Annotated in this window: 55 protein-coding genes and 3 pseudogenes (2 of these 58 cut by a window edge); 21 read left to right on the top strand and 37 right to left on the bottom strand. The window is 71.1% G+C overall.

Annotation, left to right across the window (positions count from 1 at the left end):
• The 7 genes from A3CE_RS0141760 to rimO form a co-directional block, all read right to left on the bottom strand.
• Positions 1-1,321: the 5' portion of an allophanate hydrolase-related protein gene (locus tag A3CE_RS0141760; protein ID WP_020646068.1), read on the bottom strand. It extends 119 nt beyond the left edge of the window; the window shows 1,321 of its 1,440 coding nt (coding positions 1-1,321); the start codon lies at positions 1,319-1,321; the stop codon falls past the left edge of the window.
• Between the two features lie 553 nt (positions 1,322-1,874).
• Positions 1,875-2,867, bottom strand: a complete 993-nt coding sequence (gene pspM, locus A3CE_RS0141755) for a phage shock envelope stress response protein PspM (RefSeq protein ID WP_020646067.1) — start codon at positions 2,865-2,867, stop codon at positions 1,875-1,877.
• Positions 2,868-2,894: 27 nt separating this feature from the next.
• Positions 2,895-3,734, bottom strand: coding sequence for a PspA/IM30 family protein (locus tag A3CE_RS0141750; RefSeq protein ID WP_020646066.1), 840 nt, complete (start codon positions 3,732-3,734; stop codon positions 2,895-2,897).
• 231 nt (positions 3,735-3,965) lie between these two features.
• On the bottom strand, positions 3,966-4,433 hold the full coding sequence (locus A3CE_RS0141745) for a helix-turn-helix domain-containing protein (protein ID WP_020646065.1): 468 nt from the start codon (positions 4,431-4,433) through the stop codon (positions 3,966-3,968).
• A 99-nt stretch (positions 4,434-4,532) separates the two neighbouring features.
• Positions 4,533-5,021 carry a CinA family protein gene (locus tag A3CE_RS0141740; RefSeq protein ID WP_020646064.1) on the bottom strand — a complete coding sequence of 163 codons (489 nt, stop codon included), beginning with the start codon at positions 5,019-5,021 and terminating at the stop codon, positions 4,533-4,535.
• Between the two features lie 86 nt (positions 5,022-5,107).
• Positions 5,108-5,749, bottom strand: a complete 642-nt coding sequence (pgsA, locus tag A3CE_RS0141735) for a CDP-diacylglycerol--glycerol-3-phosphate 3-phosphatidyltransferase (protein WP_020646063.1) — start codon at positions 5,747-5,749, stop codon at positions 5,108-5,110.
• Entirely contained in the window at positions 5,746-7,245 is a 1,500-nt protein-coding gene (gene rimO, locus A3CE_RS0141730) for a 30S ribosomal protein S12 methylthiotransferase RimO (protein WP_020646062.1), read from the bottom strand. The genes pgsA and rimO overlap by 4 nt, the downstream gene beginning before the upstream one ends.
• A gap of 96 nt (positions 7,246-7,341) precedes the next feature.
• Here rimO and A3CE_RS0141725 point away from each other — a divergent pair, with 96 nt between their 5' ends.
• The 3 genes from A3CE_RS0141725 (at position 7,342) to A3CE_RS0141715 (ending at position 9,039) form a co-directional block, all read left to right on the top strand.
• Positions 7,342-7,851 (top strand): amino-acid N-acetyltransferase, encoded by a 510-nt coding sequence (locus A3CE_RS0141725; protein WP_026469370.1) that lies wholly within the window; start codon positions 7,342-7,344, stop codon positions 7,849-7,851.
• Positions 7,852-7,942: 91 nt separating this feature from the next.
• Complete coding sequence (locus A3CE_RS0141720; protein ID WP_020646060.1) at positions 7,943-8,377, top strand: phospholipase; 435 nt, start codon at positions 7,943-7,945, stop codon at positions 8,375-8,377.
• Between the two features lie 26 nt (positions 8,378-8,403).
• Positions 8,404-9,039 (top strand): nitroreductase family protein, encoded by a 636-nt coding sequence (locus A3CE_RS0141715; protein WP_043793023.1) that lies wholly within the window; start codon positions 8,404-8,406, stop codon positions 9,037-9,039.
• Here A3CE_RS0141715 and A3CE_RS59025 read toward each other — a convergent pair.
• Positions 9,032-9,466, bottom strand: coding sequence for a hypothetical protein (locus A3CE_RS59025; RefSeq protein ID WP_026469369.1), 435 nt, complete (start codon positions 9,464-9,466; stop codon positions 9,032-9,034). The genes A3CE_RS0141715 and A3CE_RS59025 overlap by 8 nt on opposite strands.
• 36 nt (positions 9,467-9,502) lie before the next feature.
• Entirely contained in the window at positions 9,503-11,992 is a 2,490-nt protein-coding gene (locus A3CE_RS0141705; RefSeq protein ID WP_020646057.1) for a DNA translocase FtsK, read from the bottom strand.
• A 216-nt stretch (positions 11,993-12,208) separates the two neighbouring features.
• Between A3CE_RS0141705 and A3CE_RS0141700 the strand changes: the two genes are divergently transcribed.
• The 4 genes and pseudogenes from A3CE_RS0141700 (at position 12,209) to A3CE_RS0141685 (ending at position 16,136) form a co-directional block, all read left to right on the top strand.
• Entirely contained in the window at positions 12,209-13,024 is an 816-nt protein-coding gene (locus A3CE_RS0141700; RefSeq protein ID WP_020646056.1) for a lysophospholipid acyltransferase family protein, read from the top strand.
• Positions 13,025-13,058: 34 nt separating this feature from the next.
• On the top strand, positions 13,059-13,682 hold the full coding sequence (gene wrbA, locus A3CE_RS0141695; protein ID WP_020646055.1) for an NAD(P)H:quinone oxidoreductase: 624 nt from the start codon (positions 13,059-13,061) through the stop codon (positions 13,680-13,682).
• Between the two features lie 53 nt (positions 13,683-13,735).
• A pseudogene (locus A3CE_RS52420) lies at positions 13,736-14,682 on the top strand (EamA family transporter).
• A gap of 77 nt (positions 14,683-14,759) precedes the next feature.
• A complete protein-coding gene (locus tag A3CE_RS0141685) occupies positions 14,760-16,136 on the top strand; it encodes an amino acid permease (RefSeq protein ID WP_020646054.1) in 1,377 nt (458 codons plus the stop codon).
• A 91-nt stretch (positions 16,137-16,227) separates the two neighbouring features.
• On the opposite strand, the gene A3CE_RS0141680 is transcribed toward A3CE_RS0141685, so the two are convergent.
• From A3CE_RS0141680 to thyX, 7 genes are all read right to left on the bottom strand, one after another.
• A complete protein-coding gene (locus A3CE_RS0141680; RefSeq protein ID WP_185839872.1) occupies positions 16,228-17,868 on the bottom strand; it encodes a VWA domain-containing protein in 1,641 nt (546 codons plus the stop codon).
• Positions 17,869-18,211: 343 nt separating this feature from the next.
• Positions 18,212-19,909: a ribonuclease J gene (locus A3CE_RS0141670; RefSeq protein ID WP_026469367.1), complete on the bottom strand. Its 1,698-nt coding sequence runs from the start codon at positions 19,907-19,909 to the stop codon at positions 18,212-18,214.
• On the bottom strand, positions 19,906-20,862 hold the full coding sequence (dapA, locus tag A3CE_RS0141665) for a 4-hydroxy-tetrahydrodipicolinate synthase (protein ID WP_245589678.1): 957 nt from the start codon (positions 20,860-20,862) through the stop codon (positions 19,906-19,908). Before dapA ends, A3CE_RS0141670 begins: the two co-directional genes overlap by 4 nt.
• Positions 20,863-21,084: 222 nt before the next feature.
• Complete coding sequence (locus A3CE_RS0141660) at positions 21,085-22,560, bottom strand: serine/threonine-protein kinase (RefSeq protein ID WP_020646049.1); 1,476 nt, start codon at positions 22,558-22,560, stop codon at positions 21,085-21,087.
• 101 nt (positions 22,561-22,661) lie between these two features.
• Positions 22,662-23,903: an Nramp family divalent metal transporter gene (locus A3CE_RS0141655; protein ID WP_026469366.1), complete on the bottom strand. Its 1,242-nt coding sequence runs from the start codon at positions 23,901-23,903 to the stop codon at positions 22,662-22,664.
• Between the two features lie 170 nt (positions 23,904-24,073).
• Positions 24,074-24,469, bottom strand: a complete 396-nt coding sequence (locus A3CE_RS0141650) for an ACT domain-containing protein (RefSeq protein ID WP_020646047.1) — start codon at positions 24,467-24,469, stop codon at positions 24,074-24,076.
• The gene (gene thyX, locus A3CE_RS0141645) at positions 24,469-25,221 is read right to left on the bottom strand and encodes an FAD-dependent thymidylate synthase (RefSeq protein WP_020646046.1); all 753 of its coding nucleotides are present in this window, start codon (positions 25,219-25,221) and stop codon (positions 24,469-24,471) included. Before thyX ends, A3CE_RS0141650 begins: the two co-directional genes overlap by 1 nt.
• A 119-nt stretch (positions 25,222-25,340) precedes the next feature.
• Between thyX and A3CE_RS0141640 the strand changes: the two genes are divergently transcribed.
• The 7 genes from A3CE_RS0141640 to A3CE_RS53760 all read left to right on the top strand — a co-directional run bounded on the left by A3CE_RS0141640 (position 25,341) and on the right by A3CE_RS53760 (position 31,699).
• A complete protein-coding gene (locus A3CE_RS0141640; protein WP_020646045.1) occupies positions 25,341-25,862 on the top strand; it encodes a toxin-antitoxin system HicB family antitoxin in 522 nt (173 codons plus the stop codon).
• Between the two features lie 13 nt (positions 25,863-25,875).
• Positions 25,876-26,799: a DUF4097 family beta strand repeat-containing protein gene (locus A3CE_RS0141635; protein ID WP_020646044.1), complete on the top strand. Its 924-nt coding sequence runs from the start codon at positions 25,876-25,878 to the stop codon at positions 26,797-26,799.
• Between the two features lie 329 nt (positions 26,800-27,128).
• A complete protein-coding gene (locus tag A3CE_RS0141630) occupies positions 27,129-28,658 on the top strand; it encodes an amino acid adenylation domain-containing protein (RefSeq protein WP_051183976.1) in 1,530 nt (509 codons plus the stop codon).
• Complete coding sequence (locus A3CE_RS0141625; protein ID WP_020646042.1) at positions 28,655-29,914, top strand: ferredoxin reductase domain-containing protein; 1,260 nt, start codon at positions 28,655-28,657, stop codon at positions 29,912-29,914. The genes A3CE_RS0141630 and A3CE_RS0141625 overlap by 4 nt, the downstream gene beginning before the upstream one ends.
• A 10-nt stretch (positions 29,915-29,924) precedes the next feature.
• A complete protein-coding gene (locus A3CE_RS0141620) occupies positions 29,925-30,719 on the top strand; it encodes an enoyl-CoA hydratase/isomerase family protein (protein WP_020646041.1) in 795 nt (264 codons plus the stop codon).
• A 15-nt stretch (positions 30,720-30,734) separates the two neighbouring features.
• Positions 30,735-31,244 (top strand): sigma-70 family RNA polymerase sigma factor, encoded by a 510-nt coding sequence (locus A3CE_RS0141615; RefSeq protein ID WP_026469365.1) that lies wholly within the window; start codon positions 30,735-30,737, stop codon positions 31,242-31,244.
• The gene (locus tag A3CE_RS53760; RefSeq protein WP_020646039.1) at positions 31,241-31,699 is read left to right on the top strand and encodes a zf-HC2 domain-containing protein; all 459 of its coding nucleotides are present in this window, start codon (positions 31,241-31,243) and stop codon (positions 31,697-31,699) included. The genes A3CE_RS0141615 and A3CE_RS53760 overlap by 4 nt, the downstream gene beginning before the upstream one ends.
• 55 nt (positions 31,700-31,754) lie before the next feature.
• On the opposite strand, the gene A3CE_RS0141605 is transcribed toward A3CE_RS53760, so the two are convergent.
• Positions 31,755-31,985 (bottom strand): hypothetical protein, encoded by a 231-nt coding sequence (locus A3CE_RS0141605; protein WP_020646038.1) that lies wholly within the window; start codon positions 31,983-31,985, stop codon positions 31,755-31,757.
• 262 nt (positions 31,986-32,247) lie between these two features.
• The gene (locus tag A3CE_RS0141600) at positions 32,248-33,462 is read right to left on the bottom strand and encodes a winged helix-turn-helix domain-containing protein (RefSeq protein ID WP_020646037.1); all 1,215 of its coding nucleotides are present in this window, start codon (positions 33,460-33,462) and stop codon (positions 32,248-32,250) included.
• Between the two features lie 59 nt (positions 33,463-33,521).
• Here A3CE_RS0141600 and A3CE_RS0141595 point away from each other — a divergent pair, with 59 nt between their 5' ends.
• Positions 33,522-34,079 (top strand): GNAT family N-acetyltransferase, encoded by a 558-nt coding sequence (locus A3CE_RS0141595; protein WP_020646036.1) that lies wholly within the window; start codon positions 33,522-33,524, stop codon positions 34,077-34,079.
• Between the two features lie 66 nt (positions 34,080-34,145).
• Here A3CE_RS0141595 and A3CE_RS59020 read toward each other — a convergent pair.
• Positions 34,146-34,448 (bottom strand): annotated as a pseudogene (locus tag A3CE_RS59020) (GtrA family protein); the annotation flags it as partial.
• 246 nt (positions 34,449-34,694) lie between these two features.
• Here A3CE_RS59020 and A3CE_RS0141585 point away from each other — a divergent pair.
• On the top strand, positions 34,695-35,213 hold the full coding sequence (locus A3CE_RS0141585) for a YqaA family protein (RefSeq protein ID WP_020646034.1): 519 nt from the start codon (positions 34,695-34,697) through the stop codon (positions 35,211-35,213).
• On the opposite strand, the gene A3CE_RS52405 is transcribed toward A3CE_RS0141585, so the two are convergent.
• The 4 genes and pseudogenes from A3CE_RS52405 to A3CE_RS52400 form a co-directional block, all read right to left on the bottom strand.
• Positions 35,178-35,420 carry a DUF397 domain-containing protein gene (locus A3CE_RS52405; protein WP_043791368.1) on the bottom strand — a complete coding sequence of 81 codons (243 nt, stop codon included), beginning with the start codon at positions 35,418-35,420 and terminating at the stop codon, positions 35,178-35,180. The genes A3CE_RS0141585 and A3CE_RS52405 overlap by 36 nt on opposite strands.
• Before the next feature lie 12 nt (positions 35,421-35,432).
• Entirely contained in the window at positions 35,433-36,260 is an 828-nt protein-coding gene (locus A3CE_RS0141580) for a helix-turn-helix domain-containing protein (protein WP_169524050.1), read from the bottom strand.
• A 23-nt stretch (positions 36,261-36,283) separates the two neighbouring features.
• Positions 36,284-37,036: a hypothetical protein gene (locus A3CE_RS0141575; protein ID WP_020646032.1), complete on the bottom strand. Its 753-nt coding sequence runs from the start codon at positions 37,034-37,036 to the stop codon at positions 36,284-36,286.
• Positions 37,033-37,882, bottom strand: a pseudogene (locus tag A3CE_RS52400) (LysR family transcriptional regulator). Before A3CE_RS52400 ends, A3CE_RS0141575 begins: the two are co-directional and overlap by 4 nt.
• A gap of 58 nt (positions 37,883-37,940) precedes the next feature.
• On the opposite strand from A3CE_RS52400, the gene A3CE_RS0141565 reads away from it, so the two are divergent.
• Positions 37,941-38,909: a substrate-binding domain-containing protein gene (locus A3CE_RS0141565; RefSeq protein WP_020646030.1), complete on the top strand. Its 969-nt coding sequence runs from the start codon at positions 37,941-37,943 to the stop codon at positions 38,907-38,909.
• 1 nt (position 38,910) lies between these two features.
• On the opposite strand, the gene A3CE_RS0141560 is transcribed toward A3CE_RS0141565, so the two are convergent.
• The 12 genes from A3CE_RS0141560 to A3CE_RS0141505 form a co-directional block, all read right to left on the bottom strand.
• The gene (locus A3CE_RS0141560) at positions 38,911-39,369 is read right to left on the bottom strand and encodes a tetratricopeptide repeat protein (RefSeq protein WP_020646029.1); all 459 of its coding nucleotides are present in this window, start codon (positions 39,367-39,369) and stop codon (positions 38,911-38,913) included.
• Positions 39,366-40,106 carry a 4-hydroxy-tetrahydrodipicolinate reductase gene (dapB, locus tag A3CE_RS0141555; protein WP_020646028.1) on the bottom strand — a complete coding sequence of 247 codons (741 nt, stop codon included), beginning with the start codon at positions 40,104-40,106 and terminating at the stop codon, positions 39,366-39,368. The genes A3CE_RS0141560 and dapB overlap by 4 nt, the downstream gene beginning before the upstream one ends.
• Entirely contained in the window at positions 40,103-41,467 is a 1,365-nt protein-coding gene (locus tag A3CE_RS0141550; RefSeq protein WP_020646027.1) for a M16 family metallopeptidase, read from the bottom strand. Before A3CE_RS0141550 ends, dapB begins: the two co-directional genes overlap by 4 nt.
• An 84-nt stretch (positions 41,468-41,551) precedes the next feature.
• Positions 41,552-43,807, bottom strand: a complete 2,256-nt coding sequence (locus tag A3CE_RS0141545; protein WP_020646026.1) for a polyribonucleotide nucleotidyltransferase — start codon at positions 43,805-43,807, stop codon at positions 41,552-41,554.
• A gap of 233 nt (positions 43,808-44,040) precedes the next feature.
• Positions 44,041-44,310: a 30S ribosomal protein S15 gene (rpsO, locus tag A3CE_RS0141540; RefSeq protein WP_020646025.1), complete on the bottom strand. Its 270-nt coding sequence runs from the start codon at positions 44,308-44,310 to the stop codon at positions 44,041-44,043.
• Between the two features lie 147 nt (positions 44,311-44,457).
• Positions 44,458-44,985 carry an RNA 2',3'-cyclic phosphodiesterase gene (gene thpR / locus A3CE_RS0141535; RefSeq protein ID WP_020646024.1) on the bottom strand — a complete coding sequence of 176 codons (528 nt, stop codon included), beginning with the start codon at positions 44,983-44,985 and terminating at the stop codon, positions 44,458-44,460.
• Positions 44,985-45,458, bottom strand: a complete 474-nt coding sequence (locus A3CE_RS0141530) for a helix-turn-helix domain-containing protein (RefSeq protein WP_020646023.1) — start codon at positions 45,456-45,458, stop codon at positions 44,985-44,987. The genes thpR and A3CE_RS0141530 overlap by 1 nt, the downstream gene beginning before the upstream one ends.
• A gap of 56 nt (positions 45,459-45,514) precedes the next feature.
• Positions 45,515-46,504, bottom strand: coding sequence for a bifunctional riboflavin kinase/FAD synthetase (locus A3CE_RS0141525; protein WP_020646022.1), 990 nt, complete (start codon positions 46,502-46,504; stop codon positions 45,515-45,517).
• 27 nt (positions 46,505-46,531) lie between these two features.
• Positions 46,532-47,437 carry a tRNA pseudouridine(55) synthase TruB gene (gene truB, locus A3CE_RS0141520; protein WP_020646021.1) on the bottom strand — a complete coding sequence of 302 codons (906 nt, stop codon included), beginning with the start codon at positions 47,435-47,437 and terminating at the stop codon, positions 46,532-46,534.
• Positions 47,438-47,504: 67 nt separating this feature from the next.
• Positions 47,505-48,830 (bottom strand): MFS transporter, encoded by a 1,326-nt coding sequence (locus tag A3CE_RS0141515; RefSeq protein ID WP_020646020.1) that lies wholly within the window; start codon positions 48,828-48,830, stop codon positions 47,505-47,507.
• 279 nt (positions 48,831-49,109) lie between these two features.
• Positions 49,110-50,429 (bottom strand): MATE family efflux transporter, encoded by a 1,320-nt coding sequence (locus tag A3CE_RS0141510; RefSeq protein ID WP_020646019.1) that lies wholly within the window; start codon positions 50,427-50,429, stop codon positions 49,110-49,112.
• Positions 50,430-50,593: 164 nt separating this feature from the next.
• A complete protein-coding gene (locus tag A3CE_RS0141505; protein ID WP_026469362.1) occupies positions 50,594-51,583 on the bottom strand; it encodes a DHH family phosphoesterase in 990 nt (329 codons plus the stop codon).
• A 25-nt stretch (positions 51,584-51,608) separates the two neighbouring features.
• On the opposite strand from A3CE_RS0141505, the gene A3CE_RS0141500 reads away from it, so the two are divergent.
• Positions 51,609-52,640 (top strand): TRM11 family SAM-dependent methyltransferase, encoded by a 1,032-nt coding sequence (locus A3CE_RS0141500; RefSeq protein ID WP_026469361.1) that lies wholly within the window; start codon positions 51,609-51,611, stop codon positions 52,638-52,640.
• A gap of 22 nt (positions 52,641-52,662) precedes the next feature.
• Here A3CE_RS0141500 and A3CE_RS0141495 read toward each other — a convergent pair whose 3' ends face one another.
• Both A3CE_RS0141495 and A3CE_RS0141490 read right to left on the bottom strand, forming a co-directional pair.
• Positions 52,663-53,814 carry an SPFH domain-containing protein gene (locus A3CE_RS0141495; RefSeq protein WP_020646016.1) on the bottom strand — a complete coding sequence of 384 codons (1,152 nt, stop codon included), beginning with the start codon at positions 53,812-53,814 and terminating at the stop codon, positions 52,663-52,665.
• Positions 53,815-53,835: 21 nt separating this feature from the next.
• A complete protein-coding gene (locus A3CE_RS0141490) occupies positions 53,836-54,063 on the bottom strand; it encodes a hypothetical protein (RefSeq protein ID WP_003084005.1) in 228 nt (75 codons plus the stop codon).
• 158 nt (positions 54,064-54,221) lie between these two features.
• Here A3CE_RS0141490 and A3CE_RS0141485 point away from each other — a divergent pair, with 158 nt between their 5' ends.
• The 3 genes in view from A3CE_RS0141485 to A3CE_RS0141475 are tightly spaced (at most 25 nt apart) and all read left to right on the top strand, a layout consistent with a single transcriptional unit that may run on beyond the window.
• Positions 54,222-54,767, top strand: coding sequence for a TetR/AcrR family transcriptional regulator (locus A3CE_RS0141485; RefSeq protein ID WP_020646015.1), 546 nt, complete (start codon positions 54,222-54,224; stop codon positions 54,765-54,767).
• Entirely contained in the window at positions 54,764-55,381 is a 618-nt protein-coding gene (locus A3CE_RS0141480) for a class I SAM-dependent DNA methyltransferase (RefSeq protein ID WP_020646014.1), read from the top strand. The genes A3CE_RS0141485 and A3CE_RS0141480 overlap by 4 nt, the downstream gene beginning before the upstream one ends.
• A 25-nt stretch (positions 55,382-55,406) precedes the next feature.
• Positions 55,407-56,263, top strand: the 5' portion of a protein-coding gene (locus A3CE_RS0141475; protein ID WP_020646013.1) for a hypothetical protein. It continues 238 nt past the right edge of the window; 857 of the gene's 1,095 nt are visible here — the first part of the coding sequence; its start codon is at positions 55,407-55,409; its stop codon lies off the right edge, out of view.

The raw sequence follows: 56,263 nt of genomic DNA, 5'->3' as shown, positions 1-56,263 counted from the left end.
CGTCGTCCAGTTCGACACGGTCCAGCACGAAAGGCTCCTCGAGCGTGGCGGCGAACCGCTCGAAGGCGGCCGGGGAAAGCCGCCAGCGCTCGCCGTCGAGACTGGCGCCGCCCGCGAGCACGCCCGGCTGCGGCGGCTCCGTCCCCAGCAGCACCATCCGGTAGCCCTCGATGGTCCGGACCGGCCCGGTGAACCGGGCGCCGAGGCCGGTGAGCACGGCGTTGAGCGGCTGGCCGCGCAGGTGGGCGCCGAACACGACGACGTCCTCGCCCGGCTCGGGGTAGTGCGACATCGGCTCGTCCGTGCAGACGGTCGCGAGGTCGAGGCCGATCTGGTCCTCGAACGCCCGCGTCAGGAAGGTGACGCCGAACGGGCGGCGGTCGCCGGGCAGGACCGGAACGGTGACCCCGGCGACGTCGAGCAGGTTCGCGAAGGCCGTGCAGGAGGCCAGGCGGTGCCCCACGCCGGCCGGGTCGGCCAGGGTTTCGGTGATCCCGGGGTGGTCCGGCACGGTGGGCACGAGGAGCGCGTCGAAGCCTTCGGGTCCTTGCGCGGAGCAGGTGACCGGTTCGAGCACGACGCCGGCGGCGCGCAGGCGGCCGAGGACGCTCCTGAACGCGATGCTCGCCGCTTCGCCCAGGGGCAGGTCGACCGTGAACGCGATCCGCGGGTGCTCCCCCGTACCGAGGCGGACGTCGGCGGGCCAGGTGCGCGTGGCCGGGTCGACGTCGTCCGGGCCGGTCATCAGGGCGAGGGCGCGGCGGGCGGCGACCAGGCCGCTTGCGTACACCGAGAGGCCGTCGGAGGCCTGGATGCCCGTCATGGGCAGCAGGCCACGCGTCGGTTTCACCGCGGCGACGGCGTTCAGCGCGGCCGGGACCGCGCCCCCGGTGCTCAGCGCCAGGTCGACGATGCCGAGCGCGACGGCGACCGCCGCACCGCCACCGCCGACCTTGGTGCGGTCCCAGGCCGAGGCGATCGTGGCGGCGCCGGTCTTGCCGAGCACCACGGCGCCGGCGGAGGTGAGCCGGGTGACGACCGTGGCGCTGGCTTCCGGGACGCGGCGGCCGGACGGCTGCTTCGCGACGTCGACCAGGTCCTGCACGGCGAGGACCGTGCCGGCCAGCGGCAGGTCCTCCCCGGCCTTGACGCGTTCGTCGACGGCCTTCGCGTCGACGAGGACGTCTTCGACGGCGCGGAGGGTGGTCCAGAGTTCGGGGCGGTTGGCCTCGGTGATGCGCTCGAAGGCCGCGATGACGCGCTGGGAGGCGGTGGGCGGGGGTGGCGGCACGGGATCCGGATCCGGCGGGAGCGTGTTCACGGGGCGTCCTTTCCTCGGCGGGTCGAGAAAGTCCACTGTGTACGGTCGGCGCCGGCGAACCTCAGTGCACGGCGGGCCTCCCGGCGAGTGACACCTCTGCATGCATGACAGAAACGTTAGGTGGTCGACGTTTCCGTAGCCATCAGTTTCCGATTACGCCCGGGTTTCGGCCCCAAGAGGTGAACAGGGGGCGACGCCGGGGTGAAACGCACGATCACGCACGCCGGGTGACGAACAGCCGGAGGGGCCGGATGGCGGCACCCGAACGGCCGAGTTTGAGATCCCAATGGCGTAATGAGGGGCGAATCCGCGTGATGGAGGCCGGATTTCGCGTGTCCCAACCCGAAACTCGCGTGATGGGAGCCGGAACTCGCGTGACCGGAGGGTCGACACGCGTGACCGGAGGGTCGACACGCGTGACCGGAGGGTCGACACGCGTGACCGGAGGGTCGACACGCGTGATTCGGGGGTCGACACGCCGCGCAGGAGGGCGGTTCGCCGTGTCGGCTCTTCAATCACGCGTGTCGGCCTTCGGATCACGCGGGATGGTGGGTCAGGAGAGTTCGCGGAGGGCCATGGCCAGGCCGGCCAGGCGGTCGGTGGCGTCGGTGAGGGCCTGCTTGGACGTCACCAGGCCGTCGCTCGAGGCCGCGACCGTGTGGCCGGCCGCGGCGACCAGGCCGCGGTAGCCCTCGAGGCCGTCGTCGAGCTGTTCGCGGAGCTTGCCGACCGCCGCGTCCAGGGCCGCCTGTTCGCGGGCGGGTGCGGAGTTGCGGCCTCGTTCGATCGCCTGCACGCGGGCCGCCAAGCCGCGGAGGGCGGCCGCGGCTTCGGCCGCCGTCTGCCGGGCGTCTTCGACGGACACACCGGAGACCGGTGTCGTGCCCACCGAGGACGGCACCGAAAGCTGGCGCAGCAGCTCGGAGAGCGAGGCTTCGCACTCGGCGAGCCGTTCCATCGGCTCGCGCGCCGCCGACCCGGCGGGCGGCAACGGCGGCGGGCCGGACGGCGCCGACGGGATCTGCATGCGGTTCAGTTCGCGCAGCCGGAGCCCGGACCGGACGCCGAACGTGCCGAACACGACGGCTCCGGCGAACGCCACGATGGCCTGCGGCATCATCGGCGCCCCCGCGGCGCTGATCCAGCCGAGCCCGGCCGCCAGGGTGAGGACGCCGCACAGGATCGTCAGCAGGATCCACAGCGTCAGCGCGCGCGACGTCCGGCGCTTGCGGCGTTCCAGTTTCGCGGCCGGGTGGTTCCAGCGGTCCCACTTGGCGCGGGCCTCGGCGAACGCCGGGACCTGACTGGCCATCGACGACAGCGTCGCCGTGACGTCGGGACGTCGCACCGGCGGCCGCTGCAGCGGGTTCGGCCGGGGACGCGGGGGTGCGGGCTTCCCGCCGGCCGCATCGGCCGGCGGGAAGTACTTCTGCACCTTCTGGAGCTTTTCCTGGGCGCGCACGGCGTAGTCGGGCAGTTTCTCGATGTGCTTCTCCAGCTTGGCGCTCAACTCACCGAAGTCACGGCGCCTGCCCTGCTGTCCCATGCTCGCCCCTCCGAAGGATCGCCCGGGTCAGGCCGGGTTCTTGCCCTGCTCGGCCTGGACCCGCGACTGGATCTCGCGCTGGATGTCGGCCTGGCTGGTCGACGCCGGGGCCGTCTTGCCGCCGTCGGTCACCTGGGCGACCGAGTCACCGTGCATCGACGCGCGGATCTGCTGCAACCGCGACTGACCGGCCAGCTGCGTGGTCGAGGCCTGGACCTCCATCATGCGGCCTTGGACCGAGTTCTGCGCCAGCTCGGCCGAGCCCAGCGCCGTGGTGTAGCGCTTCTCGATCTTGTCGCGGACCTCTTCCAGCGACGGGGTGTTGCCCGGTGCCGCCAGCTGGCTCATCTGGTTGAGCGAAGCGGAGACCTGCTCCTGCATCTTCGCCTGCTCCAGCTGCGAGAGCAGCTTGGTGCGCTCGGCCAGCTTCTGCTGCAGCATCTGCGAGTTGCGCTCCACGGCCTTCTTGGCCTGGCCCGCGGCCTGCAGCGACTGGTCGTGCAGCGTCTTCAGGTCCTCGATGCTCTGCTCGGCCGTGACGAGCTGCGTCGCGAAGCTTTCCGCGGCGTTCTCGAACTCGGTGGCCTTCTGCTCGTCACCCTTGGAGCGGGCCTCGTCCGCGAGGACGAGCGCCTGCCGGGTCGACGCCTGCAGCTTCTCCACCTCGCCGAGCTGCCGGTTGAGCTTCATCTCCAGCTGCCGCTGGTTGCCGATCACGGAGGCGGCCTGCTGCGTCAGCGCCTGGTGGTTGCGCTGCGCCTCCTCGATGGCCTGCTGGATCTGTACCTTCGGGTCGGCGTGCTCGTCGATCTTCGACGAGAACGCCGCCATCATGTACTTCCAGAACTTCACGAACGGGTTGGCCATCTCCTCCGCCTGCCTTCTTGCGTCCCACGGGCCTAGGTGTCCTCGAGGTGGGGCGTCGCTCCCCTGCATGTGCAACGCACCGACCCCGGCGTCGGGTTCCATCGTGTCAGGTCGGCCACGTCCGTTCCAGGCGACCCCGGGGGATTTCAGGGTTCCCCCCTGATCACCCCTGGAGGTAACGCGAACGGCCCCGGGCGGGTTGCCCGGGGCCGTCAGGGGTGTCCGATCGGACTACGCGGCGATCGTCGAGGCCAGCTTCGGCTGCCCGATCGTCGTCCGCAACGTCGTGTTCATCCTCGGCGCCGGAGAAACCCGCAGGTCAGCGAGGTCGTTGCCGATCAGCTCGGACATCAGCCGGCCGCCTTCGATGCCGGCCGCCGAGGCCTTGGCGCCGCGCTCGGGCACCTTCTCCCGGGGCGCGCCTTCCCCGATCCGCTCGTCGACCGGTGCGACCTCGACGTTGTCGAGGGCCGAAACGTCCGCCGCCACTTTGTGCAGCAGTTCGCCGAGCGGAAGGTCCAGGGCCTGGCAGATGGACGCCAGCAGCTCGCTCGACGCCTCCTTCTGGCCCCGCTCCACCTCCGAGAGGTAGCCGAGGCTGACCCTGGCGGCGCGGGAGATGTCGCGCAGCGTACGACGCTGGTTGGTGCGGGCATGACGGAGCCGATCACCGATCGCCTCACGCAACAGCACGGTCATCACGCGCCTCCCTTCCGAACAAGTACCCCCTACGTTACCCAGAGCGGCGCCCCGGGCGCAGGAGTTGGTGTGCACGTACGCCAAGGGCGAACGCGTGGTTCACGCCAGATGTTCCCCGAGCAGGGCAAACGCCGCCAGGACCGATTCGGTCCTGATCAAGTCGCGGCCGCCGCTCAAGGCCAGGGTACGGACTGTGCGTGTTCCCGGCCCGGCGAGCCCGACGTGCACCGTGCCCGGTTCGACGCCGTCCTGGGCCGACGGCCCGGCCACGCCGGTGAGCCCGAGGCCCCAGGTCGCGCCGCAGCGGTCGCGGGCGCCCTCGGCCAGCTGCGCGGCGACCTCCGGGTGGACGGCGCCGTGCTCGGCCAGCAGCCCGGCGTCGACCCCGGCCAGCCGGTGCTTCAGCTCGGTGGCGTACACGACCAGGCCGCCACGCAACGCCGCGCTCGCGCCGGGGACGCGGGCGAGGGTGGCGCAGACCAGGCCGGCGGTGAGGGATTCGGCCGCGGCGACGGTCTCGCCCCGCGCGGTGAGCGCCCCGACGAGCGCGGCGGCCTGCTCGTCCGCCGGAGGTCCCGAATGACTCATTCGGGACGTCGGAGGTCGCGAATGAGTCATTCGCGACGTTTCCGCCGGGGTGGCCGGAGCCGGTTCGGTCCGCTCCTCGGCCACCCTCAGCTCCCGGTGACCCGGCGCCCGGCGGCGCGCAGCCGCACCGCCCGGACCAGGTAGTCCACCCCGGTGACGACGGTCAGCACCAGCGCCAGTCCCATCAACGCCCACCGCACCGGGTCCGCGCCTGCCGGCAGCGGCAGCAGGTACGCCACGATCGCCGCGATCTGGGCCATCGTCTTGGCCTTCCCGCCGCGGCTGGCCGGGATCACGCCGTGGCGGATCACCCAGAACCGCAGCAGCGTGACGCCGACTTCGCGGACCGCGATGATGATCGTGACCCACCAGCCGAGCTCGCCCAGCACGCTCAGCCCGACCAGCGCGGCGCCGGTGAGCGCCTTGTCCGCGATCGGGTCGGCGATCTTGCCGAAGTCGGTGATCAGGCCGTACTTGCGGGCCACCCAGCCGTCCAGCTGGTCGGTGGCCGAGGCGACGGCGAACAGCCCGGTCGCGATCGCGCGCCAGGTGGCGTCGTGGCCGTCGCCGACGAACAGCGCGACGACGAACAGCGGCACCAGGACCAGGCGCGACAGCGTCAGGAGGTTCGCGACGTTGAGCGTGGGAACCGGGGTCGGCTCGGGGACCTGGGCGGGAGCCTCGTGGGTCAGGCCCTCGTCGGCGGCATCGCTGGGGACCGCACTCACCGGTCGGCGTCCGGTACCGCGCGGACGATCAGGTCCACGCCCGCCGAATCCACGACCTCGCACCGCAGGAAGTCGCCGACCCGCGACTTCTTTGCGGGGGGCCGGGTGGCGGAGCCCCCGGCCCGGGGCGAAGCCCCGGATGTCACAGTCTTCTCCGGCGCGTCGAGGATGATGCACTCGCCGTCGACCTCCGGCGCCTGGTGCGCGGCGCGGCCGGTCAGCTCGCCGTCGTCGTCCAGCTCGACGAGCACGTCGACGAACGTGCCGATCCGGTCTTCGGCGCGCTGCGAAGTCAGTTCCTCGACGAGCGCGGAGATCCGCGTGACGCGCGCGGCGACCTCGTCGGCGCCGAGCTTGCCGTCGAAGCCCTCGGCCTCGGTGCCGTCCTCGTCGGAGTAGCCGAACACGCCGACGGCGTCGAGGCGCGCGCCGGTCAGGAACCGCTCCAGCTCGGCCAGGTCGTGCTCGGTCTCGCCCGGGAAGCCGACGATCACGTTGGTCCGGATGCCCGCCTCGGGCGCGTACTCGCGGATCTGCTCTGTCAGCGCGAGGAACGAGTCCGTGGAGCCGAACCGGCGCATCCGGCGCAGCACCTGCTCGCTGGAGTGCTGGAACGACAGGTCGAAGTACTCGGCGACACCCGGCGTGGTCGCGATGGCCTTGACCAGCTGCGGGCGCGTCTCGGCCGGCTGCAGGTAGGAGACGCGGACGCGCTCGATGCCGTCGATCTCCGCCAGGCGCGGCAGCAGCCGCTCCAGCGCGGTGGCGCCTTCGCGGCCGAAGTCCTTGCCGTAGGACGTCGAGTTCTCGCTGACCAGGAACAGCTCCTTGACGCCGTGCTCGGCCAGCCACATCGCCTCGGCGACGATCTCTTCGGGCTGCCGGGAGACGAAGGAGCCGCGGAACGACGGGATGGCGCAGAACGAGCAGCGGCGGTCGCAGCCCGAGGCGATCTTCAGCGCGGCCACCGGCGAGTCGTCGAGGCGCGTGCGCAGCACCCGCGGGCCCCAGCCGTGCTGCGCGTGCCCCGGGACCTCGACCTGTTCCGCGGCGGCGGGCCGCTGCACCGGGCTGATCGGCAGCAACTTGCGGCGGTCGCCCGGCGTGTGCGACGCGATCTTGCGGCCGGCGACGACGTCGTCGAGCCGGGCGGAAAGGTCGGCGTAGTGGTCGAAGCCCAGCACCGCGTCGGCCTCGGGGAGGCTGTCGGCGAGCTCGTGACCGTAGCGCTCGGCCATGCAGCCGACCGCGACGACCTTCTTGCCCGTGTCGGAGGCCGCGAGCAGCGTGTCGACCGAGTCCTTCTTGGCCGACTCGACGAAGCCGCAGGTGTTGACCACCACGACGTCGGAGTCCTCCGGATCGGCCGCCAGCTCCCAGCCGCCGGCCGCCAGCCGGCCCGCCAGCTCCTCCGAGTCGACCTCGTTGCGGGCGCAGCCCAGGGTCAGCAGGGAGACGCGTCGGGTGGCGGCAGGATCCGTGACAGGGGAAGACACGACGTTCAGGGTAGCCGCCGGGCCCTGGCGGCCCGACGACGGCGTAGCCCGGTCGTGTCGCCGCGCGAGTGGAGGGATGTGGCAGGGTTGACGATCGTGCCGTCCGCCTCGCCCCGCCCGACCGTCCGCCGCGCGCGGATCGCCGACGTCCGCAAGATCAAGGCCCTGGTCGACTCGGACGCGGGCCGCGTCCTGCTGGAGAAGGACCTGGTCACGCTGTACGAGGACGTCCAGGAGTTCTGGGTCGCCGAAACGGGTGACGAGGTCGTCGGCGCGGCCGCGCTGCACGTGCTCTGGGAGGACATCGCCGAGCTGCGCACCGTGGTGGTCGACAAGGCCGTCCGCGGCCAGGGGGTCGGGCGGGTGCTGGTCGCGCGGCTGGTCGACGAGGCGCGTGAGCTGGGTCTCAAACGGCTGTTCGTACTCACCTTCGAGACGAGCTTCTTCGCCGGGCACGGGTTCGTGGAGATCGACGGCACCCCGGTGTCGCACGAGGTCTACGAGGAGATGCGGCGCTCGCACGACACCGGCGTCGCCGAATTCCTCGACCTGCCCTACGTCAAGCCGAACACCCTGGGAAATTCCCGCATGCTGCTCGAACTCTGAGTGAAAACCTCCTTTCGGGCGGTGACGTGCGCCACTCCCGGACCGGAAGCTGGTCGGGCACCCGTCCACCGGACCGGCAGGGGAAGATCGCATGCGCACGACACTGCGGAACCTGGGGGCCACCGTGACGGTGGCCGTGTCCGTCGGTGCGGGAGCCCTGCTGGGCACCGGCACCGCGGCGGCCACCGACATCCCGGCGCTCACCGACCAGTACCTCTTCCACACGACGCTGTCCGGGTTCGAGTCGATCCGGGACCAGGCGCCCTACTCCGGGCAGCTCGACTGGTCGTCGGACGGCTGCTCGTGGTCGCCGGACAAGCCGTTCGGCTTCCGGTTCCTGCCGGGCTGCCACCGGCACGACTTCGGCTACCGCAACTACAAGAAGCAGGGCCGGTTCACCGAGACCGCCCGCAAGCAGATCGACGACAACCTCTACGCCGACCTGAAGAGCGTCTGCGGGTCGAACATCGCCTGCAAGGCCACGGCCTGGACGTACTACGAAGCGGTTCGCAAGTTCGGCGGCTGAGGGCCCAGGAGGCCAGGATGGTGATCATGGAGATCGATCACCTGCTCAGCACGACCCGCGCGGTCCGCCGGAAGCTCGACCTCGAGCGGCCGGTGGAACCCGAAGTCCTCGACGAGTGCCTGAACCTGGCGCTGCAGGCCCCGACGCCCGGCAACGTCCAGGCCTGGCGCTGGCTCGTCGTGCGCGACCGGACGGTGAAGGAACGGCTCGGGGCGATCTTCCGCGAGGTCGGCGAGGCCTACCTCGCCGACCGCAAGGCAGCGGCCGGAGACGCCGTCGCGCAGCCGTCGGTGGCGCGGGCGCTGGCGTCCGGGCAGCACCTGATCGACGTGATCGAGCGGGTGCCGGTGTTCGTGATCCCGGTCCTGGCCGGCCGCCCGGCCGGCGACAACGCGGCCGACGCGGCGTTCTACGGCGGCATCTTCCCGGCGGTGTGGAACTTCCAGCTGGCCCTGCGTTCGCGCGGGCTGGGCTCGACGCTCACGACGTACCACCTTTCGCGCGAGGCGGAGGCGGCGGAGATCCTGGGCATCCCGGAGGGCCACACGCAGGCCGGGCTGCTGCCGGTGGCGTACACGACGGTGCCGGACTTCAAGCCGGCGTCGCGCACGCCGCTGTCCGAAGTGGCCTTCCTCGACCACTGGGGCACGCCGCTCAGCTGATCCGGACGGTCGCTTCCCCGCCGTCTTCGCCGACCGACACCAGCTCGACGTGGCTGGCGGCGAACGACGTCGCCTGCGGGCCGGTGCGCGGGCCGCTGTGCAGCTCGGCCGTGGTGCTTTCGCCGCGGCCGGGCTCCTTCAGCAGGAACGCCAGTGTGGCCTCCCCCTGCCAGACGCACGTCATGCCGGGGCGGCACCGCGAGTCTTCGACGAGCCGCGTGTAGCGGACGGTCAGGTCCTTGCCCGGCACGGCGGCTTCCTGCCCGAGGCGCAGGGTGACGTCGTACCCGGCCGGGACGGTGTTCTCGGCCGGTGCGGGCGGCGAGGTGGGTCCGGCCGCGGGCTGCCCGGAGGCGACCGCGCTTCCGGCGCCCACCGTGACGACGGCGAAGGCGAACAATCCGGCTACGAATCGCTGTAGGTCCACGCCTTCAGGACGGAACAGGGGTGGCAGCGGGTTGCACTAGTCGTCATCTCCGGTGTCGGCGTCCACCGGGCCGCCGCCGCGGATCATGAACAGGACCGACTCCAGCTCCTCCGGCTTGATCAGCACGTCCCGGGCCTTCGAACCCTCCGACGGGCCCACCACGCCACGGCTCTCCAGCAGGTCCATCAGCCGGCCCGCCTTGGCGAACCCGACCCGCAGCTTGCGCTGCAGCATCGACGTCGAACCGAACTGGGACGTCACGATCAGCTCCGCCGCCTGCAGCAGGACGTCCAGGTCGTCGCCGATGTCCGGGTCGATCTCCTTCTTCTCGCCCGCCTTCTGCGTGGTGACGCCGTCGTTGTAGTCCGGCTGCGCCTGCTCCTTCGCGAAGTTGACGACCGCGGAGATCTCTTCGTCCCCGACGAACGCGCCCTGGATGCGGACCGGCTTGCCGGCGCCCATCGGCAGGTACAGCGCGTCGCCCATGCCGATGAGCTTCTCCGCGCCCGGCTGGTCGAGGATGACCCGCGAGTCGGTCAGCGACGACGTCGCGAACGCCAGCCGCGAGGGCACGTTGGTCTTGATCAGGCCGGTGACCACGTCGACCGACGGCCGCTGCGTGGCCAGGACGAGGTGGATGCCCGCCGCGCGGGCCTTCTGGGTGATCCGGACGATCGCGTCTTCGACGTCGCGCGGGGCGGTCATCATCAGGTCGGCGAGCTCGTCGACGATCGCCATGATGTACGGGTACGGCCGGTACTCGCGCTCCGAGCCCGGCGGCGCGGTGATCTCGCCGGACTTCACCTTCTTGTTGTAGTCGTCGATGTGCCGGACCTTGTTGACCTGCATGTCCTGGTAGCGCTGCTCCATCTCCTCCACCAGCCAGGCCAGCGCGGCGGCGGCCTTCTTCGGCTGGGTGATGATGGGCGTGATCAGGTGCGGGATGCCCTCGTACGGCGTCAGCTCGACCATCTTCGGGTCGATCAGGATCATCCGGCACTCGTCCGGCGTCGAGCGCGCGAGCAGCGAGACCAGCATCGAGTTGACGAAGCTCGACTTACCGGAACCGGTCGAACCCGCGACCAGCAGGTGCGGCATCTTCGTCAGGTTCGCGGTGACGAAGTGGCCCTCGATGTCCTTGCCGAGGCCGATCACCATCGGGTGGTTGTCCTTGACCGTGGTCGGCGCGCGCAGGACGTCACCCAGGCGGACCATCTCGCGGTCGGAGTTCGGCACCTCGATGCCGACCGCGGACTTGCCCGGGATCGGCGCCAGCAGGCGGACGTTGTCGGTCGCCACCGCGTAGGCGATGTTCTTGGTCAGCGCGGTGATCTTCTCGACCTTCACGCCCGGGCCGAGCTCGACCTCGTAGCGGGTGACCGTCGGGCCGCGGGTGAAGCCGGTGACCTGCGCGTCGATGCTGAACTGCTCCAGCACGCCGGTGATCGCCTCGATCATGGCGTCGTTGGCCTTGCTGCGGGACTTCGGCACGTCGCCGAGCTTCAGCAGGTCCGGCGGCGGCAGCTGGTAGTCGCCCTCGACCGTGCGGGTGACCGCGATCGGGGGTTCCGGAGCCTTCTTCGGCTTCTTCTCGGGCACGTCGGCGGCCGGTTTGGGCTCGGCCTTGGGCGGCTTGATCGGCGTCGGCACCTCGGCGAGCGCGGCGTCGAGGTCGAGCTGTTCGCCGCCTTCACTGGCCTGGCGGCGCCGCGACGGCTTGCGCAGGCGCGCTGCCTTCGGGTCCGCTTCGGTGACGGTGTCCTCGTCGGTGGCGAACCCGGAGCGCAGGCCCTCGGCTTCGGCGATCTCCTCCTCGTCGAGGCCCCAGTGCCGCAGCCGGTTCGGGATTTCGCGGACCGGCGTGCCGGTGAAGACGAGCACGCCGAAGAACAGCGCGAGGATCAGCAGCGGCACGGCGACCCAGGTGGTGACGCCCATGGTGAGCAGGCCGCCGGAGAAGGCGCCGACGATGCCGCCGGCGTACATCCGGCCGTCGTTGGTCCCGGGCAGCGCGGTGAAGATGTGCAGCATCCCGAGCACCGACAGGACGACCATGATCGTGCCGACCACCATCCGCGGCCGCGTCTCCGGGTGCGGCTCGGACCGCATCAGCGCGACGGCGACGACGACCAGCACCAGCGGCAGCGTGACGGCCCCGGCGCCGAGGACGGTCCGGGTCGCGATCTCCACCCCGGCACCGATCGGGCCGGCCGCCCGCCACCAGACGCCGACGGCCGCGACGATGCCCAGGCCGATCAGGCCCAGCGCGAGGCCGTCGCGGCGGTGTTCGGGCTCGAGTTCCCGGGTGCGCCCGACCGTGCGGGCCAGCGTGCCCAGGCCCTTGGCCAGCAGGTTCCAGGTCCCGCGGACGCCCTTGCCGAAGAGCCCGGGCGTCTTGCGGCGAGAGCGTGGCGGTGGCTTGCGAGTGGACGACGTACGTGGCTTCGCGGGTGTACGCGGCTTACGCGCCGCTGCCCCCTTCGCGCCGCTACCCGTGCTTCGCTTCCTCGTCGCCGACCCAGCCATGGTTCAACGGTAACCGGCCGTGGCGGTTCGTCCCATGCGCCACTCTCGGCGCAGGGTGAACTTCTGCCTCACACCGGGGGTTGAGCGGCCATCCGGGTGAAGCGCACCGGCGTCTTGAATGACTCATTCAGGGCACCGGAGGTCCTGAATGAGTCATTCAAGACCGATCCGGCCAGTGCGCAAACGGGTGAAATCGGCGTCTGCCATGCTCTGCCCATGCTCGCGCTGCGCACCGACGAACCGTCTCGCCGTGCCCCCGCCATCTGGCGGACCATGCTGAACATCGACCGGGGGCTGGTGAACCTGGTCGGGCGGCTGACCGTCACCGGGCGGGTCCCGGCCCGGCTGCGCGGCCGCCCGCTGCTGATGACCGCCAACCACATCGGCGTGTTCGACGCGTTCGTGCTGATGGCGGCGTGCAAGCGGATCGGCATCAACCCGCGGTTCATGCTGGCCGGCGGCATCCTGGACCCCCCCGTCATCGGCCCCGCGCTGCGGGTCAGCGGGCACCTTCGGGTCGACCGCAAGCACGCCGGCACCGCTGTCGGGCAGTTCGCCGAGGCCGTCGAGGCGATGAAGACCACTCGCGAGCCGATCGTCGTCTACCCCGAGGGCCGGATCAGCCACGACCCGGGCCTGTGGCCGGAGCGCGGCAAGACCGGCGCGGCGCGGCTGGCGCTCGCCGCGGGCGTGCCGGTGATCCCGATCAGCCAGTGGGGCGCGCACGAGGCCGTCTACTGGGGCACCGAGACCGTCAACGGCCCGGCCGACCTGGTCCCGCTGGCCCGCTCGGGGCTCAGCGCGCCCCTGCGCCGGCCGCGGTTCCGCGTGCACTTCGGCGACCCCGTCGACCTGTCGGACGTCGAGCCGGAGCGGCCCGGGGCCGGGGTGCGCGCGCACGCGAAGATCATGCAGGCGATCACCGACGGTCTCGTCCCGCTGCGCCGCGGCGAGCTCGACCGGCCGCGCTTCCACGACCCCACCCGGCCCACCGACACGGTGAGCCCCTGGAAGCCGCCGTCCGCACTGTGAGACGCGGGGGCCGGCGGCCCTAGAGTCGGCGGACGTGAGCACACGGATACTCGTCGTCTACTACAGCTCGACCGGCAACACCGCCGCCCTCGCCGATTCGCTCGCCGCCGGAGCCCGGGAAACCGGCGCCGAAGTGCGGGTGCGGACCGTGCCGGAAACCGTGCCCGCCGAAGCGATCGCGCAGAACCCGCGCTGGCAGGCCTGGGTCGACGCCGGCCCGCACCACGAGCTCGCCACGCTCGGCGACCTCGAGTGGGCCGACGGGCTCGCGGCCGGCAGCCCGACCCGGTTCGGCGGCCCGGCCGCCCAGCTCAAGTCCTTTTTGGACAGTACCGGTGGCCTGTGGGCGAAGGGAAAGCTGGCCGACAAGGTCGCGACGTCGTTCACCACGGCGTCCACGCTGCACGGCGGCCTCGAGTCGACACTGCTGGCGATCAACAACGTGTTCTACCACTGGGGGGCGATCGTGGTGCCGCTCGGCTACACCGACCCGCACCTGCTGGAGTCCGGCAACCCGTACGGCGGCTCGTTCGTGTCCCGCAAGTCGGCGGCGCCGGACGACGTCGCGCTCGGCGCGCTGCGCGTCCAGGGACGGCGGCTGGCCACCATCACGACGCACGTCGCGACCGGCCTCAAGCAGGCGGAGTTACCGGGCTGAGTAACCGGAAAAAACGGTTCGGCGGTGACGTCGGCGGCCCTAGAGTCGCCATCGTGACCACCGAGCTGCCCGTCCTCGCCCCGCCCCGGGCCGCCCACCGCGGCCGCGGGACCGCCTTCGTCCTGCTCGCCGCGCTGTTCTTCAGCACGTCGGGCACGCTCGGCAAGTCCACGATGGCGGCCGGGATCAGCCCGGAGCAGGTGGCCGCGGCCCGGATCTCGCTGGCCGGGTGCGTGCTGCTCGCCGGGGTGGCGCTGGTGGCACCGCGGAAGCTGCGGGTCCGCCGGACCGAGCTGCCGGTACTGGCCGGCTACGGCCTGCTCGGCGTCGCCGGCGTCCAGCTGCTCTACTTCGTCGCGGCGGGCCGGATCCCGGTCGGCATCGCCATCCTGCTGGAGTTCGTCTCGCCGGTGCTGATCGCGCTCTGGGTGCGGTTCGTGCGGCGGCACCGGCTGCCGCGCCCGGTCTGGGGCGGCATCGGGCTCGCCATGGCCGGGCTCGCGCTGGTCGCCCAGGTCTGGCAGGGCGTCACCCTGGACGGGCTCGGCGCGGCGCGGGCTTCGGCGCGGCGCTGTGCTCGGCGGCGTACTTCCTGCTCGGCGAACGCGCGGTGGCCGACGTCGACCCGCTGGGCCTGGTCACCTGGGGCATGGTGATCGGCGCGGTCGCGATCGGCTTCGTCGCACCGCCGTGGACGTGGCCGGTCGCGCTGCTCGACACCGAAGTCGCGTTCGGCGCCGGGCATCCGCCGGTCTGGCTGCTGCTGACCCTGCTGGTGCTGGTGGCGACCGTGCTCGCCTACGTGTGCGGCATTTCGTCGCTGCGGCACCTGCCGGCGCCGGTGGCGAGCGTGCTCGGGCTGGTCGAGCCCGTGATCGTCACCATCACGGCCTGGGTGCTGCTCGGGGAGAAGCTCGCCTGGCCGCAGCTACTCGGCTCGGCGATCCTGCTGGCCGGCGCGTACATCGTGCAGCGGAAGTCGGAAATCCTCACTTCCTGAAGTTGCGCAAATTCTGCACCTGACAGCTTCTGGGTGGGAGAATTCCTCGCGGTCCGCTCACCCCGGGAGGAAGCACTTTGGCGACGAAGTCCGGGCTGCGGCCCGATCTGCGGCAGCGGCACGTCCGGATGATCGCCCTCGGCGGCATCATCGGCGCGAGCCTGTTCATCGGCAGCGGCGCGGTGATCCACACCGTCGGCCCGGCCGCCGTGCTGTCCTACGCGCTCGGCGGGCTGCTCGTCGTGCTCGTCATGCGGATGCTCGGCGAGATGGCGACCGCCGCGCCGGCGCAGGGCTCGTTCATGGAGTACGCGCGCGACTCGCTCGGCGGCTGGGCGGGCTTCACCATCGGCTGGCTGTACTGGTACTTCTGGGTCGGCGTGGTCGCGTTCGAAGCCGTGGCCGGCGCGAAGATCCTCCAGGGCTGGATTCCCGGTGTGCCGCAATGGGTGTTCTCGCTCGGGCTGATGCTGCTGCTGACGGCGACGAACCTGGCGTCGGCGCGCTCGTTCGGCGAGACGGAGTTCTGGCTGGCGTCGATCAAGGTCGCCACCATCGTCGTGTTCCTGCTGCTGGGCTTGCTGTTCGTCCTCGGGCTCTGGCCGGGCGCGCACTTCTCGATGGGCAACATCGGCCTCGACGGCTTCGTCGCGAAGGGCCCCTTCTCGGTCGTGCACGGCGTGGTCATCGTGATCTTCTCCTACTTCGGCGCGGAGATCGTGACGATCGCGGCGGCCGAGTCCGACCAGCCGGAGACGGCGGTCCGCAAGGCGACGTCGACGATCGTCTGGCGGGTGATCGTGTTCTACGTCGGCTCGGTGGCGCTGCTGGTGATGATCACGCCGTGGCGGGAGATCCCGAGCGAGACGAGCCCGTTCGCGGCGGCGTTCAGCCGGTTCGGCGTCCCGGCGGCGTCGACTCTGGTCAGCGCGGTGGTGCTCACGGCGGCGTTGTCGGTGCTGAATTCGGGGCTGTACACAGCATCCCGGATGCTGTTCGCGCTGCGGCGGCACGGCTGGGCGCCGGGCTGGATCGCGGACACGAACGCGCGCGGCGTCCCGTGGAAGGCGATCCTGGCGTCGACGTCGGTCGGGTACGTGGCGGTGGTGATGAGCTACGTGTCCCCGGACAAGATCTTCTACTTCATCATCAACTCGGCGGGCGCGGTGGCGTTGTTCGTCTACGCGATCATCTGCGGCTCCCAGATCCGGATGCGCCGCCGTCTCGAAGCCACCGACCCCAGCCGGTTGAAGCTGCGGATGTGGGGATACCCGTGGCTGAGCTGGGTCACGCTGGTCCTGACGCTGGTGGTGGTGACGTCGATGCTGTTCGTCGACGCCGACGCGCGGTCCCAGCTCTACCTGAGCCTGATCAGCCTGGCGGCGATCCTGGCCGTCTACGCCCTCATCCGCCGCCGCACGACCCGTGACGCAACGGTCAACACGCGTGATTGAAGGGTCGACACGCGTGATTAGAGGGACGACACGGCGAAGCCGGGCCGTGTCGCCTCCCCAGTCACGCGTGTCGACCTTCTGATCACGTGGGTCAGCCGCCGGCTATCCGGGACAGGGCTGTGAAAAAGACGTCGGTGATCTTGGCCGGGTCCGGGGCCACCAAGGCTTGGCCGCCGGTGGCCGCGGTCAGCTGGTCCAGTTCCGCCTTGTCCGCGTCCGGGCCGATGCCGACGCCGATCAGCGGGATCGGGCGGCGGGGGTCCTGCAGCTTCGCCAGCTCGGCCAGCAGGTCCGCCCGGGTGATGCCGTGCGGGTCGTCGTTGTGGCCGTCGGTCATGACGATCACCAGGTTGAGCCGGCCGGGTTCCCACTCGCGGCGGGCCGTGCGGTAGGTGTCGAGGACGCTGTCGTAGAGCCCGGTTCCGCCGTCCTGGGTGGCCTTCACCTGGGCCAGCTTGTCCAGCGCGCCGGCGGCCAGGTGCTGGGAGACCGGCGCCATCGGCAGCAGCTCGCGGTAGTCCCTGTCGCCGTCGAGACGGGTCGAGAACGCCAGCATCCGCAGCTGCGTGGCGGGTTTGAACAGGTGCATGGCCTTCGCCGCGGCCTGCATCGTCACCTGCATCCGGTTCAGCCCGGTCCCGGGCACCTGCGCGTTCATCGACCCGGAGACGTCGACGAGCACCTGCACCCGCGCGCTCAGGTTGACGCCGGCCCACTGGTTGAGCAGTTCGTCGACGACGGGCGCGGGCGGCAGGTTCGCGGTGCGGATGCCCGGCGACGACACCCTCGGGTCGTCGGAGTGCGCCTGCAGCGCCTGCCCGCCCGCCGCGCGCAGGCCGGTCTTGGCGATCGCGTCGGCGCCCGCGTCGCCGAGCACCGCCTCCCGCAGCGCGTCGACGATCGGCCGCTGCTGCTCCGTGATCCCGCTCAGCTCGGCGAACGGGAAGTCCAAAGTGGGCACCGCCGCGGAGTAGACGGCGACCAGCGGCGACGTCCGGTCCTCGATGTTGTGGCGCAGCAAGGAGTTCTCCGACGCGGGGAAGGCCGTCACCGCCGCGGTGCCGCCGCCGCTCGACCCGGGCAGCCGCGCGATGAGGTCGGTCTGCGCGCCGAGTGCGTTCGCCGAGAACCGCCGCAGCAACGCGACGTACGCGGCAGACGGCTCGGGCGCCGCCTTGACGCTGTCCCGCAGGCCCAGCAGCGCGACCGCGCCGACCGCGTCCCGGGCCGGGTCGGGCATTCCCGGGACGGCACCCGGCGCGGCGAGGACCTCGCCCCAGTTCAACGTGCGGTCGGGCCAGCCGAGGCCCTTGACGACGTCGGCGGCGACGGCGAGCACCACCGGCGAGCTGGCCACCGACGAGCCGGTCTCCGGGACGTCGGCGGCGCCGAGCTGGCGGGCGCGGCGCAGCGCGAGCGTGGAGTCCGGCACCCAGACCTGCGGCCGCGGGCTGCCGTCGGACAGCGCGAGCCGCTCGGCCGCCGACGTCGCTTCCCGCGTCTGGACTTCGACGCTGCCGCACTTCAGGTCGAGGCCGCGCGCGACGAGCGACAGCGCGGGCGCGATGTCCGCCGACGCGGTGACGAGAACCTTCACCGGCTGCTCGCAGGCCGGCTTCGCGGTCACCGCCGACACGGTCACCCAAGCGGCGGCGCCGAGGACGACAACGAGTCCGGTCGCCAGGACGGGCAGGAGCAACCGGCGCCGTCCGTCCGGCGAGTGACGTCCCATCAACGCGGCCTCTCTTGCCGAGGCGGGTGGGGATCAAGGTTAGCGCTCACCAAACCGGACGGTCGTGGTCCAGACGGCGTAACAGGGCCGCGCAAGCTCATCCCCTGGAGGGATACGCCCCCTCCCGGAGCGGGATGTCCACCGCGGCTGGCGGCGAAACACTGGATCGCATGAAGCCGACCCGAGGGGAACAACGCAGGGCACGCCGGGCCCTGTTCCGCCAGACCGTCACCGTGGCCTTCGCACTGCTGCTGGCCAAGGTGACGCACTGAAGACGCGGAACGCCTTCGCCGTCCAGGGGGAGGCGAAGGCGTTCCGCGTCGTGAAACTCAGCCTGGGAAACTCAGACCGGGATGACCGTCGGGACGATCATCGGACGGCGGCGGTAGGTGTCGGCCACCCAGCGGCCGACGACCCGGCGGACCGATTGCGCGATCCGGTGCGTGTCGGTGATGCCTTCGGCCTCCGTGCGCGCCAGTTCCATCTCCACCAGCGGCACGACGGCGGCGAGCGCCTTCGGGTCGTCGGAGAATCCGCGGCCGGACACCGTGGGGCTGCTGACCGCGCGGCCGGTGGCGGAGTCGATCGCGACGCTGATCGAGATGAACCCGCCTTCGCCGAGGACCAGCCGGTCCGACAAAGTCGACTCGCCGACGTCGCCGACCGACAGGCCGTCGACGTAGACGTGGCCCACCTCGACGCGGCCGGTGCGGGACGCTTTGCCGTCGACCAGGTCGACGACCACGCCGTCCTCGGCGATGACCACGTTCTCCGGGGCGACGCCGGTGCGGACCGCCAGCTCGGCGTTGGCTTTCAGGTGCTTCCACTCGCCGTGCACCGGCATGACGTTGCTCGGCCGCACCGCGTTGTACAGGTAGAGCAGCTCCCCCGCCGACGCGTGGCCGGACACGTGGACCTTGGCGTTGCCCTGGTGGACGACGTTCGCGCCGAGCCGGGTCAGGCCGTTGACGACGCCGAACACCGCGGTCTCGTTGCCCGGGATCATCGAGCTGGCCAGCACGACGGTGTCGCCCGCACGGATCGAGATCTGCCGGTGCTCGCCGCGCGCCATCCGCGACAGCGCCGAGAGCGGCTCGCCCTGCGACCCCGTCGAGACGAACAGGACCTTGCTCTCCGGCAGGGTGCTCGCCTGGTCGAGGTCGACCAGGAGGCCGTCGGGCACGTTCAGCAGGCCCAGGTCGGCCGCGATGCCCATGTTCCGGACCATCGACCGGCCGACGAACGCGATCCGGCGGCCGTGCCGGTGCGCGGCGTCCAGCACCTGCTGGACGCGGTGCACGTGGCTGGCGAAGCAGGCCACGATCACGCGCTGGTCGACCCGGCGGATGACGTCGTCGAGGACCGGGCCGATGTCGCGCTCGGGCATGACGAACCCGGGCACCTCGGCGTTGGTCGAGTCGACGCAGAACAGGTCGACACCCTCGTCGCCGAGCCGGGAGAAGCCGGCCAGGTCGGTGAGGCGCCCGTCCAGCGGGAGCTGGTCGAGCTTGATGTCGCCGGTGTGCAGGACCACGCCCGCCGGGGTGCGGATGGCCACGGCCAGCGCGTCCGGGATGGAGTGGTTGACGGCGAAGAACTCGAGGTTGAACACGCCGACGTCGCGGCGCTCGCCCTCGCGGACCTCGATCAGCTTCGGCCGCTGCCGGTGCTCCTTGGCCTTCGCCGCGAGCAGGGCGTTGGTGAACCTCGAGCCGTAGATCGGCAGGTCCGGCCGCAGGCGCAGGAGGAACGGGACGGCACCGATGTGGTCCTCGTGCCCATGGGTGAGCACCAGCCCTTCGATGTCGTCGAGGCGGTCCTCGATCGCGCGGAAGTCGGGCAGGATCAGGTCGACGCCGGGCTGGTCGTCCTCGGGGAAGAGGACCCCGCAGTCGACGATGAGCAGCCGGCCGCCGAACTCGAAGACGGTCATGTTGCGCCCGACTTCGCCGATGCCGCCCAGCGCGACGACGCGCAGGGCTCCCTCGGGCAGTCGGGGCGGGGCGTTGGTCGGGCCTGGACCTTGGGGAAGTGAGCTCACCGAGGCAGGGTCCCAACGCTGGTGTGCGAGGTCGGCGCGATGTAGGCCGCTCGCGAATCTGCTTGTGCCACCCGCTCACCATGCCAGTCCTGAGCCGCCGTGTCGCCCAGCGGCACGCCGCCCTGGGCAAGATCAGCGGCGATCAGGGCCGTCTGCTCGGTGTTCGGCGCGACGATCGGCAGCCGCGGGTCGCCGATGTCGAAGCCGCGAAGCCGCAGCGCCGCCTTGCTGAAGGCGACCCCGCCGACCCGCGACATCGCGCGCAGCACCGGAAGCATGCCGCGGTGGTTGGTGCGCGCGGTGGACGTGTCGCCGTTCTCGTAGGCGTCGATCATCGCGCGGATCCGGCCCGCGACGACGTGACCGATCACACTCACCACACCGACACCGCCGACGGAGATCCACGGCAGGTTCAGGCCGTCGTCGCCCGAGTAGTACGCGAGGTGGGTGTTGGCGATCACCTCGGAGCCGGCGATCAGGTCGCCCTTGGCGTCCTTGACCGCGACGATCCGCGGGTGCTCGGCCAGCCGCAGCAGCGTGTCGACCTCGATCGGGACGACCGAACGCGGCGGGATGTCGTAGAGCAGCACCGGCAGGCCGGTGCTGTCGGCGACGGTGGTGAAGTGCGCGTACAGCCCGGCCTGGCTGGGCCGCGAGTAGTACGGGGTGACGACCAGCAGGCCGTGTGCGCCGGCTTCTTCGGCCTGCTTCGCCTGCTCGACGCTGTGCGCGGTGTTGTTGGTGCCCGCGCCGGCCACGACGGTCGCGCGGTCGCCGACGGCCTCGACCACGGCGCGGATGAGCTGCTGCTTCTCCGCGTCGCTCGTGGTCGGGCTCTCGCCGGTGGTGCCGTTGACCACGAGGCCGTCGTTCCCCAGCTCCACGAGGTGCTCGGCCAGCTCCTGCGCCCGCTTCAGGTCCAGTGCGCCCTCGGCGTCGAACGGGGTGGCCATCGCGGTGAGCACGCGCCCGAACGGCCGTCCGGGCGCTGCGGTAACAACCGGAGCTTCGCTCCGGGCCGGGGGCTCCGCCACCCGGGCCCCCGAACTGCCTGTGGTAGGTGGGTTGGACATGGTGCAGACGGTACCTCCTCCCCCCGACGAAAACCGCGCCGACCTGGTCGGGGGCGCCAAGTGCGGAGGATTTCCCGGGCCCGGCCGCTCGTCGCGGAACTTCTACTTGACCTTGGTCACGATCGGCGCGGAGATCGGGCCGCCGTCGGCCTTGGTCAGCACGCAGTAGAACTCGCGCGTCGGGTCTTCGCCCGGCTTCTCGGGCCGGCTCTGCCACTGGCCCTGGGTCGGCACGAGCGCCCGGTACTTGAGGCCGTCGCGCTTGATTTCGGGGACGATCGAGGAACGGAACGAGGCCGCGCAGCGGGCTTCGGCGACCGCGGTCACGGCGGCCAGGCCCGGGTAGGCCGCGACCGCTGCCTCGCTGTCGGACCAGTTCGTGGTGCCGATGAGGTCCCCGGCGTCGTAGACCTCGACGGTGTGGCTCTCCTTGCAGTCGCCGTCGTTCTCGCCGCTGATGACGCCGCCGTCCTGGACCGGGGCGTTGTAGCAGAGGTAGCCGGAGTTGACGTCGACGTGCATCTGGCCGCCGAGGCCGAACGTCATGGTCGGCAGCTTCTGATCGTCCGGCGCGGGGGTTTCGAAGGCCTTGCCCGCGAAGAACCCGCCGGTCAGGGCGGCCACGACGAGCACGGCGGCGCCAGCCGGCCACAGGGCGCGGCGCGGCTTCTTCGGCGCCGGGCCGGCAGCCGGGAGGAGCATCGCGGTGCCGCCCGGCGGGGTCGGCCGCACGCCCTGCGCCGTGGTCAGCAGGTTCTGGGCCTGGGCCACGGTCAGCCGCGCGTCCGGGTTGGCGACGAGCAGGCCGAGGATGGCCGCGGCGAGCGGGCCCTGGCCGCGGGTGAGGTACGGGATCTCGGTCATGATCGCGTGCAGCGTCGCGGCGGTGGTCGCGCGCTCGAACGGGATCGTGCCTTCGACGGCGAAGAACAGCGTCGCGCCGAGGGACCACAGGTCGGACGCGGGCAGCGCTTCGCGGCCTTCGACGCGCTCCGGCGCCATGAAGGCGGGCGAGCCGACGATCATGCCGCTGGTGGTCAGGCGCGGGTCGTCGACGGCGTGGGCGATGCCGAAGTCGGTGAGCTTCACACGGCCGTCCGGCGCGACCAGGATGTTCGCCGGCTTGACGTCCCGGTGGACGATCCCGGCCGCGTGGGCCGCCTGCAGCGCGGTGAGCACCCGCTCCCCCAGCTGCGCGGCCTGCGCCGCGGGCATCGGGCCGCGCTGCCGCACGAGGTCGGCCAGCGACGGCGCTTCGACCAGCTCCATGACGATGAAGGTGGTGCCGCCGTCGGTGACGACGTCGTAGACGGTGACGATCGCGGGGTCGTTGAGCCGGCCGCCGGTGCGCACCTCGCGCAGGGCACGTTCGGAGAAGACGGCGGCGGACTCGGCGTCGGGCAGCCGCAGTTCCTTGACGGCGACCTGGCGGCCGATGACCTGGTCCTGTGCCCGCCACACGACACCCATGCCACCGCGGCCGAGCTCGCCCAGCAGGAGGTAGCGGCCCGCGACGACCCGCTGACCAGGCGTGACAGGCGCCTGCGGTGGGTAGGGCCGGGTCTGTTCGTCGGTCACGGTGCTCCTTCGGGCGGGCGGTCGCGCAGATGCTAGTCGGACCGCCGCGCGCCGCCGGAGGTTCCACGGAATTCGCCCGCATCAAGGGACGACACGCGCACTCAGGCGGCGAAGGTGAGGTAGATCAGGACCAGGTTCAACGCGATGATGATCGCCGCGACCACCCATGCCGCCACCGTTGTCGCGCGGTGGTTCGCGTCCTCGCCCATCAGTGTGCGGTCCGCCGTCAGCCTGATCAGCGGCACCAGCGCGAACGGGATCCCGAACGACAGCACCACCTGGGACACGACCAGCGCCGCACTCGGGTCGGCGCCCAGCGCCAGCACCACGATCGCCGGCGTCAGCGTCACCAGGCGGCGCAGGACCAGCGGGATTCGCTTGTGCAGCAGCCCTTGCATGATCATCGCGCCCGCGTACGCGCCGACCGACGTCGAGGCCAGGCCGGAGGCGAGCAGGCCGATCGCGAACATCAGCGCGATGCCCGGACCGAGCGCCGAAGCGACCGCGCCGTGCGCGCCCTCGATGCTGTCGACACCGTCCTGGCCCTGGAGGTTCGTCGCGGCGAGCAGCAGCATGCCGAGGTTCACCGCGCCGGCCAGGAGCATCGCCAGGCCGACGTCGGCGCGGGTCGCGCGCAGCAGGCGGCGGCGCCGGACGCCGTCCGCGCGGCCGTGGCGGTCGCGGACCAGGCCGGAGTGCAGGTAGACCGCGTGCGGCATGACGGTCGCGCCGAGCATCGCCGCGGCGATCAGGATGCTGCCCGCGCCGTCGAACCTCGGCACCAGCCCGCCGAGCGTCGCCGACGCCGACGGCGGCTCGACGAACAGGCTCGCCAGGAACCCGATCGCGATGACCAGCAGCAACCCGGTGACGACCCGCTCGAACGTCCGCTGGCCGCCGCGGTCCTGGACCGCCAGCAGCGTCAGCGAAACCGCGCCGGTGATCAGGCCACCGGCGACGAGCGGGAGGTCGAACAGCAGGTTGAGCGCGATGGCGCCGCCGACGACCTCGGCCAGGTCGGTGGCGATGGCGACGACCTCGGCCTGCGCCCAGTAGGCCAGCCGCGCGGGCCGGGACAGGCGGGCGCGCAGCGCCTCCGGCAGCGACATCCCGCTGACCAGGCCCAGCTTCGCCGACAGGTACTGGACGAGCACGGCCATCAGGTTCGCCGCGACGATCACCCAGACCAGCAGGTAGCCGTAGCGGGCGCCGGCGCTGATGTTGGAGGCGACGTTCCCCGGGTCGACGTAGGCGATCGCGGCGACGAACGCCGGGCCGAGCAGGGCCGACCCGGTGCGCAGGCGTGACACCAGTCTCGGCCGGACAGCCTCGGTCACAGCCATGCAGCCTGCCTCTCACCGGATGTCGGGGACCCTAAACCGGAGTTTAGGCGCGCCGAACTTTACTTTTCAAGGGTGACGGCTCCCACCCTTCGCGCCCGGGTACCCCGAAAGCCGTGAATGGCACATTGAGGGACTTGAAGTCCCTCAATGTGCCATTCACGGACCTGGGGTCAGGGGTGGGCGACCTCGTGGCCGGATTCGCGCAGGGCCTTGACGGCGTGGTCGAGGTCGGCGGCGCGGACCAGGATGTGGTCGGTGTCGAACGTCGACATCGAGAACAGCGCGACCCCGGCCGCGGCCAGCTCGGAGGCCAGCGCGGCGATGATGCCGGTGAGCGTGAACTCCAGCGGGCCGCGGACCGACAGCAGCCGCCAGCCGTCCTCGGCGGCCGTGCTGCCGGCGGGTTCGCGGCCGGCCGGGCAGATGACGGACAGTTCTTCCGGCGTCCGGGTCACCGAAACGAAGTCTTCGCCGGGTTCGAAGAGCTCGGCGGGCACCGCGGCGTCCGGGGGCAACCGCACGACGGCGTAGTCACCGGGCCGGACGTCGATCGCGAGTCGCTTCATCAGCCTTCCAGCACCTTCGGGCTCGTGGCGATCTCGGTGCCGTCGGGCAGCGTCGAGATGGTGAAGTCGGCGAACACGTTCGCCGCGGCTTTCTGCAGCTGCCGCAGGCATTCCACGGCCAGCTCGCGGATCTCGACGTCGGCGTGTTCGGTGGCGCGCATCGCGACGAAGTGCCGCCAGGCGCGGTAGTTCCCGGTGACGACGATGCGCGTCTCGGTCGCGTTGGGCAGCACCGAGCGGGCGGCCTGGCGGGCCTGCTTGCGGCGCAGGGTCGCGGTCGGGACGTCGGCGAACTTCTCCTCGAGCCCGGCCAGCAGCTCGGTGTAGGCGTCGACGCTGGCCTGGGTCGCGGCGAGGAACTTCTCGTGCAGCACCGGGTCGTTCGCGATCACGTCCGGCTCGACGATCTCGGCGTCGCGTTCCGGGACGTAGCGCTGCGAGAGCTGGGAGTAGGAGAAGTGGCGGTGCCGGATCAGCTCGTGGGTCAGCGAGCGGGAGATGCCGGTGATGTAGAAGGTCACCGAACCGTGCTCCAGCACCGAAAGGTGGCCGACGTCGATGATGTGCTCGAGGTAGCCGGCGTTGGTCGCGGTGGCGGGGTTCGGTTTCTTCCACGACTGGTAGCAGGCGCGGCCGGCGAACTCGGCGAGGGCCTCGCCGCCGTCCGCGTCGGTCGACCACGGCACGTCCTCGGGCGGGAAGAACTCCGTCTTCGCGATCAGCTGCACCCTGGGTGACACGGTTTCGGCCACGTCAGCACTCCTTCTCCGGCTCCCCGCAGCCTAACTGCGTGGGGGCGCCCACTCCCGGGCGACACAGGTGACATCACCGGCTCCTTGACTGACGTCACCGATGACGTCATAGTGGTGTCATGGATCTGACCCCGTACATCGCCAGCCTTCGCGAGGACCTCGCGAACACGGCCGCGGCCGGGGACGAGCACACCCGGCGGGCGGCCGCGCTGCTGTCCTCCGCGCTCGAACCCGCCGTCCGCCTGACCCTGATGAACGCCCTCGCCGACCTCGCCGCCGAGGTCACGGCCGCACTGCCTGGCCAGGTGGTCGACGTGCGGCTCGACGGCCGCGACGTCCGCGTCGTCGTCTCCGGCGCCGCGGAGGAACCGGTGTCACGTGAGACACCACGTGACACCACGCCGCCGCCACCGCTCATGGACGGCGGGGACATCTCCCGCATCACGCTGCGCTTGGTCGAGCAGATCAAGGGCCAGGCCGAACGCGCGGCGGCGGCCCAGGGCGTCTCGCTGAACACGTTCGTTTCGCAGGCGGTCCAGGGCGCGCTGGGGCACGGCGCGCTCGGCGGCGGGAGCCACAAGCACCACCGCGACCGGGATGACCGGGGCGGGTCGCACCTGCACGGCTGGGTCGAAGGCTGAGGGGACGAGAACGATGAGCGAAGAACAGACGACACCGGCCGAAGAGCCGAACGACGAACTGGTGCGGGTCGACGAGTTCGAGACCGACGTCCCGCTGGAGCTCGACGTCAGCGTGACGATCGGCCGCGTGGAGATCGTCCTCGAGGGCGACTCCGGCGCGCGGGTCGAGCTGCGGCACGACCAAGGCGAGCAGCAGCCGTGGGTGGCGGGGGTCAACAACCTGCTGTCCTGGGTCGGCGAACGCTTCGGCGACCAGCTGGGCGTCGACCCGGCGGCCTCCCCCGCCGAGGCGGTGCGGCAGAGCCGGATCGAGAAGCTCGGCAACCGCCTGGTCGTGAGCGCGCCGAAGGCGTGGCAGCTGCGCAACGTCGCGCTCGCGGTGAAGGTGCACGCGCCGGCGGGATCGCACGTCGAGGTGCGGGCCGGCGCGGCGGACGTCACGGTGACCGGCTCGGCCGGCCGCGTCGACCTGCTCACCGGCTCCGGCGAGGTGAAGCTCGACCGCGCCGACGGCTCGGCCACGATCCGCACCGGCAGCGGCGGCGTCAAGCTCGGCCCGACGCTGGGCGGGCTGCAGCTGCGCAGCGGCAGCGGCCACGTCGAGGCGTCGTCGATCGCCGGGTCCGCGACGCTGGCCACCGGCACGGGGGACGTCTGGCTGGGCGCGGTGTCCGGCGAAGTGATGGCCCGCACGGGCAGCGGCGACCTTTCGGTGGCCGACGCCGCTTCGGGCTCGCTGGACCTGATCACCGGCTCCGGCGAGGTCCGGATCGGCATCCGCGGCGGGACGGCCGCCGAGGTCGACCTGACCTCCAGCGCCGGTCGTGTCTCCAGCGAACTGGACGTCGCCGACGCCGCACCCGAAGGCGGCGTGAAGCTGAAGGTCCGCGCCCGCACGGGCACCGGCAACGCCGTGGTGACGCGCGCGGCCGGCTGAGACAACCGGGCCTCCGGCCCGGGCCGGGGGCTCCGCCACCCGGAACCCCCGAAGACATGACTGAGTAAGGGGGGAAGCGGAGGGGCCGTTCCCGGTGGGGGTGCCGGGAACGGCCCCTCCTCGGCGTGCGCGCGAAATACCAGAGGGGACAGACACGGAAAACCGGCGAACGAATGATGAATTCGTCGAAATAATCGTTTACCGATCACCCTCTCCCGTACTCAGCGCAACATCGGAATTTTCCGCAAAAGCTTTGAACGAATCGCGGGGCTGTCTCGTTCACATCGGTTGACTGCGTCGGTCCGGCGAAAGGTGACCGAGTGACCGCGATGATCCGGCCCGCCTCACTACCGGGCCTGCCCCCCGCCGATCGCGCGCTGTTCCAGCGGTTCGGCACCGGGGAACCCGCCCGGGTCCCGTTCCGCGGAATTCACGACGCCGTGCTCGCGCAGGCGCGCATTCGCCCGAACGCGCTCGCCATCGAGCATTTGGGCGAATCCCTCACTTATGCCGAACTCGATCGCCGGTCGGCCGCACTCGCCGCCACACTCACCCGATTCGGCGTACGGCCGGGACAGCACGTCGGGCTGTTCCTCACCCGGTCGATCCCGATGGTCGTCGGCCTGCTCGCCGTTCTCCGCGCGGGCGCGGCGTATGTGCCGCAGGACATCAGGATCACGCCCGCCACGCAACTGGAGCACATCGTGGAGACCGCGGGCATCGACGTCGTCCTCACCACGCGCGAGCACCGGTCCGCGATCCCCGCGGGACTCGGCCGGGTCGTCGCCATCGACGACGAGCACTGCGGCGACCACCGCTTCGGCGGACCACCGGCCGGCGGCACCGCGATGGTGATCTTCACGTCCGGGACGACCGGGCGGCCCAACGGCGTGCAGGTCACCCACGAGAATCTCGGCAACGTCCTGCTCACCCGGCCGGGCTCGCTCGGCATCCGGCCCGGCGACCGCGTCGCGCAACTGCTGAACATCGCCTTCGACATGGCAGCCTGGGAAATCCTCGGCACGCTGGCCCACGGTGGCTGCCTGGTGATCCGCGGCAAGGACATCGAGAAGACCGCCCGCGAGGCCGACGTCGTGATCGCCACCCCCGGCGTACTGTCTACAGTGGACCCGAATGCCTGCCCCCGGGTGCGCACCGTCGCCGTGGCGGGCGAACGGTGCCCGGTCGAGCTGGCCCGCGCCTGGGCGCGGCGGGCGAGCTTCCACAACGCCTGCGGCCCCACCGAAGTGACGATCGTCAACACGATCCAGCGCTACGATCCCCGGCTCGGGCACCTGACCATCGGCCGTCCGGTGCCCAACACCACGGTCTACGTGCTCGGCGACGACCTGGCGCCGTGCCCGATCGGGCAGGTCGGCGAAATGTGGGCCGGCGGCGCGTGCGTCACCGCGGGGTACGCCGGCAACGAGGCCCTCACCGCCGAACGCTACCGCCCGGACCCGTTCCTCGGCGGGGCGCACCGGATGTTCCGCACCCGGGACCTCGTGCGGTGGACCGCGGACGGGCAGCTGGAGCACCACGGGCGGACCGACGACCAGGTCAAGGTCCGCGGCTTCCGCGTCGAACTGGACGCGGTCACCGCCGCGCTCGAGCAGGCCCCGGGCTGCGATCGGGCGGCCACCCTGCTCTACGGCGGCGGGCTCGCCGGCTTCGTGACACCGGCCTCGGCCGAGCCCGAGCTCGTCCGGCGCGCGGTGGAAGCCGTGCTGCCGTACTACTGCGTGCCGGCGATGATCGTCCCGGTCGACTACCTGCCGCTGACCGAGCGGGGCAAGGTGGACCGGCGGGCCCTGCTGTCCCGTTTGGACAGCCGCGAGCCGGCGGAGACGGTGGCATGACCTCGACGCTCGCCCCCGCCTCGCGGTCCGTGCGGGCCCGGCTGAAGCGACGGCCGTGGACCCACCACAACCGGCTGGCCGCGGCGGTGGTCGGCGTGAACGCCGTCCTCGCGGCCACCGCCGGCCCGCTCGACCCCGGCGTCCTCGCCCGGCTGGTGCTGGGGAACCTGACGCTCGCCGTGCTGATCCGCCAGCAGCTCGTGATCAACCTGCTGTTCCGGCTGGCCACAGCCGCCACACCGCGGCGCTCGTTGCGGCTGCGCTGGACACTGGGCAAGGTCTACCACTTCGGCGGGTTGCACGTCGGCGGCACGCTTTGCGCCACCGGCTGGTTCCTCGTGCTCACCGGCGTGCTCACCGTCCGCGGCGGCCCGGCGGCCCTGCTGGTGACCACGTGGGCGATCGCGGGCGTCCTCGCCGTCATGGTCGTGCTCGCGCTGCCGCGGCTGCGTGCCCGCCGGCACGACCTGTTCGAGCGCTCCCACCGGTTCGGCGGCTGGTCGCTGCTGGTGCTGTTCGCCGTCCACGCGGTCCTGCTGGCCGGCGCGGCGGGAAAACCCTTCCTCGGCTCGGGTCCGTTCTGGGTGCTGCTGGTCATCGTGACGAGCGTCGCGCTGCCGTGGCTGCGGCTGCGTCGGGTGCCGGTGCGGATCACCCGGCCGTCGCCGCACGTGGCCCTGCTGTCGTTCGACTACGGCGTGACCCCGTTCGCCGGCTCGTCGACGGCGCTGAGCCGGAACCCGTTGCTGGCGTGGCATTCCTTCGCCAACGTCCCCGCGCCCGGGCGCGCCGGGTTCCGGCTGACCGTCTCCCGGGCGGGCGACTGGACCGGCGCCCTGATCGACGACGAGCCCGCCCACTTGTGGGTCAAGGGCATCCCGACCGCGGGCGTGGGCAACATCGACAAGCTGTTCCGCCGGGTGGTCTGGGTGGCCACCGGCAGCGGCATCGGCCCGTGCCTGCCGCACCTGCTCTCCGGGGAGACGCCCGCGCGGCTCGTGTGGTCGACGCGGCATCCCCGGCGCACCTACGGCGAGGATCTCGTCGACGAGATCCTCGCCGTCCAGCCGGACGCCGTCGTGTGGGACACCGACAGCGCCGGCAAACCCGACCTGGTCGAACTGGCTCTGAGCGCGCACCGGGACTTCGACGCGGAAGCAGTGATCTGCATTTCGAACAAGAAGACGACGTGGCACGTCGTCGAAGCGCTGGAAGCCCGCGGGATCCCGGCCTTCGGCGCGATCTGGGACTCGTGAGGGAGAGAGCATGGCTGACCCGACCGTCACTGTGGACCTGCAGGCCCCCGTCGCGACCGTGACCGTGAACCGGCCACGGGCGCGCAACGCGTTGTCGTCCGAGGTACTCACCGAACTGCTCGAGGTGTGCTCCTCGCTGGGCGAAAACCCGGCGGTGGCGGGAGTCGTGCTCACCGGCGCGCCGGGCCCGGCCTTCGTCGCGGGGGCCGACATCCGCGAAATGGCCGCGCTGGACCCCGAGCGCGGCGCACGGTTCGGCGCGCTGGGCCAGGAGGTCACCCGCGCGCTCGAATGGCTGCCGGTGCCGGTGATCGCCTGCGTGGACGGTTACGCGCTCGGCGGTGGCTGCGAACTCGCGCTCGCGTGCGACTTCGTCTACGCCACGCCCAAGGCGGTCTTCGGCCAGCCGGAGGTCCTGCTCGGCCTGATCCCCGGGTTCGGGGGCTGCGTGCGGCTGCGCCGGCAGGTCGGTCCCGGCCGCGCCCGCGAGCTGATCTACACCGGCCGTCACCTCGACGCCGCGGAAGCGCAGCGGATCGGGCTCGTCAACGAAGTGTTCGACAGCCGCGAAGCCATGCTCGACGGCGCCCGCGCCACGATCACGGCGGTGTCCCGCAATTCCCGCGACGCGGTGGCGCTGGCGAAGAGCGCGCTGAACGCCGGTCGCGGCCGGACCGTGGAAGCCGGCCTGGAGCTGGAGCTCACGGCGTTCCGCTCGGCGTTCACCACTCCGGACATGCGCGAGGGCACGACGGCCTTCCTCGGCAAACGCGAACCGGTGTTCACCAGCAGGGCCGCACGCTGATCGGGTGGGTACGCCATCAACGAGACGCACACGGCGCTGCTTCAGGCGCTACACGACCAGCACGCCCCGGCTCTGTGGCGGTACGCCCTGCGCCTGACCGGCGACGACCAGTTCGCCCAGGACGTCGTCCAGGAGTCCTTGCTGCGGCTGTGGAACAGCCCGGCGATCCTCGAACAGGGCGAGCCGGCCTCGCGTGCATGGTTGTTCACCGTCGCGCGCAACGTCGTGATCGACGAACGCCGCAGCGCGCGCTCGCGCCGCGAGGTGCGCTCGACCGCGCTGCCGGACGAGTCGCACACGGACCCGATCGACTCGGCGCTGGACGCCTGGGTGATCACCGACGTGCTGGCCCAGCTGACCGAGGACCACCGCACGGTCATCGTCCGCGCGTACTACATGGGGCAGTCGGTCGCCGAGCTGGCCGCCGAGCTCGAGGTGCCCGAAGGAACGGTGCGCTCACGGCTGTTCTACGGGCTCCGCGCGCTGCGGCTGGCCCTGCAGGAGAGGGGGCTGACCCGGCGTTGAGCGGCCCATCGGATCCGTACCGGGACTGGGACGCCGCCTACATCCTCGGTGCCCTGTCCCCGGGTGAGCGCCGGGAGTACGAACAGCATCTCGGACGGTGTTTTTCGTGCGCGGCGGCGGTCGCGTCGTTCGCCGGGATGCCGGGAATCCTGTCGGCAGTGCCCCGCGAGACGACGGCGGAGCTCCTCGAGCCGGTTTCGCCGCCGGTCCTGCTGCCGGGGCTGGTCCGCGCGGCGCGGGCCGAGCGGCGGCGCGGGCGAGCACGGGTGGCGGCGGCACTGGCGGCGACCGCGCTGGCGGGGGCGGTGGCCGGTTCGCGGTTGTTCGCGCCGGGGTGTTCGCCGGATCCGCGGATCGAGCGGACGACACTGGTCCCGGCGACTTCGCGGACCCACACATATTTCACCCGGTCGAGCACCGTAAAAGAGTTTGTGGCGGTTCCGATCTCGGAGTGAACCGCCGGGCGTGCACACCCCGGGGGCAACCGGAATGCGCACGCCCGTCACACGGCTAGGCCAACGCGTTCCACAAGACCCACAGGTCGTAACTGGTTCCACTGTTGCTGATGCACACGTAGTCGCGCCACAGACCCCGGCGTTCTCCATCGTTGCCCTTGTTGGCGCAGGAGTACGGGTCGGTGTAGTGGCTGTGGTAGTCGAACCCGGGCGGGCCGCCGGCAACGACGGACGCACTGGCCTGCGACTGCACGCCGACGAAGGTCAGAAAGATGGAGATTGCCAAGAAAGCCAAATTCCTGAAGCGCATTTTTCCCCTCTTCTTCCGATGTGCGTGCGCACTGACGGGCAACCCGAATTGAAATGCTCGCACTCAAATCGAGAGCAGCAAGCATCAATTCGCACATGAGCGGAAGGCACGGCCTCTGAGCCAAGATCCCCCCTGGCGCACTCTCAAGACTCTTTCATGGTGGGAAAGTAGCCAACACCGCCAGCCGGGTGATCAACAGCACGCATGGTCGGGACCGCTGCTCAGCCGTCACCTGACCTCAGCGCACCAGCTTCGCCAGTGGCCGGACCAGGTCGCCCCGCGTGCCCACCGCCACTCCCGACAGGCCGAGCCACTCCGCCATGTGGCGCAGCTCCGCCGCCAGTTCCGGGAGCACCCTGGCCACGTCCGCGCCCTCCTCCGCGAACGCGCCGTGGACCCGCAGGACGCCGGCCGCGCGGTCGGACTTCAGGTCGACCCGCGCCACCAGCGAACCGTCCAGCAGGAACGGGAACACGTAGTACCCGTACAACCGTTTCGGCTCCGGGACGTAGATCTCGATCCGGTAGTGGAACCCGAAGAGCCGCTCGGTGCGGGCGCGTTCCCAGATCAGCGGGTCGAACGGGCACAGCAGCGCCCGGCCCGTCACCGTCCTCGGCGTGCGAGCCGCCGTGTGGCGGTAGGCCGCGGCCTTCCAGCCGTGGACCGCCACCGGCTCCAGGATCCCGGACTCCACCAGCTCGGCCACCGCCTGGCGCGCCGGGGCCGGGCCGAGGCGGTAGTAGTCGCGCAAGTCCGTCTCCGTCGCCACGCCCAGTGCCCGCGCCGACCGCTCGATCAGCCCCCGCGCGCCCTCCTCCGCCGACACCGACTGCGACAGGATCTCCGGGGGAACCACCCGCTCGGTGAGGTCGTAGAGGCGTTCGAAGGAGCGCCGGGTGCCCGTCGTCAGCTGGCCGATGCCGAACAGGTACTCGCAGATGCGTTTGACCTCCGACCGCTCCCACCACGACCCCGGCCCCCGCCGCTGGGCGTCCGCCTCCACCGCGCGTTCGATGCCGCCCGCGCCGATCGGGCCCAGCTCCTTGACCACGGACAGGATCTCCTCGACCAGCCCCGGCGACTTCTCGATCAGCGGCCGGTAGTGCTTCCACCAGCCGTCGCGCTTCGCGCGCGAACGGAGCAACGGCCAGTCCTCGATCGGCAGCAGGCTCGCCTCGTGCGCCCACGTCTCCACCAGCAGCCGCGGCTGACGTGCCGAGTGCGCCCACGCCGCCGTGTCCAGCAGCGCCGGGTCGTACGCGCCCAGCCGCGAGAACACCGGCATGTAGTGCGCCCGGACCGCGACGTTCACCGAGTCCAGCTGCAGCAGCTGCACCCGGGAGAGCACGCGTTTCAGGTGCCGCCGTGACGGCACGACGGACGGACGTGGGTCGGCGAAGCCCTGTGCGGCCAGGAACGTCTTCCGGGCCGTCGAGACACTGATCGTTTGCATGGTCCCGTCATGGTGCCACCCACCACCGACAAAAACCGGCACCGCTATGTTCAGCACCCATGAGCGACGCCGCCGTCCGTCCCGCCGACCTGTCCGACGCCGCGGAGATCGCCCGCATCCAGCGCGACACCTGGCACGCCGCCTACGAGGACCTGCTAGGCAAGCAGGCCCTCGCGGAGCTGGACGCCACCGACCTCGCCGGCACCTGGACCGAGACCATCGACTACCCGGACAGCCAGGTCTACGTCGCCACCGAAGGCGAGTTCACCGTCGGGTTCTGCGTCGCCGGCCCCGCGCCCGAAGGCGAGGTCGCCCAGGCTGATGGGAGCCTGCCCGAGGACGCGGACACCACCGGCCTGATCGCCACCCTGCTCGTCGAGCCGCGGTGGGGACGCCGCGGCCACGCCGGACGGCTACTCGCGACGGCCGCCGCGGGCCTGCGGGCCGACGGCGCCTCCCGCGGCATCGCCTGGGTCGCCCAGGGCGACCACGCCTCCCTCGGCTTCTACCGCCGGGCCGGCTGGAACCCCGACGGCACGGTCCGCACCCTCGACACCGGCGAGCGCATGGTCCGCGAGGTCCGGCTCACCGGCACCCTCGACCTCGGCCTGGCCTGAGTCCCGGAAGAGCACCCACCGCATCACGGCGTACATGAACACGCCCTCGCAGGCGCCCGCGACCAGCCGCGAGACGTGGTATTCGACGCCCAGCGCCGTCAGTCCCGCACCCACACCCAGCAGGAACACCGCGTAATTGACGGCAATCGCCACGATGTAAAGCGCCAGCTGGGTTCCCACGGCGGCGTGGGAATGGAAGTTGAACGTCCGGTTCAGCACGAAACTCAGCCCGAACGCGCAGAGGTACGCCAGCGTGATCGCCAGCCAGACAGGCCAGCCCAGCAGCCCGTGAAAGACGGTCAGCAGCGCGAGATCGACGCCGAACGTGAAGCCGTTGATGAGGCAGAAGCCGAGAACCGTCGGGGCCACGATCCGCGACAGACCCAGCGGCAGTACGCGCACGACGGCCTGGCAGAGGGCGCCGAATCGGTCAGCGGGCGTACGGGGTTGCTCGGCGGCCACCCCGTCAGTGTTCCGACGGGAGGTGACGGGAAGCCGTCCGGCAGGTGATCTTCTGGTGCGGACCACCGGCCGAAGACGGGGGCCAACCCCCGTGCGCGGAGATTTCGAACTGATAACTTGGTAGAACGCGAGCGATTTTCGGGAGGTGACACGATGAGCTGGATCCTGCTGACGCTGGGCGTCGCGTTCGGTTCGGCCATCGTGCCGCTGATCAACGCCGAAGTCTTCCTGCTCGGGCTGTGCGCGAGCCAGCCGGGACTCCACTGGCTGTGGCTCGGGGCGGCGGTGGCGGTCGGGCAGATCGCCGGGAAGACGCTCTACTACCTGGCCGCGCGCGGGACGATCAAGCTGCCGAAGCCGTTGCACGACCGGCTGCACCGCGAACGCCCGATGACGCCTCGGCGCGTGCGCTGGCAGCTGCGGACCAAACGGATCCGCGGGTGGGTCGAGCGGCTGCGCGAGCGCTGCCACCGGCACCCGCACTGGATGGCCGGCACCTACGGAGTGAGTTCCCTGGTGGGGTTGCCGCCGTTCATGGCGACGAGCGTGCTGGCCGGGCTGGTGCGGATGCGGCTCGCGACCTTCCTCACCACGGGACTGGCCGGAAGGTGGATCCGCTTCAGTTTGATCGCGGCTTCACCCGCGATGTTCGCGGGCTGGCTGCACCACTGAAGCCGCTGTGCACAAGGCAGTCCACGCGGCAGGTGAGACGGTGAGCTGGCCGAGGTGGCGCGCTTTTGTGTCCCGGACCCCGACGGTCTCGGAGAGCGCCACCTCGACGCACTCGGCTGCCCCGCTGTAACTCGACTTGTGCCAGTCGTAGCCAACCTCGACACACTCTTCTTTCGCGGTATAGCTCGACTTTCGCCACGTGAACACGCTGCCTCCGAACTATCGCGCCGCCTCCCGAAGCAAGCCCAGTGAGGCGTCCTCGGTCAATGCCTTGCCCTGCAAGAGCTTAACGAGCTTCCGGTAGCTGTCGGTAGCCTCCAACTCGTTGATGAACGCACTGGCGTGGTGGTGCTCGATGTACACGATCGCGGAATCCGCCGAGAACTCGTAAAGGGCGAACATGCCGATCTTGCCCGGGTGATACCCCACTTCATTAGGCACGATCCGCACTGAAATGTTAGATGTAACAGCTAAGCGCAGCAGGTGATCGACCTGGTCGGACATGATGTCCGCATCGCCGACTACCTCCCGGATCGCCAGTTCGGAGATGATGGCCTTGAGCCGAACCGGGTCGTACCCGGAGAGAATGCGCTGCCGTTTCAGGCGGGCCACCAGCCGCGCATCGATCTCCTCCGCCTTGATGTCGGAGGCGGCGAGCAAAGCGCGCGCGTAGTCGGGAGTCTGCAACAGGCCCGGAATGATGAGCGGCGACCAGTTGGTGATCAGGCTCGCCGAACGTTCGCACTGCATGACCGCCGTGAGCGCGGCTGGCAGATCCGACGGGTTGGAGTCCAGCCAGTTGGGACCCTCGACATGCTGCGCCAGGGACAAGATCCGGCTCGTTACCGCGCGATCCACCCGCAGATACCCGAGAATCCGCGCGACCTCCTCGACCGGCGGCACCCGAACTCCCAGCTCCCACTGGGACAACAGTCGCGGGTCGACCTCGAGCGCCCGCGCCAGCTCACGCAACCCAAACTTCCGTGCTTCGCGTACTTCGCGCAGCGAAGCGGACAACGCCCGAGTACCCGGTGAAGTCGGTTTCATGCGGGCGATGCTACGAAAGCCCGTCATTTCCCGAACGAACGACAACTGTCAGCGAATTGCCACACCCCGGTCCCCAGGACCGCAACGGCGAAAGCCCACCCGCCGATCGGCTCGGCCAGCACCGCCACCAGCAAACAAAACGCCGAAAACCCGCCGAGCCCGCGCAGCACACCCCGCGCGGTCGCCGCGGCCGCCGACGAGCCACCTTGGACCAAGGCGAACACCACCACGACGCTCGTCCCGGTCGGGAAGGGCGCCAGCACCCCCGTCAGATCCGGGCCGAGCCACCCGGCCGCGGCCGTCAGGACCAGCACGAGCCCGGCCGTCGCGACCGCCCGGGCAGGCAGGTCCCACCACGGCAGCGTCACCGGCCGGGCCTCCTCCAGGACCGGCAGCAGCCGCGTGCCCGTCCAAGCCGCGGCCCAGGCCAGGCCCAGGGCAACCCACACCGGCACCGGCGCGAACGACAGCGCCAGGTCCAGGGACAGGCACACGAGCCAGCCGAGCACCAGCGTCCCGCCCCACCCCCGCGTCCGGGACACCCGCGCGAAGACCACCGCGAACGCCGCCAAGGACACCAGCCCGAGCAGCGACGCCGACGCGGCCCGCGCGACGAACGCCGGACCGTGCTCGAGGTACGTGATCAGCAGGATCGGGCCCGCGACCACCGGCATCGCGACCAGCAAGCCCGTCAGCCCGGGGCCCCAGCGCCGTCCGGCCAGCGATGAACCGACGACCAGCAAGGGCGCCAAGACGAGCTTGAGCACCAGCGTCACCAGCCTGCTCCAGCCGCGATGCGCACGAAGCCGCGGACGAGCGGGCTGCTCGCCGCCTTGGGCCACGCCACCACCAGCTCGCTCGGCGGGCGATCGGACATCGGGACGACGCGCAAGCCCGCCGGCAGTGGCTGGTCCACCGGGGCGAGTGCCGCGGTGCCGTTCCACAGCACCGCCTGCAGGCACTCCTGGATCGTCCGCATGACCGGGGCGTCGTCGCCGGGCGGGCCGCCCGTCCAGTAGGCCGTCCAGCGGGGGTCGGTGCCGTCCGGGAGCCGGACCCAGCGGCGCCCGGCCAGGTCCGGGGCCGACACCGCGGTCCGGTCGGCCAGGGGGTCGTCGTCCCGGAGCACCACCCCCACCCGCACCGGGCGCAGCACGTGGACGCCGATTCCCGTCCGCTCGAAGGGCGTCCTGGTCAACGCCACGTCGACCAGGCCGGCGCGCAGCCCGGCCGTCGGATCGGCGAGGTCGGCTTCGTGCACCCGCACGTCGACGTGCGGGTGCTGCTCGCGGAACAGCGGGACCAGCCGGGCGCCGACCTGCTCGGCGGCGTCCGCCAGCGTTCCGACCGTCAGGGTCGCCGCACCCGCCGCCGTGGTCACGCGGTCGCGGATGCGTCCGGCTCGCGCCAGCAGCGCGACAGCCTCGTCGTACAGGACAGTGCCCGCGTCGGTGAGCGTGACGCCCTTGGGCGTGCGCTCGAACAGCGTCGCGCCCAGCTCGTCCTCCAGCCCGCGCACGGCGCGGCTCAGCGGCGGCTGCGCCATGTGCAGGGCCCGCCGCGCGACCCACGTTCCGTTCCTCGGCCACCGCGACGAAGTACCGGAGCACCCGCAAATCCATACCCCCAGAGTATCGAGTTTGCGGAACCGGTCTTGGACGCCCCGGGCCGTCCGCGCCGATGATCGGAGTCATGAAGATCGGATGCTTCCCCTACGACACGACCCGGCAGCTGTTCGAAAGCACGTCCGTCGAAACCGCCGCCACGCTGCCCGAGATCTTCGAACGGGTGGTCCGCGGCGAACTCGACGTCGCCGAACTCGGCCTGACGTTCTACCTGCGCCTACTCGAAGAGGGCACGCCGTATGTGGCGCTGCCGATCTTCCCGAACCGGGTGTTCCGGCACTCGTGCGTCTTCGTCAACACCCGTTCAGGGATCACCGGACCGGCGGATCTCACCGGCCGGACCATCGGCGAGTTCGGCACCTACGGGCAGGACTCGGGCGTCTGGGCCAAGGGCATCCTGATGGACGAACACGGGTTTCGGCCCGAGGCGAACCACTGGGTGATCGGCGGCCTCGAACACCCGTCGGCGCCCTTCGGCTTCATCCCGCACCCGCACCCCGACGCCGTCGACGTCACCACGGCCGGAGCGGGGAAGACGCTGAGCGCCATGCTCGACGCCGGTGAGCTCGACGCGCTGTTCTCCGCCAACGTCCCGCAGTGCGTCCTCGACGGCTCCCCGAACGTCGGCCGCCTGTTCCCGGACTTCCCGGCACGGGAACGCGACTACCACCGCCGCACCGGGATCTTCCCGATCATGCACACGATCGTGGTGCGGCGAGACCTCCTCCGGGACGACCCGGGCCTGGCCCGCCGCGTCTACGCCATGTTCGAAGCCGCGAAAGACGCCGCGGCCGATCGCTACCGCCGGGGCCGGCGGCTCTACCAGGTCCAGACGATGGTGCCGTGGCTGAACGCGCTGGTCGACGACACCCTCGCCGAGTTCGGCGAGGACTGGTGGCCCTACGGCGTCGCGGCCAACCGCACCACCCTCGACACATACCTCCGGTACCACCACGAGCAGGGCTTGTCCTCGCGACGATGGCAGGTCGAAGAAATCTTCGCGCCGGAGCTACTCGGTACCTGAACTACTGGGTACCTGAACGGTCGGCGGCTTCCAGCTCGACGGCCTTGTTCATCGTCTCGCGCGCCCGCCGCCGGTCGCCCGCGATGTCGTACGCGTACGCGAGCTTGTACCAGAGCCGCCAGTTGCCCTGGTCGGCCTCGACCTCCGCGCGGCGCGCCTCGAACCACGCGTCGGCCGCGTCACGATCGACGCGGCCCGAGGGCCGGCGCGGGAGGTCCGAGACGTCCGGGAGCGCGCCCTCGGCGTCCAACCGCCGGGACAGGCGCTGGACCTGCAGGCCGTTGCGCCAGGTCACGACGATGACCCAGATCCCGAGAATCGGCAGCAGCAGGACGCCGGCGCCCAGCGCGATGCCGGCGCCCGTCCCCGTCTTGAACAGCGCGAACGCCCGGTCCGCGAGCAGGAACAGGTAGACCACCAGCGCCGCGGTCAGCAGCAGCGCGACGTTGCGGGCCCTCACAGGTCGAGGACGTTTTCCAGGCCGACCGTCAGGCCGGGCCGCGTCAGCACCGTGCGGACGCCGAGCAGCACGCCGGGCATGAACGACGTCCGGTCGAGCGAGTCGTGACGGATGGTGAGGGTCTCCCCCTCGCCGCCGAACAGGATCTCCTCGTGCGCGACCAGGCCCGGCAGGCGGACCGAGTGCACGCGGACCTCCTCGACCGTCGCGCCGCGGGCGCCGTCCAGCTCGGCCGTCGTCGCGTCCGGACCCGGCGTCACGCCCGCTTCCGCGCGCGCCGCGGCGATCATCCGGGCGGTGTGCGCGGCGGTGCCCGAAGGCGCGTCGGCCTTGCGGTTGTGGTGCAGCTCGATGATCTCGGCGGAGGAGTAGAACTTCGCCGCCTGGGCCGCGAAGCGCATCGCCAGAACCGCGCCGAGGGCGAAGTTCGGCGCGATCAGCACGCCCAGTTCGGGCTTCGGCTCCAGCAGCGCACGCAACTCGCTCAGCCGCGAATCGCTGAAGCCCGTTGTGCCGACGACCGCGTGGATGTCGTGCGCGACCAGGTACTCCAGGTTGCCCATCACCGCGTCGGGGTGGGTGAAGTCGACGACGACCTGGGCGTCGGCCAGCGGCGCGAAGTCGTCGCCCGCGTCCAGCGCCGCGACGAGCTTCATGTCCGAAGCGCCTTCGACGGCGTTCACCACCGTCGCACCCATCCGGCCACGCGCGCCGAGCACGCCGACGTTGATGGTCATGAAGCGATCACCTCGTGCAGGTCGTCAGGAAGGTCGTCGGCGTGAGCGTACGGCCCGACGACCGCCGCCGCCGTGACCCCGCCCGGCCGCGCGAACAAAGTGCGAGCGAGCGCACAGACGTCCTCGGCAGTGACGGCGTCGATGCGGGCGATCGTGTCGTCGACGCCCAGGTAGCGGCCGTAGTTGAGCTCGTTCTTGCCGATCCGCGACATCCGCGACGACGTGTCCTCCAGGCCCAGCACCAGCCCACCGCGCAGCTGGCCCTTGGCGCGGGCCACTTCGGCGTCGGTCAGTCCGTCGACACCGACCTTCTCGAGCACCTCGCGGATGACGCCGGCGACGTCGCCGAGCTTCTCCGGCTGGCAGCCCGCGTACACGGCCATGTGCCCGGTGTCGGCGTAGCTCGCGACCGACGAGTACACCTGGTACGCCAGCCCGCGCTGCTCCCGGATCTCCTGGAACAGCCGCGACGACATGCCGCCGCCGAGCGCCGCGTTGAGGACCGACAGCGCGAAGCGGCGGTCGTCGTGCCGCGACAGCGAACGCAGGCCCAGCATGACGTGCGCCTGCTCGGTGTCGTCGGTGTGCAGCGCCAGCTTCGGCACGGTCTTGATCCGGGTGCGGCCGGCACGCGGCGCGAAGGGCATCGCGGTGCCGTCCAGGCGGTCTTTCAGCGCCTTGCGCACCAGGCGCAGCACCTGGTTGTGGTCGACGTTCCCGGCCACCGCCAGGACCATCCGCGGCAGCGTGTACCGGCGCTTGTAGAAGTTCCGCAGCGCCGCGGGCGCCATCTCCACGATCGACTTCTCGGTGCCGAGCACCGGGCGGCCGAGCGGGTGGTCGCCGAGGATCGCCGTCACGAACGTCTCGTGCAGCAGGTCTTCGGGGTCGTCGTCGCGCATCGAGATCTCTTCGAGGACGACGCTGCGTTCCATGTCCATGTCGCGGTCGGTGCACAACGCCTCGAACACGACGTCGGTGACCAGGTCCATGGCGAGCGGCAGGTCGGTGTCGAGCACCTGCGCGTAGTAGCAGGTGTGCTCCTTCGCCGTGAAGGCGTTGAGCTCGCCGCCGACGGCGTCGACCTCTTCCGCGATCTGTTTGGCGTCGCGGTTCTTCGTGCCCTTGAAGAGCAGGTGCTCGAGGTAGTGCGCGGCGCCGGCGACAGCCTCCGGCTCGTCGCGGGAGCCGATGCCGACCCACAGCCCGACCGTGGCCGAGCGGGACGCCGGGACGTGCTCGGTGATCACGCGCAGGCCGCCGGGCAGGACACTGCGCTTGACGACCGCACCGTCCGAAGTGGACTCGAGCGTGCGGGTGGTGCCGACGGGCTGCTCGTGCCCGGAAACCTGCCGTGCCATGGGGTCCTTACTCAACTTGCCGTGAAGGCCACCTTGAGGAACTTGAAGTTCCTCAAGGTGGCCTTCACGAACCAACGAGCTGTCTTACTGGGCGTCGGCCGTCTCGGCGTCGGCGGCGGGCGCGTCAGCCTCGGCGGCGGCCGGGGCTTCGTCCTCCTTGACCACGATCAGGCTGATCTTGCCGCGGTTGTCGATGTCGGCGATCTCGACGCGGAGCTTGTCGCCCACGTTGACCACGTCTTCGACCTTGTTGATCCGCTTGCCGCTGCCCAGCTTGGAGATGTGCACCAGGCCGTCCTTGCCCGGCAGCAGCGAGACGAACGCGCCGAACGCGGCCGTCTTCACCACGGTGCCGAGGAAGCGCTCGCCGACCTTGGGCAGCTGCGGGTTGGCGATGGCGTTGATCAGGTCGATCGCCGCCTCCGCCGACGGGCCGTCGGCCGCGCCCACGTAGATCGTGCCGTCGTCCTCGATGGAGATGTCGGCACCGGTCTGCTCGGTGATCGAGTTGATCATCTTGCCCTTCGGGCCGATGACCTCGCCGATCTTGTCCACCGGGATCTTCACGCTGGTGACGCGCGGCGAGTACGGGCTCATCTCGTCCGGGCTGTCGATCGCCTCGGCGATGACCTCCAGGATGGTGTGACGAGCGTCCTTCGCCTGCTTCAGCGCGGCGGCGAGCACCTCGGAGGGGATGCCGTCGAGCTTCGTGTCCAGCTGCAGCGCGGTGATGATGTCCTTGGTGCCGGCGACCTTGAAGTCCATGTCGCCCATGGCGTCTTCGGCACCGAGGATGTCGGTCAGCGCGACGTAGCGGGTCTCACCGTCGACCTCGTCGGAGATGAGGCCCATCGCGATACCCGCGACCGGCGCCTTCAGCGGCACGCCGGCGTTGTACAGCGCCATCGTGGACGCGCAGACCGAGCCCATCGACGTCGAGCCGTTGGAGCCCAGCGCCTCGGAGACCTGGCGGATCGCGTACGGGAACTCGTCCCGCTTCGGCAGCACCGGCACCAGGGCGCGCTCGGCGAGCATGCCGTGGCCGATTTCGCGGCGCTTCGGCGAACCGACGCGGCCGGTCTCGCCGGTGGAGAACGGCGGGAAGTTGTAGTGGTGCATGTAGCGCTTGTGCGTCTCCGGGGACAGCGAGTCGATCTGCTGCTCCAGGCGAAGCATGTTCAGCGTGGTGACGCCCAGGATCTGGGTTTCGCCGCGCTCGAACAGCGCCGAACCGTGCGCCCGCGGGATCACGGCGACCTCGGCCGCGAGCGACCGGATGTCGGTGAGGCCACGGCCGTCCATGCGGATCTTGTCCGTGAGAACGCGCTTGCGCATGATCTTCTTGGACAGCGCCTTGAACGCGGCGCCGATCTCCTTCTCGCGGCCCTGGAAGGCTTCGCCCTCGCCGATGCCGACCTTCTCCAGGACGGCGGCCTTGACCTGGTCGGTCGCGGCGTCGCGATCCTGCTTGCCGACGATCTGGAGCGCGTTCGCCAGGTCGTCGGTCGCGATCGCGGCGACGGCCTCGAAGGCGTCCTGCTCGTAGGCCAGGAAGACCGGGAAGTCGCCGGTCGGCTTGGCGGACACGTCGGCCAGCTGCTGCTGGGCCTCGCACAGCACCTTGATGAACGGCTTGGACGCCTCGAGGCCCTGCGCGACCGAGACCTCGTCCGGCGCCTTGCCGCCGGCGGCGATCAGGTCGAGCGTGTTCTCGGTGCCCTCGGCCTCGACCATCATGATGGCGACGTCGTCACCGACGATGCGACCCGCGACGACCATGTTGAAGGTGGCCTTCGCGAGCTGCGACCAGGTCGGGAACGCGACCCACTGGTCCTCGACCAGCGCGACGCGCACGCCGCCGACCGGGCCGGAGAACGGCAGGCCGGCGATCTGGGTCGACGCCGACGCGGCGTTGATGGCCAGCACGTCGTACGGGTCGTCCGGGTTGAGGCTCTGGACGGTGATGACGACCTGGATCTCGTTGCGGAGACCGTCGGTGAACGACGGGCGCAGCGGCCGGTCGATCAGGCGGCAGGTCAGGATCGCGTCGGTCGACGGGCGGCCCTCGCGGCGGAAGAACGCGCCGGGGATGCGGCCGGCCGCGTACATGCGCTCCTCGACGTCCACCGTCAGGGGGAAGAAGTCGAAGTGGTCCTTCGGGTGCTTCGACGCGGTCGTCGCCGAGAGCAGCATGGTCTCTTCGTCGAGGTACGCGACGACGGCGCCGGCGGCCTGCTTGGCGAGGCGACCCGTCTCGAAGCGGACGGTGCGGGTGCCGAACCGGCCGTTGTCGATCACGGCTTCGGTCTCGTGCACGGTGACTCCGGTGGAGTCGGTCATAGATGCTTCTCCTCTTTGGTTCCTTCTATACGGCGCGAGTCTCCCACCCTGGGACCCATTTCGCCTGAGGACGCTCGAGGAGTGAGGCCGGTCTTCGATCGAAGCCCCCGGGACTCTTCCCGGGAACCACTACCGAGGACCGGCGGACGGACCCTCGTGCGCGCTCGCGCCGTTCTGCGTAGTGCACCGAGGGGGAGCGACCTGGGTGACGGCCACTCCCCCTCGGGTTCAAGCTATCGGCGCAGGCCGAGGCGCTGGATCAGCGCACGGTAACGCTCGATGTCCACCTTCATCACGTAGTTCAGCAGCCGGCGGCGACGGCCGACCAGCAGCAGGAGCCCGCGACGCGAGTGGTGGTCGTGCTTGTGTTCCTTGAGGTGCTCCGTGAGGCCGACGATGCGCTTGGTCAGCAGCGCGACCTGGGCCTCGGGGGATCCGGTGTCCGAGTCGTGCACGCCGTACTCGGCAAGGATCGACTTCTTCTCTTCGGTGGACAGCGCCACTTGTGTTGCTCCTCGAAATAATCAGTGCCGTGCGGCCCCGGACGTGGATGAACGCCGGGAAGACGGTCACGGCCGCCACGGACTGCAGCCGGACCCGATCATTGAGGTTACCAGCCCGCTGAACAGGGTCTTCAGGCACGTGTGCCTTCAGGCGCGGTCCAACTCGAACGAGCGGGCCACCCGGTAGCGGGTTCCGCCCGGCTCGCGCTCGCTGGCCATCAGCGCCACCTCGGTGGCCTGCCAGCTCCGGCTCGCGAAGCTCGAGAGACGTTCTGTCCAACGCGCGCCGAGGCCCGGTTCTTCCCGGGGGAACCGCGCGAGCGTCAGGTGGGCCGTGTACGGCCTCGCTTCGGCGTCGGCACCCGCGGCGTGCGCGAGCGGCGTCAGTTCCGTTCCGGCGACAGTCAACCACAGCACTCCGGGGAACGTCGCGGCCTTTTCCAGCCGGACGTCGACGGCGGCCCGCCCGGCCAGCCGCTCCGCCAGCCAGGCGCCGCGTTTCTCCAGGTCGTCCTGCCCGTAGTAGGCGAGGGTGATGTGCCAGCGCTCCGGCGGCTCCCAGCGGCGGCCGTCACCGGGTTCGCCGAGGGCTTCGGGGAGGGCTTCGGCGAGCGCCGCTGTGATTGCTTCCACGACGTCGTCCGGCGGGAGCAGCGCGCTGAACAGAACCGGCATCAGGAACCGTTGCCTGCCCGGCGGAGCAGGTCGGCGATGGCCGGGAAGTCCTCGTCGAGCCGCTTGGCGGCCTCGCCCAGGTCCTCGTCCTCGGCCACGTCGCGCAGGTAGGCCAGCACCTTCTGGTACTCGTTGACCACCGGGATGTTGTCGCGGCCGACGGTGGGCCGGGAGTCGCGGACGTCCTCCATCGCGGCCAGCATCGCCTCGCGGTTGCCGGCGGCCACCTCGGGCACGAGGATCTTGCGCTCGAGCATGATCATCCTGGCCAGCACGACCGGGTTGCCGATCTTCGCCCGCCGCCCGCTCATCACCTGGCTGAGCATGGGGGCGCTGATCCCGAGAACCTCGGCCAGGAACGCCTGCGAAACGTCGAACGCGACGACGAGCCGGCGCACCCGGTCGCCGAGCGGCTCTCCGTACCACTCGCGCTGCAACGCGATGTTGCGCTGGACGATCTTGTGGTCCTCCACCAGTTCCCGCTCCCCTAACCGCTCGCACACCGTCCGTGCGCATCTTGCCACCGCTGTCACGTGCGTGAACGCGAAATCCCCTCTTCGCCCCCTTCGGGGAGGGCCTTGCGCGTCGCCACGACGTCCTCGTCGATCTGGGCGACCAGCCCGGCCGAATCGGCGAACCGCACCTGGTCGCGCAGCCGGGTCACGAAGTCGATCGCCACGTGCTGGCCGTAGAAGTCCTCGTCGACGTCGAGGACGAACGCCTCGACGGTCCGCTCGCGCCCGGAGAACGTCGGGTTCGTGCCGACCGAGACCGCGGCGCGCAGCCGGCGTCCGGGGTCAGCCGAGCGGGTGAACCACGCGCTGTACACGCCGTCGGCCGGGACGGCGGCGAAGCGCGGCGTCGACAGGTTCGCCGTCGGGTAGCCCAGGTCGTGGCCGCGGCCGACGCCGCGGACGACGATGCCCTCCAGCCGATGCGGGCGGCCCAGCGCCTCGGCGGCGGCCACGACGTCACCGGCGTCGATGCACGACCGGACGTACGTGCTCGAGAACGTGATCGCCGATTGGTCCTCTTCGGACAGTTCCTTGCCCTGCAGTTCGGCGCCGTACGCGGCGAAGCCGAAGCGGCGGCCCAGGGTGCGCAGCAGCTCGACGTCGCCGGCGGCTTTGGCCCCGAAGGTGAAGTTGTCGCCGACGATCACCGCGGCCGCGTGCAGCCGGTCGACCAGGACCTCGTGCACGAACTCCTCCGGCAGCAGCCGGGACAGCTCCAGGGTGAACGGCAGCACGCAGAAGACGTCGATGCCGAGGCCTTCGACGATCTCGGCCTTGCGCCGCAACGTCGTCAGCTGCGCCGGGTGGCTGCCCGGGCGCAGCACCTCCGACGGGTGCGGGTCGAAGGTCAGCATGACGCTCGGCAGCCCCCGCTCGGCCGCCGCGGCCACGGTCCGGCTGATCAGCTCCTGGTGCCCCCGGTGCACCCCGTCGAACACGCCGATGGTGACCACGCACCGGCCCCAGCTGCCGGGAAGGTCCCCCAGCCCACGCCACCGCAGCACGCCACACTCCCGTCTCTCGAGACCACCCTAGGCGGGCAGCAAAACGACCACTGCGCGGGACACGCCTTCTTCGTCGGCGGCCAGGGCAAGCACCCGGCCGTCGGGCCCGAAGAGCCCGTAGGTGCCTTCGACGCCGACCGCCGGGATGCGCTGGCCGTGACGGACCGCTTTCGCCGTCGCGGCGTCGAGGTCGCGCCGCGGGAAGGCGGCGGTGACGGCGGCGTCGAGGTCGAGGCTCAGTTCGGGCTGTTCTTCGAGCTGGTCGAGGGTCCTCGCCTTGGCGAGGGTGAAGGGCCCGACGGTGGTGCGCCGGAGGGCCTTCAGGTGACCGCCGACGCCGAGGTCGACGCCGAGGTCGCGGGCCAGCGCGCGGACGTAGGTGCCGGACGAGCACTCGACGACCGCGTCGACCTCGACGTGGTCGTCCTCGTGGCGGACGGCCAGGACGTCGAAGCGGTAGACGGTGACCGGGCGGGGCGGGATCACGACGTCCTCGCCGGCGCGGACCCGGGCGTAGGCGCGCTTGCCGTCGATCTTGACGGCGCTGACCGCGCTCGGCACCTGCTGGATGTCGCCGGTCAGCTTCCGCACGCCGCTCGCGATGTCTTCGTCTTCGACGTTCGCGGTCTCGGCTCGGGTCAGGACTTCGCCCTCGGCGTCGTCGGTCGTGGTGCTGCTGCCCAGGCTCAGGGTGGCCAGGTAGGTCTTGCGGTCCAGCGCCAGGTGGCCGAGCAGCTTGGTGGCGCGCTCGATGCCGAGCACCAGCACGCCGGTCGCCATCGGGTCGAGCGTGCCGGCGTGCCCGACCTTGCGGGTGCCCATGATGCGGCGGGCGCGGGCGACGACGTCGTGCGACGTCATGCCGGCGGGCTTGTCGACGATGAGCAGGCCGGGCGGCGGGGCGGGGCGGCGGGGCGGTTTCGGGCTCGACACGCGGGAAACCCTAGCGGCCGCCGGTCGTGCTCCGGATGATGGTCACTTTCACGTGAAAGTGGCGCTTTCAGGCGGCGGCGACCGGTGCCTCGGGCAGGGCGGCGTCCCAGCGGCGGCGGGTGATCCGCACCGGGAGTTCCTCGCCGCGGGCTTCCGCCTGGAAGAGGTGGGCGCGGGCCCGGCGCCACCACACGAGCATCCGGGACGTGCCGAACGCCAGCACCACCACGATCGCCAGCAGCGCGAGCCGGAAGTTCCCGCCGGTCGCCTGCAGCAGCACGCCGACGGCGAGCGCGGCGATCGTCGTCGCCACGAACCCGCCGACGTTGACCACGCCGGTCGCCGTGCCCACGCGCTTGAGCGGGTTGTAGTCGCGGGCCAGGGCGAAGCCGATCATCGAGACCGGGCCGCCGAGGGCCAGGAAGGCGAACGCGGGCACCAGCACCGCCACCGGCACCTGGCCCGGCCAGCCCAGCAGCACCGCCCAGACCAGCGCGGCGCCGCCGACGTACCCGCCGACCAGCGGCATCCGCAGCGACGGGCGCCGTCCGATCAAGCCGCCCAGCAGCGGCCCGCCCGCCATCGACCCGAAGACGAACACGGTGAGCAGCGCGCTGGCGGTGGCCGTCGACTGGCCCTGCCCCTGGACCAGCCACGGCACGCCCCACAGCAGTGTCAGCGCGCCGGGTGCGAACATCGTGCTGAAGTGCACCCAGAAGCCCAGGCGCGTCCCCGGCGTCCGCCACGCCTCGGCGACCTGGTGCGCGAGCTCGCGCGGCGGGACGGCTTCGCGGACCGGCTGCGGGACGCCCGCCGGGACGTCGCGGACCCAGAGCGTCACGACCAGGGTGTAGAGGACCGTGACGGCGCCGACGGCCAGGAAGGTGGGCGTCCAGCCGGCGTCGTCGAGCAGCAGCGCCAGCGGGACGGTCGCGGCGAGGTTGCCGATGTAGCCGATGGCCGAGGTGAACGACATCAGCAGCGCGTACTGGCCGCCCGGGAAGTGGGCCGCGACCAAGCGCAGCACGCTGACGAACGTGAGCGCGTCGCCGAGGCCGAGTACCCCGCGGGCGAACAGGGCGAGGCCGTAGGAGTGGGCGACGCCGAGCAGGATCTGGCCGACGCCGAGCACCAGCACCGCGACGGTGAGCACGCGGCGGGGACCGTAGCGGTCGACGAGGACGCCGGTCGGGATCTGCATCGCGGCGTAGACGCCGACCTGCAGCACGGTGAAGGTGCCGAGCGCGGCCGCGCCGACGCCGAAGCGCTCGGCCGCCTGCAGCCCGGCGACGCCGAAGGAGGTGCGGTGGAAGACCGCGAAGAGGTAGACGGTGACGGCGGCGAGCCAGATCAGCCAGGACCGGGCGGTGGCACGGCCGGTGGCGGGCGGCACAAGGACCTCCAGGGTTTCGGCGATTCGGACGCAGGACGCCCGCGTTGCCGTCCCTACTACTTGTATCGCCTAAGCAACGTCGAAACATAGCCGTTACCCGGGTGGTTTTCACCACAACCCCGTGATCAGAGAGTCGACACCCGTGATTGAAGGGTCGACTCGCGTGATCGAAGCCGGAACCCGTGTGATGGGAGACGTAACTCGCGTGATCAGGGCCGGAACTCGCGAGTTCCGGCTTCAATCACGCGGGTTACGGGCCTGATCACGCGAGTTCCGGCTTCAGGCGGGGCGGATGGCGCCGGTTACCGCCCAGTTGCCGGAGCGCCAGCGGGCCAGGACCGCCGCCAGGCGGAGGACCATGAACAACGAGAGGCCGGTCCAGATGCCCGTGAGGCCCCAGCCCAAGCCCAGGGATGCCCAGATCAGGGGCAGGAAGCCGAGGGCCGCGCTGCCGAGCGTCGCGTTGCGGAGGAAGGCCGCGTCGCCCGCGCCCAGGAGGACGCCGTCCAGGGCGAAGACCACTCCGGCGATCGGCTGGAGCGCCACGAAGAACCACCACGCGTGCGGGATCTCCGCCAGCACGCCCGGGTCGGACGTGAACGCGTGCGGCAGCACCCACGACAGCGCCGCGAACAGCACGCACAGGAAGCAGCCGAGCAGCAGCCCGTACCCGGTGATCTGCGACGCGACCCCGCGCGCCTGCCGGGCCGAGCCCGCGCCGAGCGCGGCCCCGACCAGCGACTGCGCGGCGATCGCCACCGAGTCCAGCACGAGCGCGAGGAACGTCCACAGCTGCAGCACCACCTGGTGGGCGCCGACCGCCTCGGTCGACGTCCGGGCCGCGACGGCCGCCGCCGAGACGAAGCAAGCCTGGAACGCCATGCTGCGCAGCACCAGGTCCCGGCCGAGGCCGAGCTGGGCGCGCATCACCTTGAAGTCCGGCCGCAGCCCCACCTTTTCGCGCACCAGCGCGGCGAAGAACAGCGACGCCGAGATCACCTGCGCGACGACGTTGGCGATCGCCGAGCCCTCCAGGCCGAGCCCCGCCCAGTAGACGAGGGCCGGGCACAGCACGGCCGAGATCCCGTTGCCCGCCAGTACGTACCGCAGGGGTTTCGCGGCGTCCTGCACGCCGCGCATCCAGCCGTTGCCGGCCATGGTGACGAGGATCAGCGGCGCCCCGAACAACGCGATCCGCAGCCACGACACGGCGGCGGAAGCGATCTCGTCACTGCCCGAGAGCACCCGCGCGATCGGCCAGGCCAGCAGCTGCCCGGCGACCAGCACGAAGAGCCCGACGAGCAGCGCCAGCCACGTCGCCTGCACGCCTTCGCGGACGGCGTCGGCCCGGCGGCCGGCGCCGTGCAGCCGGGCGGTGCGGGACGTCGTGCCGTACGACAGGAACGTCAGCTGGCTCGACACCTGCGCCAGCACGACCCCGCCGAGCGCGAGCCCGGCCAGCGACAACGCGTCGAGGTGACCGACGACGGCGGTGTCGACCAGCACGTACAGCGGCTCGGCGGCCAGCACCCCCAGCGCGGGCACGGCCAGGCCCAGCACGCGCTTCGCCGGTACCCGCTCGGTCTCGTCCACGTTCACCACGAACCGGACTCTAACCGCCGGCACCGACAGTTCCGGCCGGCGGGAACCCGGGAACTTTCCGGCCCCGCCGTCCGACGCCCGGGGTCGCGACAAAAGTCCTGAATGACTCATTCAGGGCGTCGGCGGTCCTGAATGAGTCATTCAGGACCTGGCCTCGCGGCTCAGAGCAGCGGCGCCCGCTCCAGCGCGTCGCGCAGACCCGCGACCACCTCCGAAGCCGAGCCCGCGATCGTGCAGCCCGCGGCCTGCCGGTGCCCGCCGCCGCCGAACTCCGCCGCCACCGCCGAGACGTCGATTCCCTTGGAGCGCAACGAAATCTGCCACTGCGCCGGGTTCGCCAGGTCCTGTTTGAGCACCGCCGCGACGGCCGCCTCGCGCACCGAGCGGACGACGTCGACGACCGACTCGACCTCTTCGGCGCGGACCGTCCGCGCCGCCTCCTCCCGGACCACTGCGTGCACGAAACCCCGGCCCTGGGCCGCCTCCGGCTCCAGCTGAGCCTCGCGAAGCACCGACGACAGCATGGGCAGCCAGGCGAACGGCCGCTCGTCGACGATCCGCCGCACCACCGCTTCGGCGTCGACGCCCGCTTCCAGCAGCCGCGCCGCCATCCGGTGGGTCTCCGGGCTCGCCCGCCGGAACCCGCTGGTGTCGGTGACGATCCCCGCGTAGATCCCGCGCGCGATCGGCTCGTCCAGCTCGACGGCCATCTCCTCGAGGACCCGGAACACGAGGATCGCGCTGGCCTCGGCGCTCTCGTCGACCACGTTGCAGCTGCCGTAGAACGTGTTGGTCGCGTGGTGGTCGATCACCAGCACCGCGCCGGCGAGCTCGACGCGCCCGGCGAGCCGGCCGAGCCGCTTCGGCGTCGGCGTGTCGACGCAGACCAGCAGCGCTTCGGTGTCGGGCAGGTCGTCCGGGTGGGTGAGCAGGCCGTCCTCGTCGAGCCACCGCAGCGTCTCCGGGGCCTCGTCGGGCTCGCCGAAGGAGACACGCACCTTCGCGCCGCGCTGGAGCAGCGCCCGGCCGAGGGCGAGCGCGCTGCCCAGGGCGTCCGCGTCCGGCCGGACGTGCCCGAGCACCGTCACGTCGGTGGCCGACGCGAGCAGCGCGGCCGCGTCCCGGATGTCCTGCGCCAAAGTAGGGGTCACGGTGCGTCACGCTACGCTCTGCGGGATGCCTGAGTACGCGATGCTGGTCTACCCCTCGGCCAACCGGGTCTACGCCGCCTCCGCCCCCGCGCTGCTGCGCGCCGAGCTGGCGGTGTTCGGCGCGGGCCTGGCGGCCGAGCTGTCCGCGATCGACGAGGTCGAACTCGGTGGCGTCGGCTACGTGCGCCTCACCAGTTCGGCACCGCTCGGCGAGCGCGACCTCGCGCTGTTGTCGAACCTCTCGTCGCTGTACGCGCTGTTCGAGCTGGGTGACGACGTCCTGCGCCCGGTGCGGGTGACGCCGCTGGCGAAGGCCGACTCGGACCTGCTGACCATCCAGAAGTACGCGGGCAAGACGAACGAGCTGTTCACCAAGCTGCTGGTGAACGTCACGCTGATGGCGACCGCGGACCCGTTCTCGGACAAGCCGAAGTACCTGCTCGACCCGCTGTGCGGCCGCGGCACCACGCTGAACCAGGCGATGATGTACGGCCTGCACGCGACCGGCCTGGACGTCGACGCCAAGGACTTCGAAGCCTACGAGGCGTTCATCAAGACGTGGCTGCGGAACAAGCGCGTGAAGCACACGGCCGAGGCGGGTCAGCTGCGGCGCAACAAGGTCCGGCTCGGGCGGCGGCTGGACATCGAGTACGCGCTGGACAAGGACGCGTACAAAGCGGGCGACACGCGCAAGCTCACCTACTTCAACGCCGACACGCTCACCACCGACGAAGTGCTGCGGGCGAACTCCTTCGACGTGATCGTGACCGACGCGCCGTACGGCGTGCAGCACGGCAGCCACCGCGAGGCCGGCTTGCAGCGCAGCCCGCGAGACCTGCTCGCGGCCGCCGTTCCCGTGTGGACCCGGGTGCTGCGGCCCGGCGGCGCGCTCGGCATCTCGTGGAACACGACGGTGCTGCCGCGCGAGGAACTGGTCGAGGTGCTGCGCAAGGCCGGGCTCGACGTCCGGGAGGGCGGGCCGTGGGACGAGTTCTCCCACCGGGTGGACCAGGCCATCCTGCGTGACCTGGTCGTCGCGGCCAAACCCGCTTCCTGAGTCGTGCGTCGGCAAAGCGCTTTCAGGACTGGGTGAGCTCACCCCTCGCCGGCGTCGGAGCGTGCCCGTTGTCCTCCGGCGCCCCGGCAGGAGCCGGCGGCGTGCTCAGGCCGCGCTTCACCGAGTCCAAGATGGACAGTCCCTGGCCCACGAGCCCCGCGGCCATCTCGCCGAGGCCGTCGGCGCCGTTGAGGATGTTGACGTTCGCCCCGGACAGCCCGCGCCCGGCTTCCTTGACGATCTGCGGCAGCTGGTCGATGAGCATCCGGTCGAGCGCGACGCGGTTGTTCGACGCCGCCGCCTCCGCCTGCACGCGCATCTTCTCCGCCTCGGCGATCGCCAGGATGCGGATCCGCTCGGCCTCCGCGTCGGCGGGCTTGATGACCTCGGCGACCAGCTGCTGCTGCCGCAGCTCGGCTTCGCGCTGGGCCAGCTCGGTGCGCGCGTCGATGACCTCCTGCTGCGCCTTCGCCTGCGCCAGCGGCCCGGCCTGGGCGGCCTGGGCCTGAGCCGCCTCGACTTCGGCCCGGTACCGCGCCTGCACGATCGACGTCTGCCGGGCGTACTCCGCCTGCGTCCGCTGCGACTCCTGTTCGGCCTCCGCCGCGGTCTTGTTCGCCACGGCCTGCGCGATCTGCGCGTCCCGCTGGATGGCGGCGTTGTGCGGCGCGGCCATCGCGGCGATGTAGCCGAGCTTCATGTCGTCGATCGACTGGATCTGCAGGGCGTCGACGGTGAGGCCGATCTTCGCCATCTCGACGGCCGAGCCGTCCAGCACCTCGGTCGCCAGCTTCTGCCGCTCGGTGATGATCTCCTCGACCGTCATCGACCCGATGATGGACCGCAGGTGGCCGGCGAAGATCCGGCCGGTCAGCACGGACATCTGGTCCTGGTCGGAGAGGAACCGCTGGCCGGCGTTGACGATGCTCTCGGTGTCGTTGCCGACCTTGAACGCGATCACCGCCCGGACGGTGAGGGCGATGGCCTGCTTCGTCACGCACACTTCGGTCACTTCCGCCTCGCACATGGCGAGCGTGAGGAACCGGACTTTCCGGAACACGGGCATGACGAACGCCCCGTGGCCCGTGACGACCCGGAACGGCGACGCGCTCTTGCTGTTGCCCCCGGAGATCAGCATCGCCTCGTTGGGCGCCGGCACGCGGTAACCGAACATCGAATTTTCCTTCTGCGAGCACTAGGAAGCGGGATCCGAGGCGTCCCACGCCACGACGTCGACCGTGCGCCGTCCCCGGGTTTCCACGACCAGGACGGTCGTGCCCTTCGGCAGCTCCGTGTCGGACCAGGCAAGGAAGGTTTCCAGGCCGCCCCTGATCCTGATCAGCACCTCCCCGGGACCCCGCTGCCCGCGGGTGCCGACCAGGAGGACTCCGGTGCGGCCGGACGGGGAGAGATCGGAATGCATGGGTGCCGACCCCCCTCGGTGGCCGTCTCGGTGCGGGATCACCCCCGCTGGGACCCATTGTGCTCCCGGCGGACGCGCGCGGCAGGCACTGTGAGGTTCCGATCAGGAGGCAACCGGGTGGGCCGCTCGGGCGTGCGGCCGCGGCTATACTCCGGAGTGTGACCGTCGAGCAACGTCCCCTGCGCGCGGACGCCCGGCGGAACCGGGAGGCCCTGGTCGCGGCGGCACGGGAAGTCTTCGGCGCCAAGGGCGTCGACGCCCCGCTCGACGAGATCGCGCGGCGCGCCGAGGTCGCGATCGGCACCCTCTACAACCGGTTCCCGACGCGGGCGGACCTCGTCGAAGCCGCGTTCCTGCCGACGCTGGAAGAAGCACAGGCGCTCAGCGAAGAGGCCCTTGCGTGCGAGGACCCTTGGGAGGGTTTCGTCCTGTTCCTCGAGCGGTCGATCCTGATGCAGGTGGCCGACCGCGGGTTCACCCAGGTGTGCGCGCGGGCGTTCGATCCGGCGTCGGGGCTGGAGAAAGCCAAGCACGCCAACGCTTCCCGGATGCGACGGATCATCGAGCGGGCGCAGGAGGCCGGGGTCCTGCGCGCGGACTTCCAGCTCGCCGACCTGGCCGTGGTGTTCGCCGGGGCTTCCGCGGCGCAGGACTGGCGGCGTGGCCTCGCCCTGGTGCTCGACGGGCTACGCTCGCGGATATGACCTGGCTCGCGGACACCGCCACCTCGTACGACACGGTGGCGGACAGCTACGCGGATTTCGTGTCGGACGCACTCGAGAAGGAGCCATACCTCAAGGCGGCGCTGACACTGTTCGCAGCGCAGGTCGACGGGCCGGCGCTGGACGCCGGCTGCGGCCCGGGGCACTTCACGGCGTACCTGGCTTCGCTGGGGGTCGACGCGTCCGGCATCGACCTCTCGCCGGGGATGATCGACCTGGCCCGCCGGTCGCACCCGGACCTGCGGTTCGAGGTGGGGTCGATGACGGACCTCGCGCTGCCCGGCGCGTCGGTCGCGGGTGTGCTGGCGTCCTGGTCGCTGATCCACATCCCGGACGAGTCGGTGCCGGTGACGCTGGGCCACTTCCACCGCGTGCTCCGGCCGGGTGGCCGCCTGATGATCGGCTACCACGTCGGCGCGGGCACCCGGCTGAAGACCCAGGGCTACGGCGGGCACCCGATGCGGGTCAACGTCCACCTCCGGCAGCCGTGGTGGCTGGCCCGGCGGGTGCGGGAAGCCGGCTTCACCGTGGACGCGGAATGGCTGCTGAACCCCGCGGCCGAAGTGCCTCAGGCGATCTTGTTCGCTTCGAAATAGCCGGTTCATGAGTTACGCTCTCCCCATGCAGATGGGGGTTTTCCGCCGGTTCGGCGTGTTCGTGACTGTCGTCCTTTCGGTGCTCGCCTCGACGTTGCTGCTCGGCGCGTCCGCCGCGCAGGCCGCGCCGACGCCGCTGGGCAAGCAGAACTGGGTGGTCAGCGTCGCCGGGTTCACCGACGCCGCCGGCAGCAACTACCTGCGGCTCGGCTACCTCGTGTTCGACCCGTCGAGCAACGCCGTCCAGCACAACTTCTGGACGTGGAGCCAGCGCGACTACCCCGTTCCGGTGAACAGCGGGGACGTCTACTACTGCGGCGAGTTCCAGCCGGGCACCAACCCGCGCAACAACTGCGCGATCAAGACCGCGCCCGGGTTCACCGGTGACCCGAACGGCCACTTCACCGGCACTTACGCCTACGACTCGACGTCCGGCCAGGTGACGATCACCTGGACGAGCAGCACCATCAACGGCTCGACGACCGCGGTGAACCTCGGCGAGACCTGGGCGGTCTCCGAGCTGCACCCGGGTCTCGGCCGGATGCAGCTGGTGAACGACACCTACTCGATCACCAGCGGCTATGCGTACGGGAGCAACGCCTCACTGGCCCAGACCGGCAAGGCGTCGATGAGCGAGATCCGCGCTGCGCAGCGCTCGTACAAGTACGAGGCGCACAGCTGGAACAAGCTGAAGGTCACCACCGTGGCGCGCGGGTCGGGCGGCAGTTTCACGGTGGACACCACCTGGAACGCCTGCACGGATGGTTCGTGCCTCGGACACGTGCAGAAGAACGCGGGTTGCGACGCGGCCTCCTGCTGCCCGAACCCCGGCACCCCCGCTTACGACGCGTGCGTGAAGAAGCTCGCCGACAGCGGCGACCG

It is taken from the genome of Amycolatopsis balhimycina FH 1894 (assembly GCF_000384295.1).
Classification (GTDB): domain Bacteria; phylum Actinomycetota; class Actinomycetes; order Mycobacteriales; family Pseudonocardiaceae; genus Amycolatopsis; species Amycolatopsis balhimycina.
This window is presented reverse-complemented; position numbering and strand designations above follow the sequence as displayed.

Excerpts from the sequence above, each read along its gene's own strand:
- pspM (WP_020646067.1), bottom strand. The coding sequence starts at position 2,867 with ATGGGACAGCAGGGCAGGCGCCGTGACTTCGGTGAGTTGAGCGCCAAG.
- A3CE_RS0141750 (WP_020646066.1), bottom strand. The coding sequence starts at position 3,734 with ATGGCCAACCCGTTCGTGAAGTTCTGGAAGTACATGATGGCGGCGTTC.
- A3CE_RS0141745 (WP_020646065.1), bottom strand. The coding sequence starts at position 4,433 with ATGACCGTGCTGTTGCGTGAGGCGATCGGTGATCGGCTCCGTCATGCC.
- A3CE_RS0141740 (WP_020646064.1), bottom strand. The coding sequence starts at position 5,021 with ATGAGTCATTCGGGACCTCCGGCGGACGAGCAGGCCGCCGCGCTCGTC.
- A3CE_RS0141720 (WP_020646060.1), top strand. The coding sequence starts at position 7,943 with ATGCGCACGACACTGCGGAACCTGGGGGCCACCGTGACGGTGGCCGTG.
- A3CE_RS0141715 (WP_043793023.1), top strand. The coding sequence starts at position 8,404 with ATGGAGATCGATCACCTGCTCAGCACGACCCGCGCGGTCCGCCGGAAG.
- A3CE_RS0141705 (WP_020646057.1), bottom strand. The coding sequence starts at position 11,992 with ATGGCTGGGTCGGCGACGAGGAAGCGAAGCACGGGTAGCGGCGCGAAG.
- A3CE_RS0141700 (WP_020646056.1), top strand. The coding sequence starts at position 12,209 with ATGCTCGCGCTGCGCACCGACGAACCGTCTCGCCGTGCCCCCGCCATC.
- A3CE_RS0141680 (WP_185839872.1), bottom strand. The coding sequence starts at position 17,868 with ATGGGACGTCACTCGCCGGACGGACGGCGCCGGTTGCTCCTGCCCGTC.
- dapA (WP_245589678.1), bottom strand. The coding sequence starts at position 20,862 with ATGGCCACCCCGTTCGACGCCGAGGGCGCACTGGACCTGAAGCGGGCG.
- A3CE_RS0141655 (WP_026469366.1), bottom strand. The coding sequence starts at position 23,903 with ATGGCTGTGACCGAGGCTGTCCGGCCGAGACTGGTGTCACGCCTGCGC.
- A3CE_RS0141650 (WP_020646047.1), bottom strand. The coding sequence starts at position 24,469 with ATGAAGCGACTCGCGATCGACGTCCGGCCCGGTGACTACGCCGTCGTG.
- A3CE_RS0141640 (WP_020646045.1), top strand. The coding sequence starts at position 25,341 with ATGGATCTGACCCCGTACATCGCCAGCCTTCGCGAGGACCTCGCGAAC.
- A3CE_RS0141635 (WP_020646044.1), top strand. The coding sequence starts at position 25,876 with ATGAGCGAAGAACAGACGACACCGGCCGAAGAGCCGAACGACGAACTG.
- A3CE_RS0141630 (WP_051183976.1), top strand. The coding sequence starts at position 27,129 with ATGATCCGGCCCGCCTCACTACCGGGCCTGCCCCCCGCCGATCGCGCG.
- A3CE_RS0141625 (WP_020646042.1), top strand. The coding sequence starts at position 28,655 with ATGACCTCGACGCTCGCCCCCGCCTCGCGGTCCGTGCGGGCCCGGCTG.
- A3CE_RS0141620 (WP_020646041.1), top strand. The coding sequence starts at position 29,925 with ATGGCTGACCCGACCGTCACTGTGGACCTGCAGGCCCCCGTCGCGACC.
- A3CE_RS0141600 (WP_020646037.1), bottom strand. The coding sequence starts at position 33,462 with ATGCAAACGATCAGTGTCTCGACGGCCCGGAAGACGTTCCTGGCCGCA.
- A3CE_RS0141595 (WP_020646036.1), top strand. The coding sequence starts at position 33,522 with ATGAGCGACGCCGCCGTCCGTCCCGCCGACCTGTCCGACGCCGCGGAG.
- A3CE_RS0141585 (WP_020646034.1), top strand. The coding sequence starts at position 34,695 with ATGAGCTGGATCCTGCTGACGCTGGGCGTCGCGTTCGGTTCGGCCATC.
- A3CE_RS0141580 (WP_169524050.1), bottom strand. The coding sequence starts at position 36,260 with ATGAAACCGACTTCACCGGGTACTCGGGCGTTGTCCGCTTCGCTGCGC.
- A3CE_RS0141565 (WP_020646030.1), top strand. The coding sequence starts at position 37,941 with ATGATCGGAGTCATGAAGATCGGATGCTTCCCCTACGACACGACCCGG.
- dapB (WP_020646028.1), bottom strand. The coding sequence starts at position 40,106 with ATGACCATCAACGTCGGCGTGCTCGGCGCGCGTGGCCGGATGGGTGCG.
- A3CE_RS0141550 (WP_020646027.1), bottom strand. The coding sequence starts at position 41,467 with ATGGCACGGCAGGTTTCCGGGCACGAGCAGCCCGTCGGCACCACCCGC.
- A3CE_RS0141545 (WP_020646026.1), bottom strand. The coding sequence starts at position 43,807 with ATGACCGACTCCACCGGAGTCACCGTGCACGAGACCGAAGCCGTGATC.
- thpR (WP_020646024.1), bottom strand. The coding sequence starts at position 44,985 with ATGCCGGTTCTGTTCAGCGCGCTGCTCCCGCCGGACGACGTCGTGGAA.
- A3CE_RS0141500 (WP_026469361.1), top strand. The coding sequence starts at position 51,609 with ATGCCTGAGTACGCGATGCTGGTCTACCCCTCGGCCAACCGGGTCTAC.
- A3CE_RS0141495 (WP_020646016.1), bottom strand. The coding sequence starts at position 53,814 with ATGTTCGGTTACCGCGTGCCGGCGCCCAACGAGGCGATGCTGATCTCC.
- A3CE_RS0141490 (WP_003084005.1), bottom strand. The coding sequence starts at position 54,063 with ATGCATTCCGATCTCTCCCCGTCCGGCCGCACCGGAGTCCTCCTGGTC.
- A3CE_RS0141480 (WP_020646014.1), top strand. The coding sequence starts at position 54,764 with ATGACCTGGCTCGCGGACACCGCCACCTCGTACGACACGGTGGCGGAC.